The organism is Methylocystis sp. SB2 (genome assembly GCF_049817085.1).
Classification (GTDB): Bacteria; Pseudomonadota; Alphaproteobacteria; order Rhizobiales; family Beijerinckiaceae; genus Methylocystis; species Methylocystis rosea.
The window spans coordinates 221,765-275,965 of record NZ_CP187401.1 but is presented as its reverse complement, the minus strand read 5'-3'; the positions used below and the strand labels follow the sequence as shown (position 1 = coordinate 275,965).

Sequence of the window (54,201 nt, the reverse complement as noted above, 5' to 3'; positions counted from 1 at the left end):
ACGTCAGCGCCATCGCCGGCACATCCGCGCGAATCTGCGACACGCGCAAAACCACGCCCTTGTTGCGCGCCTTTGAGAAATACGCCGTGCGATGCGGCGGCGGCGTCAATCACCGCTTCGGCCTCGATGACGCCGTGCTCATCAAGGATAATCACGTCGCCATCGCTGGCGGCGTTATTCCGGCGCTCAGAGCCGCCAAGCGGAATATCGGCCATCTCGTCAAAATCGAGATCGAAGTCGATACGCTCGACCAGCTGCGCGAGGTCCTCGACGAGGGGGCGGACGCCGTGCTGCTCGACAATATGACGCTCGACGATCTGCGCAGCGCCGTGGCGCTCGTCGGCGGCCGCATGATCTGTGAAGCCTCGGGCGGCGTCACGCTCGCGAGCGTGACGGAAATTGCGAAAACCAGCGTCGACTTTATTTCTGTTGGCGCGCTGACGCACTCCGCCCCAGTCTTCGATTTCGGTTTAGATGTTGAATTCGTATGAATTTATTCGTCAGCGGGACTTAAGCAGCTGGCTGCGGCCGATCGCTTCCTTGGCGAGGCTCGCGCTGCTATAAGCCGTCAACCTTTCGCGGACCCTTGAGAAACATCAGGAGCCATGCCCTCGTTCTTCGCCCGAAAGTTGATCAATCGAGTGCGGCGAAGGCTTTGGAGCTCTCCGCTCTCATCAATGCCGTCGCCTCTGCGGGCCCAGGCGACGCGCGACAAAAGCCTCGCCGCCGAAATCGGGGACTATGAGCGCGCCTTCGGCTACGCCCACAGCGCGGGGTCGATGCCCCTACGCACCTTGCTGCGCATCGAGCGCCTGCTGACCGGAACGGAAATCTTCTCAGCCGAAACGGGCTGCGGAAAATCCACGATCTTTTTTTCGCGCATCGCCGAACGGCATAAGGTTTTCTGCTTTGACGACCGCGGACAGAAGGCGTCAAGCGTCGACTATTTCATGAACTGTCCCGCGACCCGTTCGGACCGCCTCGACCTTGTCTTTGGCCCGACTCAACTGACGCTGCCGCGACACGAAGACCATTCTCGCTACGACCTTGTCCTGATCGACGGTCCGCACGGCTTTCCGTTCCCCGAACTCGAATATTACTACTTCTATCCGCACCTGAAGACGGATGGACTGCTCGTCGTCGACGATATTCATATCCCAACCATCAGCCGGCTCGCGGACTTCCTGAGCGAAGATCAGATGTTCGAAAAGGTGGAGTTTGTCGGCTCGACCGCGATCTTCCGCCGAACCGACGCGCCGGTCTTCGATCCGCTGGGCGACGGATGGTGGCTGCAGGCCTTCAACCGCCGACGCGCGTCGTTCTCGAAAGACATCTATTTGGAGGACGGCAAGAAACGGGCGCCGATCTCATTTGAAGGGATCTACTGAGCCGCCGTTTGCTCGGCGCTTAGGTTCCGGTCCGCCTGCGACAGACGACCCAAACGCAGGCCGCGCTTCTCCAGCATCTCCGGCAGTCGAGTCGACAGCAGGAAAGCAAGCTCCTGCTCGCGCGTGATCGTCACCGGATCGAGCCTTCGCAGTTCTTCGTCCACATGGCCAGGATGGCACATGATGAGATGTCTGCTGCCGGGCGCTCGAAGATAGCTCTGAAAAATCTTCGCGTAATCGAAGCTTGGGTGGAAATTCGAGAATCCGGCGAAGCCGTCGTTGACGCCGAAGCCGCGCTGGCGCACCTCCCGGCGAAAGCCGCCGGCCAGCGAGAGCGCAGAGAGCGCCTTGCGGGCGTTGATTCCACGCAAAAGAATGCGATGTAAGCCATCCCCGGCGTCGCGAACCCAGGCCCGGCCGCCGAGCTTTCGCGCCTCCATAGCGTCAAGCAGCGCCGTCCTAATGCCGGGAAGGACGTGTATGTGCTGGTGGCCGTCGACATGGTCCGGCGGGCGGTCGATCACCGCTTCGAAGCGGTCGAACTGACGATCGATCTCTGTGCGAATCTCGTCCATTGGCAACCGCCGGCCGAAAGCCATCTGCACAACTTTGGAGAGCGGGGGAAACTCTCCATTAGGCGCGAACTGCGGCATGGACGACAGAGGCCGCCCAAGGGTGAGATTGAAATGCAGGCCGATGTCCGCGTTTCGGCCGCGGCGAGAGAGCTCTAGCCCCATGGCCGGCCAGCGGGGACCATTCACCAAAGCCGAAACCGCAGTGAGCCTCCCCGCGTCGAGCGCTTCCAAAATGCCGGCGCTCACCCCATAAGACAGGCTGTAATCGTCCGCGCAAACCGCAACAATTTGGTTATCAACCATCGCCCGCTCCTTTGCGCCGCCCAGGCGACTGCGCCTATGCTGCGCCCGTTAATCCTATGCTCTGCCTATAAATATTGGTTTAAACGCCGCCATGAACAGGCCTGATGTATCGATCGTGATCCCCGTCTTCAACGAAGCGCAAAATCTTCGCGCTCTCGCGGCCAGACTCGCCCTAGCCGTTGACGCATGCGACGTCTCCTATGAAGCGATCTTCGTCGACGACGGCTCCAGCGACGAGAGTCTGGAGATATTGCGCGACCTCTGCGCCGAGGAGCGGCGCTTTCGCGCCCTGTCGCTTTCCCGCAACTTCGGCAAGGAGGTGGCGATCGTCGCCGGGCTGGACGCCACGCTCGGAGGCGCGGTCGTCATCATGGACGCCGACCTGCAGCACCCCCCGGAAGTCATCCCGCAATTCATCGAGAAGTGGCGGGAAGGCTACAAGAACGTCTACGGCGAGCGCATCGACCGAGCGACCGATCCCAAGCTGCGCGCAGCGTTCACGCATGTTTTTTACCGTTTGCTGGAGGACTTTGGCGACGTGCGCCTGCCGCCAGGCGCCGGCGACTTCCGCCTTCTCGACCGGCAGGCGGTCGACGCGCTGCTGACGATGCGCGAGCGCGCGCGCTTCAATAAGGGCCTCTTCGCCTGGATCGGATTCAAATCGATCGGCGTGCCCTTCGACGTGGAGGACCGCGCCGGCGGAACGTCAAAATTTAATTTCGTTCGGCTTGCGCGATTTGCGCTCGACGGGCTGATGTCCTTTTCGTCGATTCCGCTCAAGGTGTGGACTTATGTAGGCCTAGCGATTTCCGCCTTCGCGATCGCGATGGCCGGCTACTATTGGGCCCGCACCATGGTTTTTGGCGTGGATACGCCGGGCTTTCCCACTCTGGTGGTCTCAATCGCCTTCTTCTCCGGCGTTCAGCTGATTTCGCTGGGCGTGCTCGGCGAGTATGTCGCCCGCATCTTCAATGAGGTAAAGGGAAGGCCGCTCTATCTCGTCGCCGAGAAGCTGGGCGAGAACGACGTAACCAACGCCAAAGCGGGCGACTAGGGCGTCGACAAGCTGAAAGCGGGCCGGCTTTCGCAGATGCGTCACGCGCTGCACCGGCGCAAAGGGGACGAGGCGTGAATCCATGAACACCGAGCGCCGTTCGCCATTGCGCGGCAGAAACCTCTTGATCGCCGCGGCCTTGATTGCGCTATTCGCCGCCTTCGGCGTCCGCATGTGGCGCTTCGTGGCGGCCCCCGCCTTGCCGACCCTGCTCGACGGCCTCCCCGAATCGAAAACCGAGGACGATCAGCGGGTCTTCCAGGCCCGGCTCGCCCAACGCTTTCACGTGGGTTCGACGGAAGTCGACGATCTCATTGATGAACTGCGCGACGACGGATTCACGGTCGATGCGGATCAGGATGTCGCCACATACGAGCGCCGAGCCGACATTTCCGACAAATGCCGACGCAGCGCCAACATTCGCTGGTCTCGGGGCGAAGGCGACGAGCTTGCCACGATCACCGGCGGATACTCCCTGCACTGCCCGCAGCACTGACGGGAGCGCAGGCTTGACCGAATCCTGCTAGGACGATTGCGATGATTCGCAATCTGCTCTCGGTTGGCGGCTTCACCCTGCTCTCGCGCGTGACGGGCTTTCTGTCGCTCGCCATGCAGTCGGCGATCATGGGCGCAGGCGCCGTCTCGGACGCCTTCTTCATCGCCCAGCGGCTGCCCAACAGCTTTCGCGCGATCTTTGGCGAAGGCGCGTTCAACGCGGCGTTCGTTCCATCCTATTCGATGGCGATCGAGCAGAAGGGCGACGCGGCGGCCGAGGAATTCGCCGGAGAAGTTTACACGCTGCTCCTGGCCTCGCAGATCATCTTGCTCGCCATTGTCTGGACGCTGACGCCGCAATTCGTCTCGCTGCTCGCGCCGGGCCTCGACGACCGTCCAGAAAAATTCGAGCTGGCCGTCAATCTGACGCGCATCACCTTTCCCTATCTGCTTTTCATCACGCTCTTCGTCTTGCACATGGGCGCCCTGAACGCGCGCGGCCGCTTCGCGCTTCCCGCCTTCGCGCCCAATCTGATGAATTTCTCCGTGATGGCGGCGCTCGCCGTCGCCTTCCTTTTTCCAAACGCCGGCTATGCGGCGAGTTGGGGCATCACCATCTCCGGCGTTCTGGAGCTCGGGCTGTTGATGTGGCAGGCGCGACGTATCGGCGTCCTGCAGCGGTTGCGCAGGCCGCATTGGGCGCGCGTGCGCGATTTTTTCATTCGTCTGGGGCCCGCGATCATCGGCTCGGCCAGTCCGCAGATCGCCGTGCTCGCCGACACAATTCTCTCATCGATGCTTCCCGATGGCGGCGTGTCGTCGATTTCTTACGCGGAGCGGCTATACCAGCTTCCCGTCGGCGTGATCGGCATCGCCGCCGGCACGGTGCTGCTGCCGGAAATGAGCCGACGCCTCGCCGCGGGCGACGAAGCGGGCGCGCTTCACGCGCAGAGCCGAACCATGGCGCTCACCGTCGCGCTGACGGCGCCCTTTTTTATCGCCTTCGACACAATTCCCGAGTTGATCGTCGCGGGGCTTTTCCAGCGCGGCAAATTCTCGGCGGCCGACGCCTACGCCGCCGGGGACGTGCTCGCCGCCTATGGCGCCGGTCTGATGGCGCTCGTGCTGATCGCCTCGGCGCGCGCGAGTTTTCAGGCGCGCGGCGACACAAGAACGCCGATGCTCATCGCGCTGGCGGCGCTCGCCGCGAATGTCGCGTTGAAGATCGTGCTGTTTCGACCGCTCGGGGCGGTCGGGCTCGCGACGGCGACATCCGTCGGATTGTGGATCAACCTCGCCGCGCTCGTCGGACTCGCGCTCGCCCAGGAAGGAATGCGATTCGACGCCGTTTTCGTGAAGACGCTCGGCGCGACATTTGTCGCCTGCGCCTTTCTCGCCGCTGTCGCCATTTTCGGCCGTTCGTCCGCCTTGGCGCTTGGCGGGCATTTCGGCGCTCTCGCCAATCTCGTCGCGCTCACCGCGCTCGCGCTCGTCGGCGCGCTCGTCTACGCCGGCGTCCTTCTCGGGGCGCTGCGCGCGAGCGGGGTGACGATCGCAAGCCTTCGACGATAGGGATCAAACGAACTGCGCGATGCCTGGGATCGAATCGACGATCGCCCGCAGCTTTTCCGGCCCGACTTTCTCTTCGGCATAGCCGAAAATCTCATGACCCAGTTTTGGAATCTGACTCATGTCGACGCCGGCGCCATTCAGCTTCGCGGCAAGGCCCATCAGCCCGCCCATGCCACCCATCAAGCCTGCAAGCCCGCCGCCGCCGCCCGCGGATTCGGCGGACTGGATCGCCTCAGGGGCGCCGGGAACCTGAGCGAGCAACTCCGAGACGGCGCCGTCGCGCGATTCCTTTTGAAGGAAGCCCAGAACGAGCCCCACCGCCGTCCTGGCGACCTCTGCGTCAACGCCAAGGGCCGCCGAGACGCGCGCCACCAGTTCATCCATTGCAGGCTCCCCTTCGCAAACCGAAAGACGCCGGACTGTCGCCGCGACAGAAAGGAAAATCAAGCGCTCTGATTGCGCTCATACGCCGCCGGATGGCTGACGCGCGCGTCTCGCGCGTCAGCCAAATTGTTACGCCGAGTGACGTAGATCCGTCGGCAAGTCGGTGCGCTGACGCAACGCGGGCAGAATGCCCTTGATCTTCTCGGCGCCCTCGGCCCCAATAATATTTTCAGCGCGATTGACCACTTGGCGAACCAACGCGTCGGTCTGCGCTTCACTGATCCCGAGCTTTTCGAGCTGACCAGCGAGAATATTCAGATCGGCGCGACCGTGGCCAATAAAGCTCGTCATGCCTTCGATGACCTGCGTGACCCCGCCGTCGCCGGTGTACTGAGCTGTGTCAATCGCCTCTTGCGCGCGCGGCATCTTGGCGATCATGACCTGCATATTGCCGGTCGTATCCTTGTCGCGAAGAAAAGCGAGGACTAGGCCGAGCGCCGCTTTGGCGACTGTCGGATCGAGCTTCGTCTCGGAGACGACGCTACTGGTAAGCTTTTCCATGGGACATCCTCCACGCGAACCATTGTGGTTGCGCTAGATGTCGCGGCGACGCTCTCCTTCAAGCGTCGCTATACCGCGGACTAAGCGGCGTCGAGGCCGTAGAGCGAGTGCAGCGTCCGAACGGCGAGTTCGGTATAGGCTTCGTCGATCAACACCGAAAATTTGATCTCCGACGTGGTGATCGCGCGGATATTGACGCCCTTCTGCGACAGGGCGCGAAACGCCTCAGCGGCCACGCCGGCGTGGCTGCGCATGCCGATCCCGATCGCGGAAATCTTAGCGACGTCTTTTTCGCCCGTTATGCTCGCAAAGCCGATGGCGTCCTTGACCTTCTCGATGATCGCAAAGGCGCGCTCGTAATCAGCGGTTCCTACGGTGAAGGTCATGTCGGTCATCCCCTCCTCGGAAACGACCTGCACAATCATGTCGACGTTGATTCCGGCCTCGGCCAAGGGCATGAACACCGCGGCCGCGACGCCCGGCTTGTCGGCGACGCCCCGAAGCGTGATCTGCGCTTCGTCGCGCGAGAACGCGATGCCTGTGACGACTTGCGCTTCCACAATGTCCTCCTCGTTGCAGATTAACGTCCCCTGCCCCGGATTTTCCGGATCGTCGAAGGACGAGCGCACATAGGTCGGCACGCCGTGCACCATGGCGACCTCGACCGAACGCACCTGCAGGACCTTCGCGCCTAGCGACGCCATTTCCAGCATCTCTTCAAAAGCGATCTTGTCCATGCGCCGCGCCTTCGGCACGACGCGCGGATCGGTGGTGTAAACGCCGTCAACGTCCGTATAGATGTCGCAGCGGCTGGCCTTGATCGCCGCCGCGATGGCGACGGCGCTTGTATCCGAGCCGCCACGTCCGAGCGTCGTGATCCGCCCGGTTTCTCGGTGCACGCCCTGAAAGCCGGCGATCACGGCGACTTCGCCGCGGTTGAGGCCTTCGATGATGCCCGCGCCATCGATCGATTCGATCCGCGCCGCGCCATGCGTGCAGTTGGTGTAGATCGGCGCCTGCCAGCCGAGCCAGGAGCGCGCGGGCACCCCCGCCTTCTGCAGCGCCATCGCGAGAAGCCCGGCCGTCACCTGTTCTCCCGAGGCGACGACGGCGTCATATTCGCGCTGATCGCAAAGCGGCGCCGCCTCCTTGCACCAGGCGACAAGCTCATTGGTCTTGCCGGCCATCGCCGAGACCACCACAGCGACCTCACGCCCAGCATCCACCTCGCGCTTCACATGGCGCGCGACATTGTGGATGCGTTCGACAGTGGCGACCGAGGTGCCGCCAAATTTCATAACCAGGCGTGACATGGAGACCGAAAATGGGCGAGGCGCTCGCGTCTCGCGGGAAGCGGCGCTATATGTGTCCGCGTCGGCGGACCTGTCAACGGCAGCGGTCCGCCAAGGGAATCATGCGCAAGCTTCTTGTCCTTCGAGGCGCGCGCTTTGCGCACTCCTCAGGGTGAGGAGCTTGCGCATAATTCTCCACATCTTCTCGAGGTTCCTCTTGCCCCATCAGTCCGCTCCCCACTCCGCCAGCGTCGACCCCGAAGACGTCGCGCGTTTCAACCGCCTGGCCGAGCTCTGGTGGGACAAGAATGGCAAGATGGGGATCCTCCACGAGATCAATCCCATCCGAGTCGCCTATATCCGCGATCACGTGCGCCGGCTCCTCCGACATGACGCCGGCGCATTGAACGCGCCCGGCGACCGACCGCTGGAGGGCGTGCGCATCGCCGATATCGGCTGCGGCGGCGGCATATTGAGCGAGTCGCTGGCTCAGCTCGGCGCTCAGGTGACCGGGGTCGACCCCGCGACCAACAACATCGCCATCGCGAAACGGCACGCCGAAACGTCCGGGCTGGACATCGATTATCGCAATATCACCGCCGAAGACCTCGCCGCGGCCGGCGAGCAGTTCGACGCGGTGGCGGCGCTCGAAGTCATCGAGCATGTAGAAGGGCCGCGGGAATTCGTCGCCATGCTGGGGCGGCTGCTGAAGCCCGGCGGGCTCCTCTTTCTGGCGACGATTGACCGGACGACGAAAAGCTATCTGCTGGCCATCGTCGCCGCCGAATATGTGCTCGGCTGGGTGCCGAAAGGCACCCATAACCATGACAAATTCATCCGGCCGGACGAACTCTCGTCATGGGTGCGTCAGGGCGGCATGCGGGAAATCGATCGCGTCGGGATGAGCTTCCAGCCGCTGACCAGAAGCTGGCGAAAAAGCCACGATACGGACGTCAATTATCTGATGGCGGCTCGAAAAGAAGGTTAGGCTCCGGTCGGCGTGGCAGTGAGAATGCGCTGAAGCTCTTGTTCGCGCCCCCTGTCCTCGGTAAAATCTGAGCCTATGCTTAGAGATTCTCGCACGCGCTCCCGTCTTCTCGTCGCTGTCGCCGCCATCGGACTGGCGATCGCCTTCGCTTTTGACGCTGCCGAAGCGAAGCCCAAGCCGGGCGCGGAAGACGCTCCGGCCGAGGATGCAAGCGGCAAAGCCAACAAGCGAAAGCCGACTAAAAACGAGAAAGCCGAGAAGGCCGAGAAGCCGGCGGATAAAGGCTCCGACAAGCCGGAACAGCTCGGAAACTTCGGAGAATGGGGCGCCTACGCCGCCCAAAGCGGCCGCAACAGAACCTGCTATGCGCTCGGGCAGCCCAAGGAGCGGACGCCGAAAGCGAAGCTCAAGGACGCGACCGCCTACATCTTTATCTCGACGCGGCCGGCGGAAAATATCCATAATGAGGTCGCGATCAATCTGGGCTATGCGACGAAGGACGGCTCCGCCGCTGTCGCCGATATCGACGGCGACAGCTACGAACTGATCACCAAGGGAACGAACGCCTGGGTGAAGGATCAGTCGCGAGAGAAAGAATTTGTCGGCGCGCTGCGCGGCGGCGCCAAGCTCATCGTGAAGGCCGCTTCGTCTAAAGGGACAAGCACCACCGACAGCTATTCCCTCAAGGGAATGTCGGACGCGCTCGCGCGCGCCGTGCAGGAATGCAAGTAGCTCCTATCGCGGCTGGCCTGCCGGTATCGGAACGCTTGCGACCGAAGCCGCGATTGAGCGGATCTCGGCCGCTACGCCAGGATATTTCGACGCCAGTTGATCGAGATCGCCGATCTCAACGTCCTGCGGCGTGACGCCCGGCCATTCGGTGCTGGCGCCAAAAAACCAGCGTCCGCCGCCCAGAAGCCGCGCCGTGTGAAATGTGTCGCCGGGAATAAGCAGCTGAACCCTGTGGCCGGCGCGCAGATCCGGTCCGACCACCACGCGCTCGGTTGAGCCGTCGCCATGGAGCATGAACAGCTCCAGCGGATCGCCCAGATAGTAATGATAGAGCTGATCGTTGCGGATTCGGTGCAGCCGAACCGGCGCGTGCGGCGTCACGAGAAAATAGAGCGCTGAACCCACTGGCCCGCTGCGCGCGAAGGGCGCCGGCAAGGCGTCCGCGCCGAAGGACAGCTTGCTCGTATAGGTGATGCGGACGAAGCCGCACGTCGCATTGGGCTCGAGCGCGAGCAGATCGACGATCTCTTCATGGCTCAGCGCTTCGGACATGGCGGCCCCTTCGGCTTGAACGAGTGGCGATGGCTGAAAAGTCGATAACACGCGGGTAAGCCGAACGGCAGGGCTTCCAGCCTCTCGCGTGACGCCTGGATCCAGCAAGTATAAGTTCCATGATACCAAGTATTTGACCAACGGAAATACTGTCTGTGGTCCTTGTTTCCGTGCACCGTTTTCGCAGACTACGCCCAGCCATGGCAGTCCCCCTGTAGCTGTCCTGGTGGACGGCGGCGGTTTTCATCGCTGCATCATCCGCCGCCGTCCCTGTCCTTCCGGCGAACGCCGGACAACACAAAATGGGAGAGGCAAATGGCCGTAAATGTTCACGACGGCGAAGTCGGCAAGATCCTCGTGTATCTGATCGGCTTCACCGCTTTCGTCATCGTCGCTCTTACCTGGGTGCCGCATTGGATCTCGCCTGACAGCGCGAATATCACGGTGGAAACCGGCAACACGGCGCGCATGATCCAGTGACGTCGCGACGCTCCGGAAGCCGTCCCTTCCGGAGCGTCGACGCAGGCGCGTCGCGCCAGTTGCAAAGCAAATTCGTTTCCGGCATAACGACGCCCGCGACGGCTGCGCGACTTGCTTTGCCGGCGCGACGGATGCGGGTGTAGCTCAGGGGTAGAGCACAACCTTGCCAAGGTTGGGGTCGAGGGTTCGAATCCCTTCGCCCGCTCCAATTCAACGCTCCGCAAATCCCCCACTTGCGGAGACCGGGGTCAGATGCTGACGACGCGCGCCCCCGCGAAAATCAATCTTACGCTTCACGTGCTCGGCCGTCGGGAAGACGGCTACCACGCGCTGGAAAGCCTCGTGGCCTTTTCCGGCGCGGGGGACACATTGTCCTTCACGCCGGACGACGACGCGCTGTCGCTCGATATTTCGGGCCCCACTTCCTCGGCCGCCGGCGCCGGCGCCGACAATCTCGTGCTGCGCGCCGCGCGGCGGCTCGCCGAAGAGATAAAGGGGCTGCGACTCGGCCGGTTTCGACTCGACAAGCGCCTGCCTGTCGCCGCGGGCATTGGCGGCGGCTCGTCGGACGCCGCCGCGGCGCTGCGCCTTTTAGCCAAGGCGAATCATCTCGCGCCGGACGACCCGCGAATCCGCGAGGTCGCACGCGCCATTGGCTCGGACGTCCCGGTCTGCCTCGACCCGCGAGCGCGGATGATGCGCGGCGCGGGCGAAACGCTCGGCGAACCGATTCGCCTGCCGCTCCTGCCGGCCGTGCTGATCAACCCCGGGGCGCCGGTCGCAACGGGGCCGGTCTTCGCCGCGCTGGGATTGCGACCCGGCGCGTTGCGCGAAGGCGCCGCGCATGCCGGCATCGCCGCCCGGCCAGGCGCGGACGAACTCCTTGCGGCGCTGGCGAAGGGGCGCAACGACCTCGAAGACGCCGCCTGTCTGCAGGCGCCCGTGATCGTCGACGCGCTCGCCATGTTGCGCGGCGCCCGGGGCTGCAGGCTGGCGCGGATGTCCGGCTCGGGCGCGACATGCTTCGCGCTGTTTTCGACGCGGCGCGAGGCTGTGCGCGCCGCCAGCGTCATTCGCGCCCAGCATCCTGAATGGTGGGTCAAGACGGCCGTGCTGAGATGACCCGCCGGCCGCCGCCAAAGGACCGCAGCGCGCATGAGAGGGGCCGCCGCACGACGGTCGCGCAGTCCGAGACGCGCAGCCCGTTCCGCTCCGCCTCGCCCGACCTCGTCACGCTTTACGGCGCTCATGCCGTGCGCGCCGCGCTGACCGCGCGCAAACGCAAGCTGCTGACGCTTTATGCGACCGACACCGCGCTGCCGCGCATCCACGAGCTTGCGCAGGCGGCGGGACTCGAGCCGCGCCTCGTCGATTCGCGCGAGCTCGAGCGGCGACTCGGCCCGGAGGCCGTGCATCAGGGCTTGCTGCTCGAAGCGCGTCCGCTGCCGGAGGCGGACATTTCCGACATCGTCAGCGTCAGCGGCGTGGTGCTCGCGCTCGACCAGATCACCGATCCGCATAATGTCGGCGCGATCCTGCGCACGGCCTGCGCCTTTAACGTCGATGCGGTGATCGTCACGGAACGGCATAGTCCGGAATTTTCCGGCGTGCTGGCCAAAGCGGCCTCGGGCGCGCTGGAGTTCGTGACGATCGTCTCCGTCGTCAATCTGGCGCGCGCGCTCGACGACCTCGCCGAGCGCGGCTATGCCCGCGTCGGACTCGATTCGGACGGCGCCGAGTCGCTCTCGACCATTACGCTGTCGAAGCCGCTGGTGCTTGCGCTCGGCGCCGAGGGCAAGGGATTGCGGCGCCTCACGCGCGAACGCTGCGACGCCGTCGCGCGACTCGATCTTCCGGGGCCAATCAAGAGCCTCAATGTGTCGAACGCCTGCGCCGCGGCGTTGAGCGTCGTGACGACGCGGCTTGGATAAAGCTCGGGATTGACCTCTCCGCCGGCTTGGACGCATAGAGAAGTCGCGCGATGCGCCTCGATGACGCCATGGGCCGGTTTAGCTCAGCTGGTAGAGCAACTGATTTGTAATCAGTAGGTCAGGGGTTCGAATCCTCTAACCGGCACCAATTAAATCAGTAACTTACAGAAATTTTGCCGCGCGTTTAGCCGGGCTCAAAGCTTCGTGGACAACGCTGGGGACAACAATCGGTGTAAGCCTGCTCTGAAGGCGCCGGCGCGCCTATGCGCGCCGAGTATTGGGATGTGCGGGTCCGGATGATGGCGTAGTGGCGAACAGACGCCGCAGCCTTGCAGCTTGCAACCGACTGCTGGAAGCGGAGTTGCGGAACAATACGCACGTCGGACGGGGAGAGCTGCGCGGAAGAGTAGGCACTCCACCACAGCCGACGATCGCGTATTTCCCACTACACGAGAATGCGTTCGAGCGCTGGAAGAGATGACGCCGCCGCCCTATGCCCTGCCGCTACGGATCCGCAACGCCGCCGAGTCCTTCGTTGTTGAGGACGCCGGCGCACGTCTATGTCCATTTCGAGGAACATCCGAGCCGGCAAAGGCTCGTCAATTGGCTCTCCGGCGACGACGCCAAGGGATGACGTTTACCAGCAGGGACCGCACCAGCAACGCCACCCGTTGCATCGACGGACAAATCCCGGTCCACATCCGTAGCGCCCCCAAGTGCCATTGCATGCGGCTTCCTGCTTAGGGGTATAATTGGTTTCCGGAAGGGATCTTGATGGTCCCGGACCGGTCATGGCGCTCGCTCCGGTGCTCGTGACAGCGAAGCAAAGAATAGAGGCGGCTAAGGCAATCGAAGTTCTGCGCATGTCTCCCACCCAGCTTTTATCTGAAGCAGCGAAAGAGGAACGCCAAAGCTTAGGATTGGTTCCCCCTCCGAAATAGATATGGGACCTTCGTGAGAGATGCTGCCTACCCCTCTTGTTCAATCGAAAAAATGCCTCGCCAGTTCATCCGTGCTCGGGGCATTATCGGGCGCCCCCTCCCTCACGAAAAAGCCCGGTCGTCGTCTATGCTCCCCGGATGCAGCGTCCCGCCCCGCCGACGATCGCCGACCTTCGCACCGAGAGCGTCCAAGGCGCGCGGGTATGGTGCTTAATCGCGACTGCCAGCACTATGGTGTCGTGAGCTTCGAGACGATCGGCCCGCCCTCGGTCACCTTCATCGACCTTCCGAAAGATGCGACGCTTCGTCGCCGGGAATGCGGCGCCCGTGAGGTGCAGGTCTTGCCGGACTGGCCGGCGTATCTAGCTTCCAGCTAGATTGCGCCAAGCATGCGGACGATGGACATCAGCGACATTCCCATGCGGCGCGGCTTCGTGTATCTGGCGGCGACAATCGATATGTCCAGTCGGCGGATGCAGGCGCATCGTGTCTCGAGAGAGGAAAATTAATGTTCAATAGTTGTGCACTGCCTTCCGGCGCTGTCCGCTTCCTAATGTTCGCCTCGGCCTTCGCGCCATTTGGCGCCCCTGCGTCTGCCCAAGATGCTCCCGCTGGAAAGCCGTCCGCCACAGTGACGATCGAGCAAATCCAGGTCGCGTTCATTGGCTCCGGCTCGCTTGGCGGTGGGACACTAGAATACGCTGGAAAATCCTATCCCATCACTGTTGGGGGATTGGGAATTGGCGGTATAGGAGCTTCCAAATTGACGGCCTCTGGCGCCGTTTATGGCCTTACGAGGCTTTCGGATTTCCCTGGGGCTTACGTTCAGGTGCGACGAGGTTGGGCTATTGCTGAGCGCGGGCGAGGGACGATGTGGCTAACGAATGGGAATGGCGTCACCATGAAATTAAGCGCAACACGCCAAGGATTGCAGACTGCGCTGGGGGCAGACGGCGTGTTGATTGAATTCAAGTAGCCCAAGCAAAACAAGAACGCCCGCAGTTTCATCCACGGTCAGGGCGTTCTATGGGCGACGACGGCGGTCGTCGCTCGTAATTTAAGGCTTAAAGCCTATCCGCAAATAGTCCGGCTTAACGGCTCGGCGCTTTCGACGATGCACTGGGACATCTGCATGGCGCCGTCGGTCGGTCACGCGCGCGAGCCAAAGGAAGAACCGTGCGAGTTTCCGATCTGCGCAGGCGCAGCGACTCGCGCTGCGCCCATCATCGCATTGATCGAGGCTCACCAGTCGCCGTCCGGCGCCCCTCCCCCTGCCGCGCCCTCAAGCACTATTCGGCCGGAGGGATCCTGCGGCTCGGCATGAGGCAGCGCATACCCCCAATACGTCATGCCTTCGACGTAATACGGCGGGGGTGGGCCGCAGGGAGCGCTGACGTAACCTTCAAAACATCTGGGGCTCTTCGCGAGAGCCGAAGCTGAACCAAACAGAACAACAAAAAGTGCGGCCAAGATTGCTTTCGACATCTTACTCTCCCAGCAGCGCCGCGACGAAGTGAGCGCATGCGGGGAGTTATATTTCTGTCACTGAGTTGTGGTAGGGGCCGCGCCGCAATTTTAATGACGCCCTGAGCTCTACAATTTTCTCTGAAGCGACGTTAACCCCAGCGTCCCGACGACTGACAGTCATCGGCTTCACACGCGCAGTGTTGAGCGTTGAGCTAAGTGCGCCAGGACTTCTCGGGGCGATCGCCCGCAATGTCCGGCGGCGCCACTTCTTCGCGACTGTCTTTATCCTCGCCGACGATTGGCACGAACCGCGGCTCACAGGGCTCATCTCTGCCGACCCTCAACGGCGGCGATCGAGAGAGAAAGTCGAGCAACGTCACATAGGCGAGATCGAGCATGAAATATCTCCACACAGACGTAAATGGTCCGCGCGGCGAGAAGGAGAAGCGCCAGAGTGGCTGCAACATCCGATGATCGTTGAACGTTCGCGCGCTTGGGCGACAGCGATCATGCGAAGACACGTGTCCAGGTGAAGCGCGCGCATTAAATGCGCGCATCCTGATCGATCATTCGGGCGCATCCGGACCAGACAAAAAAGAGATTGCCGCCGTAAAGCTGGAAACTCGACAGCCCCCGAATGAACCAACCTGCGCGTTGGCGGCGGCGGTCACTCATAAAACCGCCGCCGCGGGTGAACCGCCGCTATTACCATCCGTAGCCGTCGGGATACCCGTAAGCTGGGTAGCCATAGGCTGGATAACCATAATAATACGGTTGCTGTGCGTAAGCGCCTGCCGCTGCGGCGGCCCCGAGGACGCCCACGGCGGCTGCAGCCGCTGCAGCTGCGCCCGGATTATACCCAGGCCGATAATAGCCGCCCCGATAGCGCCGATAGTAGATTTGATCCGTTAAAGATGGTGACGCTATGCCCTCGGAACGCGCGACGTTGATCGGGCCTGCCCAAGCATTGGCTGACAAGGTCGTCGCGATCAAGCCGCTGCACAGGGCGCCGGTGACGATCGATTTCAATGTAATTGGCATGTCTGCCTCCGCTCGCCTTTAAACCAATTGCGACGCCCACGCGAGAAGCTGGATCGTCGCCTTATATTTGGGGTTCAAAACGTTTTTGTCGAGGCCACGGTGATGCGCGCCAGGTTAGAAGCATTGATCGGCTCATTTGAGCGACGAAGGCTCCTCTAAAGCGCTAAAAAAAAGGGCGAGACGACCAGCGTCTCGCCCTAGACATACGCCGCGAAATTCGGTCCAATCAATGAGACCAAGCCGCAGCCCACTGCAACTGTTGTCATTGCCGCAATGTTCAGATCAATGGTTCTTCCTAGCCTTCGGCGCAGCAGTGCTCCACCTGTGGAAAATACCTAGTGATAAAGGGTTATAAGACACGGGAAACGCGCGCCGTTCTTTCCAAGCCCTCAAACCGCTCGACGCGTCTCTTGAGGCGAACTCGCGCCATGCCGACCGCTCGGCCGTCCTCGCCGTAATCAGCCTCGCCGCGCTGCCCTCCGCCTTCGCGGCCAGGAGGCTATCGGTTATAAGGCTGGATCGGACCGACACCGAATTTCGAGAGGCGCATCGTGAGGATCTCGTTGAAAAGCACTTGTCTCGCGGTCTCAGCTGTACGCCGCCAGCAAAAACAACATCGAAGCCTGTGCGCCAGGTTCGACAGAGGAGCCCTTGCCGTTGCTGTTTTGGCCGTTGCGCTGTCCAGCGCCGCCGATGCGAAGCAGAAGCATGCGGCGCCTCCGCCAGTCCCGGCGGGCGCAGAGACGGCGCCGCCCGTGGATCAATGCGGCCATCCAATCGTCACGGACAACGTCGGGAAACCTTACATCGACCCTGTCTGCATCGCCCTCTCCGATCATTTGCAACCCCCGCTCTTTATTCCCCGGCCCGAATGCAACAGGGGCGTGGAGCCTTATGATTCGAGTTGCTTCTTTGAGCGACTCTATACGGTGATGACGGCCTCGCCGGGTCCCCGGCCTCTCAATACGCCGCCTGTTCCCCATCCCTTCAAGTAATCCTTGAGCGATTCACGCCGGGCGACGCTCTCAGCTCATGCCTGAACTGCCGATTTGGGGCGGGTTCGGCTCCTGGTGCAGCGGCGTAAAAGAATCGACGCCATTTCGCCGCGATTCAAGCGCATGCAGGAATCCTCCGCCCTATTCCGAAGGTGGGATTCCACACATGAACGACCTCATCATTCCGCCGGAGCCGCCACAGCCGAAACGACACGGCCCGCCAGCAAAACTGCCGGTGGAGATCGTCATTGACCGCCGCGGCGCTCGGCCGGTCCGCTACGGTCTGATCGCCGCATTGATCGGTCTTGCCGGACTTGCGGCCACGCATTTTTATACGCCAGACCGTTCCAAGGACGCGGCAGTTCAAAAGGCCGAGGCGCCGGCGCCCCAACAGGTCGCGATCCCAGTGTTGGACGAAGCGTCGAAGCGTCGGATCGCCGCCCTTCAAGGTGAAGTGCAGGAGCTTCGCGCAAAACTCGACGCCGTGGCGAAACAACAACAGGCCGAACGCGATCGCGCGCAGGCCGCCAGCGTCCCTCCGCCCGCTGTCGAAACCCAGGCCGCCGCAGTCGCGGCGAAAGCTGCGCCCGCGACGCGCTTGCCCGAAAAGAGTCAGGCCAAAGTCGCCCGCGCCGCCGGGAACGAAAACGCCAAAGTCGACATGACGCCCGTTCAGACGATTGCGCCGGCTTCGAAAGTCGTTAGCGGCTACAGGGTGCGCGACGTTTATCACGGCGCCGCGCTTATTGAATCGGACAGGGGCATGATCGGCGTCGAGCCCGGCGAAGTCGTGCCGGGCGTTGGTCGGGTGATCGCCATTCAGGAACGCGGCGGTCGTTGGGTGGTCGTCACGGAGAGCGGAGAAATTCTCGGAAATGCGCGCGGACAGTCGCGCGCCGCGGCTCCGCGTCAGCGCCAATTCGCGCGAGAATTCGACGGCTTCGAGCCCGGCCCCTTCGAACCGCCGATGTATCCTCGCTACTGATCATCGGCGCGCTCGCAATCAGTCGTTGCGGCGCGCCGGCATGAGGCGAAGCGTTTCGAACGGTCCCCAGGCGAATTTGCCATTGTCGACGGCGAAATCGCCGTCAATGACATATTCGACGACGAGTTCGGAAATCCTCCGCCACTCTTCTGGCGTAGGCGCCTCCCAAATCGCTTCCGGCGTTCGCTCGTTGTTGGATAGAGCGAAGATCGCTTGAGTGATCGCAGGATGGGTTTGCCGGTTGACGCTCCATCCGACCGGCGGCGGAATGCAAGAGCATATTCGATTGTTCATCGTCGCCTCCTCGGGCTCGTTTCGCCCGGCGCGAGGCGCGCCGTGTTGAATGTTAGCACAGAACGCGGCAGGCCGGAGAGATCTTCGCCAATAAATTCGCTGGCGCGATCACAGCTGCGCCTTGTCTGATTGGCGCGCAGGCGCGATGTTTTGAGGCCGGGTGATCGGGCCTATTCCTATCTGCCGGCGCTGCTTTCGCTTCGCTTGCAACGGGAGTGGAGCCGGCGCGAGCATGCTAGCGAGAGAATGCGCTGCGGGCACCAACTGGCTCAGGCGTCACGTCCCGCTGCTTGCCGGCGCCATCGTCGCGGCGATCCGCTATTATCGCGGCGATAACCCGCGCGCGCGCCAGCGATGCGCTCGGACGATGGAGGCGACGATGCGGATATTTCGGCTAGCGGTGCTTCTGCCCTTTACGCCCGTGTTTGTTTCCCCAGCGTCGGCGCAAGCCACGGCCGCGGACATTGTCGCGGCGCATATTCGGAGCCAGGGATACCCCTGCGATTCGGCGCAAGCCGCAAAGCGCGACCCGCGTGCTTCCCGACCGGACGAGCAGGTCTGGTTGCTGACCTGCACGAACGCCCGCTATCGCGTGCGGTTGGTCCCCGACATGGCCGCGGCAGTCGAGCAAATTCATTGAGGCGACGCAGATTGCCTGTCGACGCCGGCCGCGCTTTGGCGAAGAAAAGCCCTTTGGATTTGTGGTCGCTGGAGGGCGGCGCGCGCGTGATTTTGGCCTCAAGGCCGGCGCGACGCCCTAAAAGGCGTTCTCTTGCCATTGCGCCGGGGCTTTGGCATATGTCCTTTGCGCTTCGCGGCATTATTGCGGGCGCCTGGAGACGTGGCCGAGAGGCTGAAGGCGACGGTTTGCTAAATCGTTATAGGGGAAACCCTATCGTGGGTTCGAATCCCACCGTCTCCGCCAGTCAAAATACGGTTCTGGGCCTGTTGGACGACTTGGTTGACGGGTCGCCGCGGCGGCCCTGCTCCCGTCCGCCCCAAATATGTCAGCCGCGCCCGACGCTCAGGTTCAGGACCTGAAGCGCGTTCTGCGGGTTTTTCCCCCGACATGTCCAAGGACGAAGCGGCCAGATTCGCCCGGTCGAGGTGCAACAACTTCCAGGGGTGCTAGGATTGCGCCGCTCCTCCTCTCAACGCCCGGAATCCGATGTCGCAACGTTTTGCCGTCCGCGCCTTTTCGCTCTCCATCAGAAGAAAGATTATGGGCATCGCTCTGGCGCTGATCGTTTTGATGGTCCTGACGTCCCTTCTCTCCATGATTATGGTCCGACGCACCGGCGAGCACTTCGCGCAGCTGTCGTCGAACTACATGCCCGCCTACGGCAATTTGGCGCGCGCCAATATTCGTTCTCTGGAGCGAGCGCTGACCCTCCGTCGAATGGTGATTGCGCGAACGGTCTCGTCGAATGATGGCGGCAAATATGATGCTCTGAAGAAGGTGCTTGAAGAGAAGGGCGCGGCTGTTGAGAGCGAAATCCGCTCCGCGCGCGCCCTGATTGGCGGACTTATCCAGGACCGCAGCACCTTCGGCGACGAGTCGGCGCTGGTGCGCATCGACAGCCGTCTCGATAGCCTCTTAAGAGAGTCGCGCCGCCATCTGAACGAAGAGATCGACCGGCTGCTAAAGGCGCTCGAAGCCAACGACGCGCGCGCCGTATCGGAAAACCTCGTGCGCGTCGACGAGTTCCGTGACGACGTCAATCGAAGCCTGGACGCCGTCCGCAGCGATATGCTCGCCCTGCTGCAAGCCGACAGCGCGGTCACGGTCGATATGCAGCGTCAGGTCATGGTCGTCGCGGCCGCGCTAACTCTGTTCGCCGCGGCGCTGGGCGTTGTGTTCGCCATGTTGGTCAGCAATGGCGTCACGATCCCGGTTCGACGGCTCCTCGAAGGGACGCGCGCTGTCGAGGCGGGCCAACTCGACGAAGTGATCGCCGTAACCACCTTCGACGAGATTGGTCATTTGACCGCCGCGTTCAACCGCATGGTCGAGCAACTGCGATTGAAAAAGCGCATCCTCGACACTTTCGGCAGATATATCGATCCCCGCGTGGTGAAGGGACTAATCGACGCCCCGACGCTGGCGGCCGAAGGTCAGCGCCGAGTCATGACGGTTCTCTTTTGCGACGTCGCCGGCTTCACCACGACGAGCGAACGCATGACGCCGCAGGGCCTCGTAAAAATCCTCAACCAATATTTCTCGACGATGTCGGCCCCGGTCAGAGAGCACGAGGGGATCATCGACAAATACATCGGCGACGCGATTATGGCCTATTGGGGTCCGCCTTTTAACGAGGATAGCGAGCAGACGCGTCTCGCCGCTCTTGCAGCAATCGACATGCTCAATCGCCTCGAGAGATTGCGTGATTCATTTCCTGAGATCATCGGCATGCGCAATGCGCCGATATCTTTTGATCTGCGCATTGGCGTTGCGACGGGAGAGGCGCTCGTCGGCAGCATCGGCTCCGAGCACATGATGAATTATACGGTGATCGGGGACACCGCCAATCTCGCTGCGCGTCTGGAAGGCGCGAATAAGATTTACGGATCGCGCATACTCGCATCTGAAGCGACGGCGATGGGCGCCGCCGATGTCGTCGAAACGCGCGAGATCGATCTCGTCGCGATGGCCGGTCAGGCCAGGCCAGAGCGGATTTACGAGATCATGGCGCGCAAGGGTTGCTTGACCAGCGAGCAGGAGGAGCTGCGCGCGCGCTTCCTAGAGGGCCTTGAGGCCTATCGCCAACGATCCTGGGACGCGGCGCGGCGCGCCTTTTTGCAAGCTCTCGCGATCGCGCCGGAGGACGGGCCCTCGCTCACTTTCATTCGGCGAATCGACGCTCTGATCGCCGCGCCGCCGGAAAACGACTGGGATGGGTCCTGGAGGTTGGAGCAAAAGTGAAGCTCACGCGATCGCGAGATAGGCGCTGAACGCGGCGATCGTGAGCAGCAGCACGGCGAGGAAATACAGGCTGACGCTCGTCGCGCGCGCCGTATAGGGCTCGTCGCGCGCGAGCAATCGTGCGGTATGGATAAAACGAATCGTCGAAATGACGATCAGCATCACGCCCGCGCCAATGAGCGCCTCGCCGCCGTAACGGCCCGCCGGATGATCCAAACGATGGAGGTGCAGTCGTATGGCGTCGACGTTCACCGCGCCCGCGATGGTCAACAGGAAGAGATTGAATCGCTCAATGACGAAGCCGAGAGCGATGACCGCAATGCCTGTCCGCACCCAAGCGAGGAAGGTTCGCTCATTGGCCGCGATATTGGTGTAATCGCGAATCATGCCCTCACCTCCGCACGAGCGCTAACCGGTCGCGTCATTGCCGCAGCGCCGGCGAATGCCTATAACATTGCCAAACGCGGCGCGAGCGCCGCCCCATTCCTCTTTATGCGAGACGACATGCCCTGGAGCGATCAAGGCGGGCCGCGCAATCAGAATAACAATCCGTGGGGTCAGCCCGGAGGTCCCTGGGGACAGGGTTCCGGCGGGCAGCCCCCGGACCTCGAAGAGATGCTGCGCCGTAGCCAGGAAGGCTTGAAAAAGGTTCTGCCGAGCGGATTCGGCGGACGCGGGCTCGCGATACTTGTGCTGGTCGCCGTGCTCGCATGGCTGCTCTCCGGGCTTTACACCGTCGGACCCAACGAGATCGGCCTCAACCTGATCTTCGGCAAATATATGGGAAAGACTCAGGCGGGCCTGAACTACAATCTTCCAGGTCCGATCGGATCCGTTGTCAAGCTAGCGGTTACCGACCGTAACATCACCGACGTCGGTTTTCGCGAAGAGCCGAGCGTCGTCTCAGAAGGGCGTCGCCGTGGGTCGGTCTCCGCGCCTCGAGGGCCGGAAGCGCCCGAAGAAAGCCTGATGCTGACCGGCGACGAGAACATCGCCGACGTCAAGTTTCGCGTCATCTGGCAAATTGATCCCGCGAAGCCGGAAGATTACGCCTTCAACGTCGCCAATCAGCCAGGAACAGTGAAGGCTGTGGCCGAAAGCGCCATGCGCGAGATCGTCGGCCAGACGCAAATTCAAAAAATTCTGACCGCCGATCGCAAGTTGATCGAGCCCGCCAGTCAGGCGTTGATGCAGAAGGTGCTCGAGGACTATCACGCCGGGGTGCTGGTGCTGCAGGTGCTCTTGCTTTCGGTCGATCCGCCGCAGCAGGTGATCGCGGCTTTTCGCGACGTGACCGCCGCCCAGCAGGATCTGCAGCGTCTCGGCAACGAGGCCGAAGCTTACGCCAATCGAGTTGTTCCGGAAGCGCGCGGCGGAGCCGCCCGCATTCTGCAGGAGGCCGAGGCCTACCGCGAACAGATCGTCGCAGAGGCGCGGGGCCAGGCGTCGCGTTTCGAGCAGATTTACGCTCAATATAAAAACGCGCCCACGATCACCCGCCAGCGTCTCTATCTTGAAACGATGGAGCGCGTGCTGGGCGGCTCAGAGAAAATCATTCTCGACGATCCGTCGAAAGCCGGCGGCGGCGTGACGCCCTTCGTGCCCCTGCCCGCCTTTACGCCCTTCCAAGGAGGCCGCAAATGAGGTCTGGCCTTCTCTTCGCGCTCGCCGTCGCGCTGCTTATCGGCGTCATCGCCGTCGGCGGAGCCCTCTTCACCGTATCGCAAACCGAACAAGCGGTGGTGCTGCGGTTTGGCGAACCCGTGCCCGGCCGAGGACTGATCACCGAGCCCGGCCTCCACTTCAAATTTCCGCTTGTCGAAAATGTCGTCACCTTCGACAATCGCATTCTCGATGTTGAGAGCCCGAATCTGGAAGTTCTCGCCGCCGACAATCAACGACTCGAGGTCGACAGCTTCATCCGCTATCGCATCGTCGACGCGTTGCGGTTCTATCAGACCGTTAACAGCGTCATGGGCGCGAACAATCAGCTTGGTTCGGTGTTGAACTCCGCCGTCCGACGCGTGCTGAGCGAAGCAAACCAGCAGCAGATCGTGCGCGACGAGCGCGCCGGGTTGATGGTGAAGATCAAGGAGCAGGCGGACCGCGAGGCGCGAAAGTTCGGCGTGCAGGTCGTCGACGCGCGCATCCGCCGCGTCGATCTCCCGCAGCAGATCTCTGAAAAGGTTTTCGGGCGCATGCAGACCGAGCGCCAGCGCGAAGCTGCCGAATATCGCGCCCAAGGTTCGGAGCAGGCGCAAAAAATCACCGCCCGGGCCGACCGCGACGTCGTGGTGCTGAAAGCCGAAGCGCAACAGAAAGCCGACCAGATGAAGGGCGAAGGCGACGCCGAGCGTAACCGCATCTTCGCCGAAGCTTTCGGCCGGGATCCCGACTTCTTTGCTTTCTATCGGTCGATGCAAGCCTATGAGAGCGCTTTCAAGCCGGGGGAGACGCGATTCTTGATCAGTCCGCGATCGGAATTCTTCCGTTTTTTCTCGGCTCCGGAGGCGAGCGCCGCGCTGAGCGCGGACCAATCGGAACCGGAGCGAAACCAAAAAAAGTGACCCGCAAGCGCGTGCGTTGAGCCGCGCCCGGGCATATCTTGTCCCTGACAGGAGACATAACGCATGACGTCCGCACTTCGTCGCGCCGCGAGAGCGATCCTCGCGACCGCGCCCGCACTCTACCTCGTCGTCGCTCCGGCGCAGGCGAAAGGTCCCGATTCGCTGTCCGAACTCTCCACCCAGGTCTCGGACGCCGTGGTCAATATTTCCGCCACCACGGTGGATGCGAAACGCAGCTCCCGGAACGAAGGCGGCCCCAACCTGCCGCCCGGAGTCGGACCGGGCGCGCCCTTCGACGATCTTTTCGAGGAATTCTTCCGGCGCCGTGGCCAGGGAATGCCGGAACTGCCGCGTCAGCGCAGATCAAGTTCGCTGGGCTCCGGTTTCGTGATTGATCCCTCCGGCATCGTGATCACCAACAACCATGTCATCGCCGACGCCAATGAGGTGACGGTGATCCTCAACGACGGTCAGAAGCTCAAGGCGGAAGTCCTGGGCAAGGACCAGAAAGTGGACGTGGCGGTTCTGAAGGTGAAGCCGGAAAAGCCGCTGAAAGCGGTCAAATTCGGCGACAGCGACAAGGCGAAAGTCGGCGACTGGGTGCTCGCCGTCGGCAACCCGTTCGGACTCGGCGGATCGGTGACGGCGGGCATCGTTTCGGCGCGCAACCGCAACATCGATAGCGGTCCATACGACAACTACATTCAGACCGACGCCTCCATCAACAAGGGGAATTCCGGCGGACCGCTATTCAACATGGACGGCGAAGTCATCGGCATCAACACCGCGATCCTGTCGCCGTCGGGCGGCTCGGTCGGCATCGGTTTCGCCACGCCGGCGAATACCGTGGAGCCCGTCATTGAACAGTTGCAAGCATTCGGCGAGACGCGCCGCGGCTGGCTCGGGGTCCGTATCCAGAATATCGACGACGCCATCGCTGAAACGCTCAACCTCGGCGCGACTCGCGGCGCGCTCGTCGCCGGCGTCGACGATAAGGGCCCGTCCAAGCCGGCGGGGCTGAAGGTCGGCGACGTGATCGTCAAATTCGACGGCAAGCCGATCAAGGAGTCGCGCGACCTGCCGAAACTCGTCGCCGCGACCCCGGTCGGCAAGGATGTCGAACTCGTCGTCGTGCGCAGCGGCAAGGAGCAGACCAAGACCGTCAAGCTCGGTCGCCTTGAGGACGGGGAGAAGGTCGCGTCCAAGGACGGCGACGAAAAGGAGAAGTCCGAAAGCGGCGGCGACGGGTCCTCGCAGAGCGTGCTGGGGCTCGAACTGTCGCGCCTCTCGGATGCGTTGCGGTCGCGCTATCAGATCAAGGACACCGTTAAGGTCGGCGTCGTCATCACCGCCGTCGATCCGCGCTCGGAGGCGGCCGAGAAACGCCTCCAGGCGGGCGAGGTGCTGCTTGAGGTCAATCAGGAAGCGGTGAGCGACCCGGCGGACGTGCTCAAGAAAATCAAGACCCTGAAAGGCGCGGGCAAGAAGACGGCGCTGCTGATCGTCGCGAACGGCCAGGGCGACGCGCATTTCGTCGCCTTGCCGGTGGAGTGACCTATAGCCCTCTTCCGCCCCTCCGGCGGGAGAGGGATTCACCCGGGGGAGGTAGAAGGAAGAGGCTGTTAGTCGACAAACTCCTCGCGCCTATACCCCTGCGCGAAGAGCGCCGCGGTCAGATCGGCATGGTCGATACGCGCATCCGCGGCCTGCGCCACTTTCGGCTTGGCGTGAAAGGCGACGCCGAGACCCGCCTCGCGCAGCATGGCAAGATCATTGGCGCCGTCCCCGATCGCCAGCGTCGCTTCGCGCGACAGTCCTTGCGCCTCGCGCAATCCGATAAGGGACGCGCGCTTGGCTTCGCTTCCCAGGATCGGCGCAACGACTGCGCCTGTCAGCGCGCCATCAGCAATTTCGAGGCGATTGGCGCGCGTCTCATGAAAGCCGATACGCTCGGCGACGGGCTCTGTGAATTGCGTGAAGCCGCCCGACACGAGCGCGGTATGGGCGCCATGCGCGCGCATGGTGCGCACAAGCTGTCGCGCGCCGGGCGTCAGAGTAATGCGCATCAGCAGCGTCTCGATCTGCGAGAGGGTCACGCCCGCAAGCAGCGCGACTCGCTCCCTCAAGGCGCCCTCGAACGCGACCTCGCCGCGCATTGCGCGCTCGGTGATCGCCGCGACATGTTCGCGCAAGCCGACGAGGTCAGCGAGCTCGTCGATGCACTCCTGCCCGATCATGGTCGAATCCATGTCGGCGACCAGCAGTTTCTTGCGCCGGCCCGTCGTCGGCTGAACGATGACGTCGATCGGATCGTCCGCGACCGCCACCTGCAGCCGCGCGCGCAAGTCGGCAAGGTCGTGCCCCGCCCCCGCCAGGAACGCGTCAACGGCGTGATCGGGCGCGAGCCAATCACGCCCTGCGTCGATCAATCCAGAGTCGTAGAGCGCGCCCGACACCGCGCGTTCGTTCAGCGCCGCGTCCCGTCCGGCGACGAAGGTCGCGACGTACTCGATGGGCTTTGACATCTCCACCGTTTCAGCGGCAATAGCGCCATGCGCGCACGCGCCATTCTCATTGCAGGTCCAACCGCTTCGGGCAAGTCCGCGCTGGCGCTCGAAGTCGCGCGCCGCCAGCGCGGCGTTATCGTCAACGCCGATTCGATGCAGGTTTATCGCGACTTGCGGATCGTCACCGCGCGCCCGACGATTGAGGAGGAAGCCGCCGCGCCGCATCTTCTCTTTGGCCAGGTCGATGCGGCGACGAACTATTCCGTCGGACGCTGGCTCGAAGATCTCGCACGCGTTCTACGCGACCTCGATGCGCGCGAACTGACGCCGATTCTCGTCGGCGGCACGGGAATGTATTTCCGGGCGGCGCTTTACGGACTTTCGGACATTCCGGCCGTGCCCGGCGATGTGCGCGAAGCGATGCGCGCCTGGGCGCAGGACAAGACCCCGCAGCAGCTTCATGCCGAACTCGCCGCGCGCGACCCGGCGACGGCCGCCGTGCTGCGCAAGACCGATCCGCAGCGGCTGTTGCGGGCTTTGGAAGTCCTGGAGGCGACAGGCAAGCCGCTCGTTTCCTTTCAGGGTCCGCGCAGCCCGCCGATTCTGAAGGCGTCGGAATGCGCCGCCTTTTTCCTCGCGCCCGAGCGGGAGACGCTTTACGCGCGCATCGACGCGCGCTTCGAAAGAATGACGCAAGCGGGCGCGCTCGACGAGGTCGCGGCGCTCAAGGCGCGGGGACTCGATCCGTCGCTGCCGGCGATGCGCGCGCATGGCGTGCCCCACCTCATCGCGTATCTCGACGGACGACTAACGCTTGCGGAAGCGATTTTGCGCAGTCAGCTCGATACGCGCCGTTACGCCAAGCGTCAGTTCACCTTCGCGCGCCACCAGCTTCCGAATTTCGAATGGATGGCTGGCGAAACGCCGCTGCGCGACGTCGATGACGCGCTCAGCTCATGCGCGCGACCCACATCTGGAACAGGGTGAGGACGATCTCCATCGCGATCAATATGATGATCGTCCACTCCAGCCGAACCGAGCGCGCCGCGTCGATGAGATCGGTCAGCGCGCGGGCGGTCTCGCCAATCACATCGATTTTGGCGTTGAGCGTGCGGGCCCGCGGCGTAAGTTCGTACTCATCCTCGAGACGCGCATAGAGCCTTTCGAGGTCAGGCCGATCCCAAAGCACATCCGGCTTGTCGTCGACGGCGACGCGGCCTGAAACGCGGTGCCGCACGAGCAGTGTCTGGCCCATGAGCTCCAGCATGGATTTACGCTTCCATGGCGGGCTGCCCCTCGCCGCAAGTTCGGCGGCGAACGGCTCGATCGTGTCGAAAACGGCGTTGACGCGCCGCTCGTCACGCCCCAGGGCGACGCTTTTCGCCAAGACGTCGGCGATCACCAGCAACCGCGCTTCGGAAAGGTCCTTTACCGCGAGGCGTCCGTCCGGCAGCGCCTTTTCCTCGCCGTCGGGAGTCGCTTCGATGATCAACGTCTCGTCGTCGCCCCGCGACGCGCCCGCAACGCGAAGGCCGATCTTTTGGACGATCTCATCCTCCTCCAGCGGCGAAAGGCCGAAGAGAACGGCGACCCCGAAGCGGTAGAGCACGGCGAATCCGCTCTGCCCGGCGTGAAACGCGAGAGGCGCCGTAGAAACGAGATCCGCCCGTTCGAGCCCGTCGGTGTCAATCCGCTCGCCAAGCAGCAGGGCGCGCGCCGTCAGCGCCTGCCGGCTGATCGCGGTCGTCGCGGGCGAATTTATCGTTTCGACCATTTGCTGACCTTGTGGGTTGCACGCGCAATTATATCTCTGACGCGCGCCCTCGTTCTGCTCGCCTTGCGTGACGCTGGCAAAAAAGCTAGCAAGCGGCAAGGTCGCGGGAGAGATCACCCTTATGACTTATGTCGTCACGGAAAACTGCATCAAGTGCAAGTATATGGACTGCGTTGAAGTGTGTCCGGTGGACTGTTTCTACGAAGGCGAGAATATGCTGGTGATCCACCCGGACGAGTGCATCGATTGCGGCGTGTGCGAACCCGAGTGCCCAGCTAACGCCATCAAGCCTGATACAGAAGAGAATTTGGAGCAGTGGCTGCAGCTTAACGCCGAGATGGCGCAGAACTGGCCCAACATCACCATCAAGCGGGAGCCGCCCTCCGACGCCAAGGAATGGGACGGCAAGCCGGCCAAATTCGAGCAGTTCTTTTCGCCGGAGGCCGGCGAGGGAGACTGAACTGCGTTCAGAGCGAGTCTGGCGCCCAACTTGCGAATCCTGACGCGCAAGTTGCCCGTGATGAGTTTCCACATCCTTAATTAATCAAAAATGTAAGGCATGATAATAAGTTAGCGTAGTTTGCGGTCTCAGCGCAGGCGCCGCTCGCGCGCATATGCCTTTGATTTTCACGTGTGGGCGTGTTATAAATCACACACTAAATGCACGCCTTGTCGAAGGGGCGATGCGGCGCCAGTCACCGTCTCGCGACAAATTCGAAAGCCTCTCTTTCTCGAGGGCCGGCCCGTTGGCCGGCTGTTGGGTATGCGGCGCTAGCAAGGTTTCCACTAGCCGCCTTTCGCGGCGCCGCCGTGCTTTTCCGCCGGCGGCATGCGCGAGTCGTCAGGCAGCGATGGTCCCGTCTCCACAGCGGGACAGCATAGGAGTAGCCCGCGTATGCCCTCCAACAAAACCGAGAAAAAGTCGCCTGCGACTGCCTCCACCGCAGCAGCGCGCGGCAAGGGCTCGGCCGCTCGCTCCAAGACGCTCGCTAAGCGAGCCGCCAAGAGCGGCGCGACGAAAACCGCCGCAGCGAAGAATTCGACATCGAAGAAGCCGGCCAGCCGCTCCGCCTCGGCAGCAAAGCCCGCGCGCGCCGCCGCCGCCTCGAGCCGGAAAGCAAGCGCAAAAACCTCCGCAAAAGCCGCGAGAACGATGACAGCCAAAACAACGACGACGAAATCGAAATCAACGGCAAAAGACAAAACCGCCAAGACCCCGGCGCGCGCCACGGCGACGCGGCGGACAGCGACGAGCGCTCGCAGCGTTGTCCGCGCCTCCGCCGCTAAGCCGGCGGCAAAGTCGAGCGCCAAGACGGCGGTCGCTGGCAAGACTGCGATCGCAGGCAAGAGCGCGACGAAGCGCGCCGTGGCCGCGAAGGCGGCCAAAACGGCGGTGGAAAAGGTGAGTGCCAGCGCCAAGACGCCGGCAGCGAACCCTGTCACGCCCAAGACCGCGGCGAAGCCCACCGAAGCGGCGACGCCGACGGCAGCGGCCAAGCAGCCGGTGGCCAAGCAGCCGGCGCCCAAGCCCGTCGAGCAGAAGCCGGCGGCGCCAGTCGCGCCGGCGGCGGCAAAGCCGCGTCCCCTCGTGGAGGCGGAGCCGAAATCCGTTGTAGAGACGGTCGCGCCCCCGCCCCTAGCGAATTCTCAGGAGCCCTCGACGGCGCCCGGCGTTGGCGCACGGCCCGGCATGCCCGCCAAGCCGAAGCCGGCGACGCCCTCCGCCAAGCCTGGCTTCAAGCTCAACGAATACATCGTCTATCCCGCGCACGGCGTTGGACAGATCGTCGGCGTGGAGACGCAAGAGGTCGCGGGCTTCAGCCTGGAGCTCTTTGTCGTGAGCTTCATCAAGGACAAGATGACCCTCAAAGTGCCCACCAGCAAAGTCGTCAGCGTCGGTATGCGCAAGCTCGCCGAGACGGGCATCGTTGACAGGGCGCTGCAAACGCTGAGCGGTCGCGCGCGCGTCAAGCGCACCATGTGGTCGCGCCGCGCTCAAGAATATGAGGCGAAGATCAACTCGGGCGATCTCATCACCATCGCCGAGGTGGTTCGCGACCTGTACCGGTCCGATACTCAGCCGGAGCAGTCCTACTCGGAACGCCAGCTTTACGAGGCCGCCTTGGACCGCATGGCGCGTGAAGTCGCCGCCGTGCGCAAGCTCATCGATTCGGAATCGCTGAAGTTGATCGAATCTTTTCTGCTGAAGGGCCCTCGCCGCGGGCCGAAGGCGGAGGGGGACGCGGGCGATGACGGCGGGGATGAGGCTGACGTGGACCGAGCCGCCTAATCAGGCAATAAAAAACCCCGGAAGCGACTTCCGGGGTTTTTTCTTACACTCGCGCCGGCTCATCTGGCGTCGCCGATTCTTGCATCCGCGACAGCGCGCGCCTCAACTTGATCAGCGCGCGACTTTCGATTTGCCGCACCCTCTCCTTGGAAATGCCAAGGCGGTCGCCCAGCGTCTCAAGCGTCACCAGATTTTCCGCCAGGCGACGCTCGCGCACGATTCGCAACTCTCGTTCGGAGAGAATCGCCAGCGCATCCTTGAGCCAGCGCGCGCGCCGATCCGAATCGAGAGTCTCCTCGACGACCTCGTCGGGGAGCGGCTTCTGGTCGACAAGAAAATCCATCCTCTGCGCGGAGCCGGATGTGTCGTCGTCGACGAGCTGCGCGTTCAGGGACACGTCGGAACCCGATAGACGCGAATCCATCATCTCCACGTCAGCCCGCGAAACGCCGATGGCGTTCGCGATCGTCTGATAGGTGTCGACTGAACTCGCGCCGTGATTTTCGCGCGCCAACCGCGCACGCAAGCGACGCAAATTGAAGAATAGCGCCTTTTGCGACGAGCTGGTTCCGCCCCGCACGATCGACCAGTTGCGCAACACGTAATCCTGGATCGACGCTCTGATCCACCATGTCGCGTAAGTGGAGAAGCGTACGTCTCGCTCCGGCGCGAACCGCGCCGCGGCCTCCAAGAGTCCGACATGGCCTTCCTGGACAAGATCCGAGAGCGGCAATCCGTAATGTCTGAACTTGGCCGAAAGCGCGATGACGAGGCGCATATGTGCGGCGGCGAGCTTATGAAGCGCTTTAGCGTCACCCCTCTCGCGCCACGCGATGGCAAGCTGCTTTTCTTCGTCGCGTTCCAAAAAGGGCGCCTCGGCCGCAGCCTTAATTAATTCGCGCCCCAATCCAGGCATATAAGCCATGACGCCCTCCATACGCGGCTATCCGCCACTAATGGTGGGAGTCCGCGCGCCAAGATCTTGTTGAGATAACCGTCAGGCGCGGCAGTTGTTCCCAGAGCGAGCAAAAACCGGGCGTCACTCGGTTACGATTTTGTAATGTTCGCCGGCGATGAGGGCGTCGCCGGCGGACAGCCCGTTGAGCAGCAAAAAATGTTCGGCCGGTCGGTTCGGAACCACCATCCGTGCGGCCATCGTTTCGATCGTGTCGCCAGGCGCGGCGACGGCCACCGCAATCTTCAAGGGCCGTGCGTCGGTGGTTTCATCGGGGCCGAGCCGGCGGAAGGATCTGATCGACTCCATGAAGAGCGCGTCGGCCTGGTCGGTCAATGTGCGCGCTGCAAAAATCAGGCGGTAGAGAAACTCACCCGACCGGATCACCGCCAGCCGGAAATTCCACTCCCCCGCCCGAGCGACAGCGATGACGGCGGGAAGCCCGTTGATGTCCATCTTGCGCACGGAGGAAGGGAGCAGGCCGTCGACCCAGCCGGAGCCGACATAGGCTTCGAGATTCTCGTCCGACGGCGGGCGCACGCTGTCGAGCCGTAAGGCTTCATTGTCGGCTTCGCGCACCCCGAATACCGCTTCGTTGGAATTTTCCAGAAGAAAGCCCTCTGGCGCGGTGAAGGCGAAGCGCAGTCGCGGATGGGTGAATTTGCGGTCGCGAACGTAGCCTTCCATGGGATCGTCGCCGAACGCGACGCCCTTGATGGCCTCGAGATAGCCGCTGCGGTCGGCGACGCCGATCCCTGGCGCTCCGATTTGTCGCGCCGCAGCAACAGCCTTTGTGATGCGGTCGGGAGTGGAGGGATGCGTTGAGGTAATGTCGAAGTCGAGCGACTTCTTCTTTCCGTAAAGCGCCGCGCGCAAATCCGAGGACCGACCCAGCGCCGTCAGGAAGCGCGAAGCGCCATATGGGTCGAAGCCGGCTCTGGCGATGACGCGGACGCCGGCGGCGTCGGCGTCAAGTTCCTGCTGACGGGAGAAACTCGCGACGGAGAGCCGCTGACTGGAACGCACCTCGTCGCCTTTCTGGCGGTTCTGAATCACCGCCGCAGCTTGCGAGATGATCGCCGCCTCACGCTCGCGTTCGGCGCGCAGCGCGCTGTGACGCAGTGAGACATGCGCGATTTCATGCGCCATCACCGCCGCCGCCTCCGAAGCGTCGCCGGCAAGCGCCAGCAGTCCGCGCGTGACGTAAAGATTGCCGGAGGGGAGCGCGAAGGCGTTAACGACCGGCGTGTTGAGAATTGTCACCTTGTAGGTTGGCTGGCCGGGCGTTTCGCTGACGCTGGCGAGCTTGGCGAGAATGCCATCAAGGTAATGCTCGGCGCCCGGAGCCTCATATTCGCCGCCGAATTGGGCGACGAGCTCCTTATGCTGAACCGTGCTGCGATTATCGGTTCGCGAGCCAGCCGGCCGCGTCGGAGGCAACGGGGCGGTAAAGATCTGACCTTGCCGCTCGAGCTCCGCGCAGCCTCCGATCGCCAAGCCGGCGAGGGCCAGCAGGGAGAGCGCCGTCCGCCTAACGAGAGGGGACGCCGTCAACAAACTCGATCTCGGCTGGCGTAGCGATTTCGATGCGAGCCCCGGTCTCAATAAGCCCTCGTACGCGCGCTCGCCGCCCGACGAGCGAGCGGGGCTCGATTTGCCCGAATACAGCCAAATTGCGTCGCAGAATCACGACGGTGAAGCTATCGCGCCATTTGTCGCCAAAATTAAGGTAAAAGGCGCGCCGCGACTCGCCGACCGAGCGGATGGGGCCGACCACGACCATCATTCCCTTACGTTGCTTCAAATCCTCCACTGCGCCGGGCGCGGAGACGTCGATCGGGCGGAACTCCGGCCGTGACCAAAGTCCGACGCCCGCATCGCGGGCCGGGGCTTCGGCGGCCAGATACGCCTTGGCGCAGGCGGCGGCGGTCGGATCCGGTCGAAAGCGCGCCTCGCCAGCCGAGAGCAGCGCGGCCGCCACAGATGTGAGGGGCGCCGCATCGCCGCCGTCGGCCTGGCTTGCGTAAATCCTCGCCGGCGCCCTGCCCCAGCGGTCCGGTGTAGAAGCAAAAGCGCCCAGGAATATGTCTCGGCCGACGAGCCACGACGACAGGCGGCTGCGGATGGCGGCGCGCAGCTCCGCCATTTCCCGCGGCGGAAAGTCGAGGCCCGCGAGAGCGGCGCGGCGGCCGTCATCGAGCAGCAGTTCGAAGTCCTCATCGACGGCGGCGACGGTCGCCGGAACCGCGCCTTCGAGCGAGCACTCTCCGGTTTCGGCGGCAGGGGGAAGCGGCTCGGCGCGCGACGGCGACGCCGCGGCGACAAACGAGGCCATCGCCACTCTTTGAACCCAAATGAGACCAAACGACCGCATCGCCTAATTTTAGCCGAATGGGCGCCTATGGTAAGGCGCTGTCACGCCGCGTCGAATCGAGCGGTGCCTTAGAGCGCTTCCCGATCACATGGAATCATGGGATCGATAAGGAATCGCTGAACATCAGAATGTTGGAGCAGGTTCCCACCGAAAAAGCCTGTCACCTTTTTCGGAGCCTGCTCTAGCGCAAGTCTCGGCCTTCGCGACCATGTTCACACGCTACGCCCTCATCTTCGCCCTTCCCTTATTTGCGGCGGGCGCCGCTCAGGCGTTCGACGTCTATGGGGATCCTCGACCCGAGGGCGACCTCCGTCATGCTCAAACCTACAATGTTCCGCCGTCGGATATTTATGAAAGTCCCGAGGCCGGACCGTCGGGTGCGGCGGCGATGCGAATCGATCGGTTGGAGCGCGAGCTACGCCGATTAACCGGACAGAACGAGGAGCTGCAGCATAGGGTGCAGCTTTTGGAAGAGCAGCTGCGCGCCGCAAAGCCCGAGCCGCACTCGGAGGCTGCGCCGCACGGGCCGACGGTTCCATCAACCGTGGCGCAGACGACGCCCGAGACGAGCGCCAACGCGGGCAAGCGCGGCGACGCCTTTGATCCCTCGATACAGCCGTCTGCGCCGGGCGCGCCGCGGCCGCTCGGCACAACCACTCCGTCAGCGCCGCTGGAAAGCGCCCCGCGAACAACGGGCTCGGTGACGACGGCCCCTGTGCGCGAAGCAGGCCAGCCGCTGGATATCGCCCATGGCCGCCTTGTTGGCGACCAGCCGGCGCCCGCGGAGATCGCCGCCGCGCCGCCAGTCGCCGGGCCCAAGGAACAGTATGATGAGGCGGTGGGCGCGTTGCGCGCCGGCAAATATGAGGAAGCCGAGAGGTCGCTCTCGACGTTTCTATCGAAGAACGGCAAGAGCAAGCTCGCCGCGGCCGCGACATTCAACCTGGGCGAGAGCTTCTTTTTGCGCGGACGGCACCGGGAGGCCGCCGAAAGATATCTAGAAATCTCGACGAAATACGGCGACTCGGCGCAGGCGCCGGAAGCGCTGTTGCGGCTCGGCCAATCGCTGAGCGCAATGGGCGCGAAGGAGCAGGCGTGCGCCTCCTATTCCGAGATCAACGTTAAATTTCCCAAGGCGGCGACGCGAGTCCGCGAAGCGGCTCAACGCGAAAGCAAAAAAATTCAATGCTAGCCGTCCGCACTGCGGTCGGCGCCCCTACGGCCTAGGGCATGCCGCGCACGGAGACGGATGACCTCGCCGCCATCGACGACTCGCGCGAGGGAAATCGTGAAAACGCGCTCGATCTCCTCGCGCCCTACCCCTCGTTGCTGCTCGCGGTTTCAGGAGGCCCCGACTCCGTCGCCTTGATGCTGCTTTGCGCTGAGTGGTCTTTGAGGTCGTCTCACGACATCGCCGTGGCGACGGTCGATCATGGCTTGCGCAAAGAAGCGCGCGCGGAGGCTGAAGAGGTTGGCCGCTGGGCGCGCGCTTTGGGCTACGATCACCATTTGTTGACGTGGGAGGGAGAGAAGCCCTCGACGCGCCTCCAGGAGCAAGCGCGGCGTGCGCGATACGCGCTGCTGAGCGCCTGCGCGCAGCGCATCGGCGCGTCAGCCATCGTGCTTGCGCATCACTCGGAAGACCAGGCCGAAACAATCCTGTTTCGTCTGACGCGCGGCTCCGGCGTCGCCGGGCTTGCCGGCATGGCGCGCGTCGCACGTTGCGCAGACGTCGCGCTCCTGCGGCCGCTGCTCGACTTTCGCAAAGAGGAGCTGGAGACGGTCTGCGCCCGCGCAGATCAACCTTTCTTTCGCGACCCGTCCAATCAAGACGAAAGCTTCGCGCGCGTGCGGCTGCGCAGGCTGGCGCCCATGCTCGCCGCACAGGGGCTCGATCGAGACGCGCTTCTGCGGCTTGGATCGCGTGCGGCGCGCGCCGACGCCGCGTTGGCGCATTGCGCCGCCGAAATGCTGGCGCGCGCGCTGCATCGGAACGAAGCGTCATGTATTGAGCTCGACGCTGCGACGCTGTGCGAAGCGCCGCTGGAAATTCTTCAACGCGTGCTCGCAAGCGCGATCCTGCGTATCGCGCCCGCGGCTGTGCTTCGCCTCGAACGCTTGGAGCGCGCCAGCGCGCGCGTGGCCGCCGCGCTGACTGCGCGCGGATCGGTCCGAATGACGCTTGCCGATGTCTCGATTGACGCGAATTTCGGACGGATTCGGTTGCGTCCGGCGCCGCCTCGCCGCTCAAGCTTGACTTAGCGAATTCGCGTTGTAGGGGACGAACTTGTCCGAAACGGCCAAGTCCCCCCGCAACAACGCCTGGAATCACGGGCTTTTCCGAGACTTGGCAACGCGTCCAGGTGCGCCTAAATTAAGCACATGACCGGAGCGCTTCGGGGGATAAGCCCGACCGAGCGGCTCCCGACAGGCTTCCCACATGAACCCACACTTCAGAAACCTCGCGCTCTGGGCAATCATCGGGTTGCTCGTGGTTGCGCTTGTCATGCTGTTTCAGCAGCCGGGCCAGCGCACGCCGATCCGCGACATTTCATATAGCGAACTGCTGACGCAGATCGATCAGGGCCGCGTTCACGACGTGACGATCGCGGGCAACGAAGTCGTCGGCCACTTCAACGACAATCGGCCGTTTACGACCTATGCGCCGGACGACGCCAATCTCGTGCCGCGGCTGCAAGCCAAGAACGTCTCAATCAGCGCCAAGCCGAACAATGAAGGCGGCAGCTTCTTGATGACGCTCCTTCTCAACGCGCTGCCGCTCGTCGCATTCCTCGCGGTTTGGATTTTCCTTTCGCGGCAGATGCAGGGCGGCGCGGGCCGCGCGATGGGCTTTGGCAAATCGAAAGCGAAGCTGCTGACGGAGACTCAAGGCCGCGTCACCTTCGAGGACGTCGCCGGCGTCGACGAAGCCAAGGAGGATCTGCAGGAGATCGTCGAATTCCTGCGCGATCCGCAGAAGTTCCAGCGGCTCGGCGGGCGCATTCCGCGCGGCGTGCTGCTGGTGGGACCGCCCGGCACCGGCAAGACGCTTCTGGCGCGCGCCATCGCCGGCGAGGCGGGCGTGCCGTTCTTCTCGATCTCGGGTTCTGACTTCGTCGAAATGTTCGTCGGCGTCGGCGCCTCGCGCGTGCGCGACATGTTCGAACAGGCGAAGAAGAATGCGCCCTGCATCATCTTCGTCGACGAGATCGACGCGGTTGGCCGCCATCGCGGCGCCGGCCTTGGCGGCGGCAACGACGAGCGCGAGCAGACGTTGAATCAGCTGCTCGTCGAGATGGACGGCTTCGAGGCGAATGAGGGCATCATCCTGATCGCCGCGACCAACCGCCCTGACGTGCTCGATCCGGCGCTGATGCGTCCGGGCCGTTTCGACCGGCAGATCCAGGTGCCGAACCCGGATTTCATCGGCCGCGAGAAGATCCTCAAGGTTCACGCCCGCAAGGTGCCTTTGGCGCCGGACGTGGATTTGAAGATCGTCGCGCGCGGCACGCCGGGATTCTCGGGCGCCGATCTGATGAATCTTGTCAACGAGGCGGCGCTGCTCGCGGCACGGCGCTCGAAGCGGATCGTCACGAAACAGGAGTTCGAGGACGCCCGCGACAAGATCATGATGGGCGCCGAGCGGCGCACGCTGGTGATGACGGATGAGGAGAAGAAACTCACCGCCTATCACGAAGGCGGCCATGCGCTCGTCTCCTTGAACGTGCCGGGCTCGATTCCGATCCACAAGGCGACGATCATTCCGCGCGGCAGAGCGCTCGGCATGGTGCAGGGTCTCCCCGAGCGCGACCAGATCTCGCAGAGCTATGAGCAGCTCGTGGCGATGCTGGCGATGGCGATGGGCGGCCGCGTCGCCGAAGAGTTGATCTTTGGGGCGGCGAAAACGACCTCCGGCGCCGCCTCGGACATTCAGCAGGCGACGCGCATCGCCCGCGCGATGGTCACCCAGCTCGGCTTCTCGGACAAGCTGGGCACCGTCGCCTATGCCGACCCGCAGCAGGAGCAGTTCCTCGGCTACTCGCTCGGACGCACGCAGACCTTCTCCGAGCAGACGCAGGAGACGATCGACGCGGAGGTGCGCCGGCTCGTTCAGGAAGCTTACGAGAAGGCCAGGCAGATCCTCGTCGACAAGCGTACGGATCTGGATACGCTCGCCAATGCGCTTCTCGAATTTGAGACACTGTCCGGCGACGAGATCAAGGGCCTGCTCGCCGGCAAACGGCCGGTGCGTGAAGAGTCGACGCCAACGCCGCCGCCGCGCGGGTCGGCCGTGCCGACCACAGGGCAAAAGCCGGAGCCCGACGTCGGCGGCCTGGAGCCGCATCCGATCTGACGAAAAAACCCAGCGGTCCCGGCCGCTGGGTTTTTTGCATCCGATACCGGGAGCCCGCTATGTCTTCGATCGCGCGATCAAATCCTTGACCGTCTCGGCGGGTCGGCAGAGCGCGGCATTGTCACCCATCGAAACGATCGGACGCTCAATCAGAATCGGATGCCTTTCGATGGCGGCGAAAATCTCGTCGTCTGAAAGGGTGGGATCGTCGAGTTTCAGGTCTTCGTAGGGCGTTCCGCGCTTGCGCAGGACGTCGCGCACGTTCTTGCCCATGCGACGCAGAAGCCCCTTCAAAGTCGCCCGATCGGGCGGGTTTTTGAGATATTCGATCACTTGCGGCTCGTAGCCGGCTTCTCTTAGTGCGGCGAGCACGTTGCGCGAGGTGCCGCAGGTCGGATTATGGTAGATTTTGACTTCCATGTGGACTTCCGTTCAGACGATGTGCGACTGTTCATTACCCGTTCGTAAGGCTGGCGAAAACGCGCATTTGGCCTTATGGCCATAGATGCGCCGACTTGGTGTGACAGATAGCGTGAAGGATGCGCCGAATTGGCGCCGAGGCGCTCGCTGAGGATCTTGAATGACCCGCACCTATTTCGGCACCGACGGCATTCGCGGCCTCGCCAATGAGAAGATCACGCCGGAGCTCGCGCTCAAGGTTGGGCAGGCGGCGGGGCTGATCTTTCATCGCGGCGAAGGTCGGCATCGCGTCGTCATCGGCAAGGACACGCGGCTCTCAGGCTATATGATCGAATATGCGCTTGTCGCCGGCTTCACGTCGGTCGGCATGGATCCGCTGCTGCTGGGGCCAATGCCGACGCCCGCGGTCGCCATGCTGACACGGTCGATGCGCGCCGACGTTGGCGTGATGATTTCCGCCTCTCATAATTCCTTCGAGGACAACGGCATCAAGCTGTTTGGACCGGACGGCCACAAGCTTTCCGACGAGATCGAACACGACATCGAGCGCCTCATCGACGGCGATATGTTGCGCAAGCGCGCAGGACCGAGAGATCTCGGACGCGCCCGCCGCATCGACGACGTGCGCGCGCGCTATATCGAGTTCGCCAAGCGCACGCTGCCGCGCAATATGAGCTTGGAAGGCTTGCGCCTTGTCGTCGATTGCGCGAATGGCGCGGCTTACAAAGTCGCTCCCGAGGCGCTGTGGGAGCTTGGCGCCGAAGTGATCGCGATCGGCGTCGAACCCGACGGGTTCAACATCAATCATCGCGTGGGCTCCACAGCGCCGCAGGCGCTGCGCGACAAAGTGCGCGAGCTGCGCGCCGACGTGGGCATCGCGCTCGACGGCGACGCCGACCGCGTCATCATGGTCGACGAAAATGGGCGCCTGATCGACGGCGACCAGCTGATGGCGGTTGTCGCCGAAAGCTGGCGCGATCAGGGGCTGCTGGCCAAGCCCGGTCTGGTCGCGACCATCATGTCCAACCTTGGATTGGAGCGCCATCTGAATGCGATCGGGCTCACGCTCGAACGAACGCCCGTCGGCGACCGTTATGTGATCGAGCGTATGCGCGAAGCCGGCTACAACATCGGCGGCGAACAGTCGGGCCATGTCATTCTCTCTGACTATTGCACAACAGGCGACGGGCTCGTGACGGCGATGCAGGTGCTCGCAGAGGTGAAGCGTCGGGATCGTCCGGTGAGCGAAGTTTGCCACCGGTTCGAACCGCTGCCGCAAGTATTGGAGAATGTGCGCGCCCATCGTGCCGAATTGGAGCGCACGGCGGTCGTGTCGGCAATCGACGATGCGCGGGCGCGGCTCGGCGGCTCCGGCAGACTTATTGTTCGCCCCTCCGGCACTGAGCCCGTGATCCGAGTCATGGGCGAAGGCGACGACCGCGAACTGGTCGAATCTCTCGTCGCCGGGATCTGCAGCGTTTTGAAGGAATCCGCCGAGGCGGCCTGAGCCACGAGAGGGTCGCGGCGTGCGACGCGGATGCGCCTTGCAGGCGCGCGCTGGGTTAAGGAATTTGGTTAAGCAATAGGGTTAACCTTCCCTTAACCGTTATCGCCCATGCTTCCTTTTCGGCGCTGCGCCATTCGACCGCAATGTCGCGCGCGAAAATGGGAGCACATCATGCGCCGCTCCATCGCCCTCCTGTCGTTCATCTTGATTGCTGGCGCTGTGAACGCGCGCGCCGAAAATCTGCCTTCGCCGCCGCCTCTTGATGTCAGCGGCTGGTATCTTCGCGGCAATGTCGACGCGCCCGAGCAGTTGACGGAAGGGCAGTCGCAGCTTCCGCCGAACCTTCTCGTCGACCTGGCGAATGGCCCGGCCCGACCAACGCATTATTCGATGAGCGAGCTGCGTTAGTGATCGGGAAGCGCTCTAGGACGCGCTTCCCTCGGCAATGTCTTCGGAAGGGATGCGGAGCACACAGCGAACGCCGCTTTCCAGGAATTCCAGATCTGCTCCTCCGCCCGGCGAATATTTCAGGCTATTGGCGATCACAGACCGACCGAAGCCCTTTCGCAGCGGCGAAGCGACCGATGGCCCGTCAGTCTCTCGCCACTCGACCTGAGCGCTCTTCCCGTCCAAAGAGTGTTTCACCGCAAAAACAATCCGCCCATTCGGCGTGGACAGGGCGCCATACTTCACCGCATTCGAAACGAGTTCATGCAGGATCAAGCCGACTGCGACCGCTGATCTCGGCTTCAACTCCAGCCTATGGCCGATAATTTCGACGCGATCGCTCGAGGGAGCAATGTAGGGAGCGAGTTCCGCTTTGAATAATTCGTCCAGCGGCAAAGTCGCCCAGGAGTTGGTGGCGAGCAAATTATGTGTGGCGGCAAGGGCCTGAATGCGGCCGGCAAACGTCGTCTTGAAGCCTTTGATGTCTGCGTCGTCGGTTTGATGAAGGATCGCCATAACGAGCGTCAAAATGTTCTTCACGCGGTGGTCGAGTTCGGCCATCAAGAACTGCTGGCGCTCCTCGGCGGACTTGCGCTGAGAAAGATCGACCAATGTTATGACGCAGCCCTTGTTCGCTCCGCTCGTTGGAGACAGAGGAGCGGCGCTGATAAGCAAGGTCTTCGCATGCGGCGCGTGCGGCGCGTGCGCCTCCACGCTTTTTACTTCCGTGCCGGCGATCGCCATTCGCACCAGTTCCTCGGCGCTGACGAGACCGATTGCATCCTTGATTTCCAGCCGGATCGCTTCATGAAAAGGCTGACCAATAAGTGCGCCGTCTTCGATCGCAAGAACCGCAGCGTTGACATGGGTGATCCTGCCCGCTGCATCGCAAACGACCACGGCTTCGTTGGCGGAGGCGATGATCGCGCGCGCCGCGCCCTCGGCCGCCATGCTCTCTTGCGCCCTGACGCGATCCGTGAGGTCCGTCAGAGTCAGCGCCCAGCCGTCGACGACTCCGATCTGCAATGGTTCCGCGGACGCGAGGTAATGCCGAAGTTCGCCGCCGCGGACGAGCGAGATCTCGCAGGAACTGGCGCCGCTTCCAGAGCGCTCCGCCTCGCTGAGCAGCGTCTTGAGCTGCAAGGATACCGGCGCTTCAAAATGATCTAGAAGCAATTGTCCTTGCAATCGGGACAGCGGCTTTTCGATGAGCGTGGTGAGCACGGTGTTGGCGTAGAGCACTTCGCCCTTGGCGCCCAGCGCCGCGGCCCCATGTCCCATCGTCTCCATAAAAGCGCGATAGGAGTGTTCGCCGCCCTGCAACGTGAATATTTCTTCGTCCATGGTCTTTCGGACGACGAGCGCGTCAATTTCGCCTTCGCGGATTGCGCGAATTGTCTCCTCCGCCTCTTCAAGGCGCCGCAGCAACTCCTGTTGCGAGTGCGGCGTCCTTGGCATTGAATCGGAGGTCGTCATTGAGCGCCTTTGACATTCAGGCTGACCAGAACCTTCTCGGCGTCGGACAGATCGCCAATAATCTTTCGAATGGGAGCCGGGAGTTGACGGACGAGCGTCGGGATGGCGACGATGCTGTGTTCTCGCGCAAGACGCGGTTCTTTCTTGAGATCGATCACCTGTACTTCGTATCTGTTGTCGAGTTCCTTGCAAATGCGTTCGAGATTGGCGATCGCCGCCAGCGATTTGGGGGTCTCGCCCGCGACATAGAGTATCAATTTCGTCGTTTCATTCTGCGCCATTGCCGCCACCATCGACTCGCTTTCGCACAGCAACGCCCTCTCGCATCGCTCGCGCTTCCTCCTCGTCGAGCTTCGCCCGTTTGAGGTACGCGCTTTCGGCATCGATCAGTCGCCTTGCCTCCAGTTCTTCCGCAGCCATCTCTGCACGCAGCGCCTCGATCTGCGCCTCGAGTTTGCGACGGCGATGCTCCCCCTGTTGCTTAAGACGCTCTACCTCCGCGGCGCGAACGGCCTCGGTCCGTCCTGCTTCGGCTTCCTTTGCGCGTCGCCTCGATCCGGTCAACGCGCCTTCCTGGCCGAGATACGGGGCGCGCAGCTGCAGGCCATTTTCGCTCATGATGAACTCGCGAACCTGATTTGAATGCTGCAGTCCTCTTGCTTTGAGGAGATAAAGTTCGCGATTGAATTCGCCGCCCGCCTCACGATTGAGCATGAGAATCCATGCGTCCATCAGCGATGACAAACCGACGTCGGTCAGCGTCTCATCGCCCTTGGCATGTGTAAGATTGGTAAACACGCCAGTGACGCCATGAGATTTCAGGTAATCGACCATCCGCAGCAGCATGGTCTGGACTTCGTTCGAGTCGCCCGATCGATCGAAGGCCGAAATTGGGTCGACAATGACGATACGCGGCTTCAAGCGGGCAATTTCTCGCAGCATGACGGCCAGATGCATTTCGAGGCTGTAAAAGGTCGGCCGCGCCGCGAAATAATTCAGACGCCCGCCGTCAATATAATCTTTCAGGTCGATGCCGACTGAGCGCATGTTGCGCACGGTCTGATCGGCGGATTCCTCGAAAGAAAAATAAGCGGCCTTCTCCCCATTTCTGCAAGCGGCATCGACGAACGAGGCGGCCAGCGTGCTCTTTCCAGAACCGGCGACGCCCGAGATCAATATGCTTGATCCGCGATGAAACCCCCTGCCCGACAACATATCGTCGAGGTCGTCGACGCCCGATGAAATGCGCTCGTCATAAACCTTGTGATTGAGGCCAAGCGCGCTGACAGGCAAAACGCTGAAGCCGTCCGAGTCGATCAGGAATGGATATTCATTCGTTCCGTGAGCGGTTCCGCGGTATTTGACGATGCGCAGTCGACGCGTCGAAATTTGATTCTGTACTCGGTGGTCGAGCAGCAAGACGCAGTCCGAAACATATTCTTCGAGTCCTTGGCGCGTGAATGCGCCGTCGCCGCGCTCGCCCGTGATGACCGTCGTCAGCTTGCGTTCTTTCAGCCAGTCGAACAGTCTTCGAATTTCGGCGCGAAGTATGGCGGGGTTGGAAAATGCGGCGAACAGCGACTCGATTGTATCGAGGACCACCCGCTTTGCGCCGATCCTCTCGACTGCCGCCTCGAGCCGGATGAAAATCGCCTCGAGGTCGTAATCGCCGATCTCCACGAACTCTGACGGGTCGATCGCAATATGTTCGATATGGATCTTGTCTTCATCGACCAGTTGGTCGAGGGCGAAGCCAAGCGACGCGACATTGCTGACGATGTCCGTCGGTCGTTCCTCGAAGGTGACGAATACGCCTGGCTCGCCGAGCGCACGGGCGCCGTGTATTAGAAACGTCGAAGCAAAGAGCGTCTTGCCGCAGCCCGCGCCGCCGCAAACGAGGGTTGGGCGTCCTGTCGGCAGGCCGCCCAACGTCAGCTCGTCAAAGCCGTCAATGCCTGTTTCTGATTTGGCGATGCCGACCGTAGTCTTTTCCGGATCGCCGCTCACCGACTGATCCACGTTTCTTCCTCGCGCGCTTACATCAGCGCCGTTTCGCAAAAACGACGGCGCACCCAGCCTTGCAGATCGGTCTGGCGCCAAAAATAGGGCGGCAACGAACATGCGTCAACGTGGCCTTCGCAGCGATTAACGCGCCCCCGGCCCTATCTCATCCATGTCCAACCTCACCGAAATCGGTCTCAATGATCAGAATGCGCGTCTCGACGCGAAAAACCGGTTCCCACTTTTTCGCGAGCCGCGCTCTAGCGTTCAATACGCGAACAGAACAATTTCATATTCAGCAATGCGCCAGGCCGACCGTTCTGCGCGCGTATTAAAGCGCCTTAAGCGACCATGGCGATGAGCGTTGCCCCAAATGCGCCGAGGATGACGACCAGCCACGGCGGCGTCCGCCAAAGCACGAGCAGGATGAAAGCAAGAAGGCCTAACCCGAAGTCCGCTGGGCCAAGGATCGCGCTCGTCCAAACGGGGGTATAGAGCGCCCCGAGCAGAATGCCGACGACCGTCGCGTTGATCCCCTTGAGCGCCGATTGCGCCGCCGTTCGATGACGCAAAGCGTCCCAAAAAGGCAGCGCGCCGACGACGAGAAGGAAAGACGGCAGGAAAATCGCGATAAGACAGATCAGTCCGCCCGCCCAGCCATTTGGCTCGGACTTCATCGCTGCGCCAATATAGGCCGCGAAAGTGAATAGTGGGCCGGGTACCGCTTGCGCTGCGCCATAACCGGCAAGGAATGCGTCACGGTCGATCCAGCCGGGAGATACGAAGGCTTGCTGCAGCAGCGGCAACACGACGTGCCCGCCGCCGAATACGAGCGACCCGGAACGATAGAAGCCGCTGATAAGCTCGATCGTAGGATTGGGGATTGCGTTCGCCAGAATGGGCAACCCCACGAGCAAAACCGCAAACAGCGCGAGCGAGGCGATGGCTATGCGCCGGGTGATGGGGATCGATAGCGGGGTCGTGGCGCCTTTGTTTTCCCCCGACAGGAACAGCCAACCAATGACGCCTCCCGCCGCAATCGCCAAAATCTGACCGCTGGCGGTGGGGACCGCCAACGTCAGCAGCGTCGCCGCCACGGCGATGGTCGCCCGCTCCCGATCCGGACAAAGGTTTCGCGCCATCCCCCACACCGCTTGCGAGACGACAGCGACAGCGACCACTTTGAGGCCGTGCAGCCAAGCGACCTGCGAGAGGTCGCCGAGGCGGCCGACTCCATAAGCGAAGCCGATCATCGCAAGCGCCGAAGGCATGGTGAACCCGATCCATGCCGCCAATCCGCCGGCGAGGCCGGCCCGCAACATGCCGATGATGATGCCAACCTGACTGCTCGCGGGACCGGGAAGGAACTGGCAGAGCGCGACGATATCCGAGTAGGCGGCCTCATCGAGCCATTTGCGGCGCGTGACGAACTCAGCGTGGAAATAGCCAAGATGGGCGATCGGCCCGCCAAAGCTCGTCATCCCGAGGCGCAGAAAAACCCCAAGCACTTCCAGGATGGAGAACAGCCGCTCGCTCAGCGACCACCGTCGCGAAGCTCTGAGCGGCACAAATGGCGGCGCTGTTTTCTTGCTGGCTTTGGGCATTTACATGATGGGCGTAAGGATGAAGCAAGAAGCAAAGCGTGAGCATATCTCATCCATGTCTGACCTGACCGAAATCGGCGGAGACACGCCTCAGACCAATACGCCTGAGATCAGCGTCTCCGAACTCGCGAACGCGCTGAAGCAGACGATCGAGGATCGCTTCGGGCGCGTGCGCGTGCGCGGCGAGATCTCCAACTATCGCGGTCCGCACGCCTCCGGTCACGCCTATTTCTGTCTCAAGGATCAGAATGCGCGTCTCGACGCGGTGATCTGGCGGTCGACTTTTCTGCGCCTGCGCACGCGGCCGCAGGAGGGACTGGAAGTCGTCGCGACCGGCCGCGTCACAACCTTCCCCGGCAAGTCCTCCTACCAGATCATCATCGAGTCGCTGGAGCCGGCCGGTGTCGGCGCGCTGATGGCGCTGCTCGACGCGCGTCGCAAGGCGCTCGCGGCGGAGGGCCTCTTCGACGAAGCGCGCAAGCGCCCCCTGCCCTTTTTGCCGCGAGTCGTCGGCGTGGTGACGTCGCCGACCGGCGCCGTGATCCGCGACATCCTGCACCGTCTCAACGACCGCTTCCCGCGTCACGTGCTGGTCTGGCCCGTGCGGGTGCAGGGCGAGAGTTGCGCCGAGGAGGTCGCCGCGGGCATTCGCGGCTTCAATGCGCTGCCTGCCGGGGGCGCCATTCCCCGCCCCGACGTGCTGATCGTCGCGCGCGGCGGCGGCTCGCTCGAGGATCTGTGGGGCTTCAATGAGGAGGTCGTCGTTCGTGCGGCGGCGGAGAGCGCCATTCCGCTTATTTCGGCGATCGGTCATGAGACCGATACGACGCTCATCGATTTCGTCGCCGACCTTCGAGCGCCGACGCCGACGGGCGCGGCCGAGAAAGCCGTTCCGGTGCGCGTCGAGCTGTTCGAACATCTCGCCATACGCACAAGCCGACTGGAGGGCGCGCGCCGCCGCGCCATGGAACAGCGTCGCGTCCAGCTTTCAACCTACGCGCGCCTGCTGCCCACTGGCGACGCCCTGCTCGCCAATCCGCGCCAGCGTTTTGACCGGGCGGTGGAGCGGCTGCGCACGGGCGCCCGCGCCGCCCGAGACGGACGGCGTCTACGGCTGTCGCGCGCGGCAACGCTACTCGCCCGCCACTCGCCGCAGGCGGAGCTGGCGCGCGTGCGCGAGCAGCTGCGCGGGTTCGGCGCGCGGCTGCAACAGGGCTATCGCGCCCGGCGTGTTCTCGCCGGCCAGGAAAACGCCGCCGCCAGACAGCGCCTCGCCGGCGCGGCGCAACGTCTTGACCGCGCCGTCGCCGGCTTGATCGGCGGCCATCAGGACAGGATCGACAGACTGGCCCGGCTGCAGGAGTCGCTCAGCCATCGCTCGGCGTTGGCGCGCGGCTTTGCGCTGGTGCACGACGAGAGCGGCGCGCTGGTGCGCAGCGTCGCGCAGGCTCCTCCTGGAACGGGTCTCGATATCGAGATCGCCGACGGCAGAATCCCGGCGCGCGCTGGCATAGCGATTCCAGATCCGCCGGCGCGCCCGCGCCTGCGGCGCCGCCTGAGACGAGCCGACAGCGACGATCAGGGATCGCTGTTCTGACTTATTCGAATCGCATCTGCCACGCGACGATGCTGCGCTGCATGGCCGCCCGCGGGAGATAGCAGAAGACATTCGTGGAGATCGGCGCCTCCACGCAATGATAGTGCTCTTTGCTCCAGTCGTAGCCGAGCGTATCCATGCAGGCGACGATCTTGTCGTGAATGAGCTTCGGGTTGGATCGCCGCTCCGCCGGAAAATCCCGCTCCGCCTGGTATTCGCAGTCGGTGACGTCCATCTTCTGGCCTTCCAAATAGCGGCCGCTGGCGCCGCTCGTGACGAACATCGCCTCAGTGGCGAGAATGAAGACGAGGCCGACCGCCAGTGCGAGCTTGCCCTGCCACTTGGTCTTGAAGAAGTGAAGATCGAGTAGCGACAGCAATCCTATCGCCAGAAGGCCGCCGCCCAGAAGCAGCGTCAACGGCGACAAAAAAGGCGCAATGCCTTCGTTCATGTCACACTCCTGATCGCGCGCGCCGCCGCATCGCGCGTCATTGATCAATATTAAGAGCGGGAGTCTCTGCAAAGCAACCACCGCACGCCGCCGCATGACGGCCTGCGCACGTTCTTTTCTCCGATGCGAAATCGATGGACCCGGCGCGGGCCATCAATCCACGTAAGACGCACGTGCTATATGCTGCACGGCCCGCAGACGCGCGGCGCTCAGAAGCCGTCAATCTGCGGCGATACAGCGTGTTAAGCTTCTGTTAACCAATTAACCCCTTATTAACGAAGGGACGAATTTGCTCAAATGCAACAGGCCGAAGATACCTGCGATCAAGGTTGACGGAACCTTCGCTTAACCCTGGAGGCCTAGGACTATCGCCCAGTCGGTCGTCGTAACAGGAGTTCTTCATGCTGCTTTCGAAACGCGCCTTCGGCGCCAAACTCGTCGTCGCGCTGACGGCGTTCATGGCGGTCCTGGCGCTCTCGGCCTGCGCCAAGAACACTGCGGATGAAGCCGCGAATGATCTGGCGGGCGGAGGCTATGGACGCGGCGGCGGCGTAGCGAGTCCCGGCAGTCATCAGGATTTCGTGGTCAATGTCGGAGATCGCATCTTCTTCGAGACCGACTCCACGGATCTGACGTCCACCGCGCAGGCCACGCTCGATAAGCAGGCCGAATGGCTCAACCGATACTCACGCTATAGCTTCACGATGGAAGGCCACGCCGACGAACGCGGCACCCGCGAATATAATTTCGCGCTCGGCGCGCGACGCGCCGAAGTGGCTAAGAATTACCTCGTCGCGCGCGGAGTCCAGGGCTCGCGCATCCGCACGGTGAGCTACGGCAAGGAGCGTCCTGTCGCCGTCTGCGACGACATCTCCTGCTGGTCGCAGAATCGTCGCGCCGTCACGGTGCTTTCCGGCGGCAATTCCTGATAGGAGGACGGCCGCGCCCTCTTGCGTCCGGGGCGTCGTTGCGGCAATGAAGACGCGCGCCTTTTGGGCGCCCGCAGGAGTGTAGCTCAACTGGTAGAGCACCGGTCTCCAAAACCGGGGGTTGTCGGTTCGATCCCGGCCACTCCTGCCATTAAAATAAAATAGTTATAGCGAAAGCGACGATGGAAGTTCGGGCGCTTTATTGGAACAAAGGTAAGCGCCGAGGTAAGCGGCCTCTCCCCCAGAACAAGAGCACTGTGACCCCACGCGAATATCTCGACACCATCTGCCGTCCAAGCTTCGAAGAATTTAGGGCCGAGCCTGCGTCGATTAGGAGGGCGTGGATTTCAGCGGCGGCGCTCTACCATTTTGCCGACTGCCTTGAGAAGAGTCGTAATGAGGGCATGCCCATCATCCGGGAGCGGCTTTCGGTGGCCTTTCCGAGATTTCAAGCGCTCGCGGACATAGCGAATGCCGGCAAGCACTTGGAATTGGATCGCGGGCCGCGGACTGGCTTAGCAGCTCAGCATTTCCAAATCGGTCAAGGCGCCGCATTTTCCGACGGCACATATTTTAGCGACGGAACAACCTTTTCCGATGCGCCGGAGGTGGTTCGTGTCCTCAAGGGTGCCACTATTGACGTGCTTGGGTTGTGTGAAGCCGCGCTCGCCGCTTGGGAGGGTTTAACGTAGAAGTCTCGCGCCCGCAGCCGGAAGAAGAGTGACGGGGGAAGGTCGTCTAACAATATTTGGACGGCTTCACCCTTCATCAAGCCCGATTTCCTGCGATCAAACCCGCTGCTCAATTCGTTGCAAAAGTTTGTCCATTGCAGCAGGCAGAGGCTCAGCGGTTACGCCTGATAACATGGCGCGCAGATAGTCAGCGATCGTCGTGACCATCGCATTATCGAGCATAGATTGCTTTTGGTTCTTATTGGTCGGCGACACGATTCAGGTCCTCCTCTTTCAGGACCTATAATTCCTGAGCGCGCTCACGGTTCCGCCTTAAAGACGGAAAGGCCCGCGCCTTTTCGACTTGGCCCCCCCCCTCGCGGTAATCGAACCCCGCCGCGCGGTTCAGTTAGCGCCGAGCCTCTGATATCGAGCTAAACTCGCGCGGCAGGCTGCGCCGCTTAGCAGGCCGCGCCGCCGCATCCGATCCACTGCTTTGGCCGTGCTAAGACTTTAATTTTAAAATACTTTGCAGGGGAACAATGCAAATGTGGCGAGGTTTCTCTCCCTTTAGGAGGAGACGTCATGCCGAACAGAGCGCCGGGCGATTGGCGGAACGCGGCCGGCGGCAAGATGGGAGCGCGGCCCGACGCCGCAATGAAATCGATTAGCGAACAGCTGAGATCCAAGTTCGCCACCGTCCTCACAGAGCCGCTGCCCAAGAGGATCATGGATGTGATGGCCGAGTTGGATTGGGGGCGCGGCGGCGGGAGCCCGACGCGCACGAACCGTCGAAATCCCGCTAGCGCCAAATCTCGGCGGCCCTAGCGGTTCGCTCATTGCGGCCCTCTCGTCCATCGCCCGGTTAGCAAACCGCTGAGCCCGCCTCTGGCGCTCGCGCTGTGCCGCACCCGCAGCTAGGATCATCCCCACGGAACGCGCCCTGCGCGCGGCTTCTATCAGGATCAGGCACGCGCCGTTCCTCGCGGAGCAACATCATGGCCAGCGAAGCGATGCGGCTGAACCCTGGTGACGCGCTCATCGTCCTCGACGTGCAGCGCGATTTCTGCGCCGGCGGCGCCTTAGAAGTTTCCGGGGCCGACAAGATCGTCTCCGTGGTCAATGAACTCATCAGGGAAGCTGTGGCCGCCGGCGTTCCCATCGTCGCGTCGCGAGACTGGCATCCAGCCGGCCATGCCAGCTTTCGCGACTGCGGCGGACCATGGCCGGCGCATTGCGTTCAGGACAGCGCCGGCGCGAAATTCCATCCCGATCTGCGCCTCCCCGAGCGCGCCATCATCGTCAGCAAAGGAGAAGCGCTCGAGCGCGATCAGCTTTCCGCGCTCAACGGCACGGGACTCGCCGAGCGGCTGCGCCAGCTCAGCGTGCGTCGCGTCTTGATCGTCGGATTGGCGCTCGACGTCTGCGTGCTCGAGACGGCGCTGGACGCCGTCTCGGAAGAATTTGAAACGCATGTGCGGCTATCCGGAACGCGCGCCATTGCGCCGGAAGGCGGAAGAGCCGCTGTCGAAAAGATGCGGAAGGCGGGCGTCTTCGTCGAAGATGGCCAAGACAAAATTTAAACGGCATGCGCACATTACAGCGATGAAGATTTGCCCGGGCCTAGCGGCATAGCTATGGTCCGACCGGCGCGCGAGCGCTTCCAGCTCTCTCCAGTCGACGCGTAAAAAGGAGCGGTCGTGTCCAGCAGCGCGCTCTTCGCGGATCTCTATGAATTCGCGATGCTGCGCGCCTATTTCGAATTGGGCATGAACGCGCAAGCGACGTTCAGCCTTTTCGTGCGCGAGCTGCCGCCGCAACGCAATTTTCTGATCGCCGCCGGCTTGGACGATCTTCTTCACGAGATCGAGCATTGGCGTTTTGAGCCGCAGCACATCGACTATCTGGGTTCACTTAAAATTTCTTCGCGGCCGTTCCTCGACTGGCTCGCAGACTTTCGCTTTTCCGGCGACATCTATGCGATGCGTGAGGGCACGCCTTTCTTTGAAATCGAACCGATCCTGGAAGTGGTCGCGCCCATCGCCGAAGCGCAGCTCATCGAAACGCTCGTTCTCAATCAGATCGGACTGCAAACGATATTGGCGTCGAAAGCGGCGCGCGTCGTCGCCGCGGCGCGCGGCGCCAGCGTCGTCGACTTCGGCGCAAGACGCGCGCAAGGCATGGATGCGGCGACAAAGGGCGCGCGCGCATTCTACATCGCTGGAGTCGAGTTGACCTCCAATGTCGCGGCCGGGCAAGCCTATGGTTTGCCTGTCGCCGGAACGATGGCGCATAGTTTTGTCGAAGCCTGCGCCTCCGAGATGGACGCCTTTCAGTCTTTCAGCGAGGTCTTTCCCGACACGACATTGCTCGTCGACACCTATGACACGCTCGAAGGCGTCAAGAAGGTCGTCGCGCTCGCGAAGGCGCGCGGGCCGAACTTCAACATTCACGCTGTGCGTCTCGACTCCGGCGATCTCGACATGCTGTCGCGCCAAACGCGCCGCATCCTCGATGAGGCTGGCTTGACCGACGTGCAGATCGTCGCGAGCGGCGGCCTTGAGGAGACCAAAATCGACGCTCTGACGTCGGGCGGCGCGCCCATCGATGTCTTTGGCGTCGGGACGGATATGGCGGTATCGAGCGACGCGCCAAACCTCGACATCGCCTATAAGCTGACCGAATACGCCGGCAAGGGACGAATGAAACTCTCGGCGGGCAAGCGATCGCTGCCAGGCCGCAAGCAGGTTTTTCGCGAGTTTAGAGACGGCGTCGCGGTGAGGGACGTCATCGCCCGAGAGGGCGAAACTCCGCCGGGCGTCCCATTGCTGCAGCCGTTCATGCTGTCAGGTCGCCGAGTCGCGGAGCAGTCATGCGACCTTCCGCAGATTCGCGATTACGCGAAAGAGCAGCTCGCTGCGCTGCCGCCGCGTCTGCGAATGCTGCAATCGCGTGAGGCGCGCTATGACGTAGCGATCAGCGACGCGCTCGCCAGCTATGAGCGCGAGACTCGCGCGCATTTAATTGACTGAAGGTTTGGCGAACTTGGCGCGGCCAAACGCTCGGCCGCGAAGTGGGCAAATTCCTCTGCGGAGACAGAAAATGAGCGCAAGCGGAGCCTAGCGTCTATCCTTCAGGTCGATGAACTCGGACGTAAACCGCTTGAGCGCAGTGCGCAAATCGTCGGCATATCCTGTCGCGCCCAGCGACTGGAACCTTTCGATGTCGGCGAGCATCAGTTCCCTCACCGGCGCCGCGCCGCGATGCAGATTGACCAAATAACCGGATAGAAGCCGGCCGTCCCGGCCCCTAGCCGCCGCCTTGATCTCGCTCTCAGACGAGCCGATTTTCTTGGCAATTCCTAACATTCGTCGCTCCGAAGGGCGGACCGCGCGCCCGATGTCCGCGAACTGCCTAAGCAAGAATTGCGCTCACCTGAGCTCGGCGAACGCGCCGCCTGGCCAAATCTAAAAAAACCGTCAACCATCTCGGAAAGACCGTCCTCGCGCGGCGCCGCTTCCCGCGTGGCGGCAGCGTGTTCCGGCGCGCCGCACACGAGCTTCATGCCCCAGTCCGGGTAACTGCGCATCGAAATGCGTTCGTGAACGAGCTTGACGACGCCCGAGTGCCGGGAGTCCGTCCGGATTTGCAAATAGAGCGGCGTCAGCGCTTGTCTGGGACCTTCCAGAATTTGCAAAAAATTCAGGCCGTTGTAGAGCAGCGCCCCGCTGATGCGCAGCGGTCGATTCCGCTCGGCGGACTTCTCGACCATTCCCTCGATCGCGGAGAGGTTCAGATCAAGATCCGCGTTACTGAAATAGACAAGTCGATGCATCAGTGACCTCCCAGCGCCGCCGCCGTCCGACCCGAGAATTCCGCCTCACGAGTCGCTCGTCAACAGCCACACGCTGAAAGAGGGATAGAACCAAAATGAAAATTATGCAATAGTTTCATATGGTTGACCTAGCTCAAGACCTCGCGCCAAAACTCGTGTTCCAGTCATAGGTTCGTATCAAGCGGACGCTATTTAGAGGGTATATTGCAGCCCTTTTCAGTCGTTGGGGAGACGCTGGCGCTGCCGCGTCTCCCCCTTTTGCAATTGGCGCTCACACAGCGACAGCTCCAGGGGAAATAACATGATCTCGCCAGGGCCTTCCCTCCTCCTCACTTCGCTCAAGACCTGTCAGGACTGCGCATCGCGATTCATGGACTTCGGCCTGATCAACACGCGGTCGGCGCTGCAATTCGGGCAAGATGTATGGGCGGCGCGATCGCCGCAGGACGTCGCCGAAGCCATGGTCGGCTACGGCCGCAGACAATTTGAATGCTGGACCGAGGAGCTGGAAGAGTTCTCGATTGCGGCCAGCAAGAAGACCCCGGAGGCCGAGGTCGTCGGACTGGGGGACTAGTTTTCCATCGTCCGATCTTCCCGTTGAGCAGATATGAGTATGAGCGCATCGACGGCGTATGACGTCATGGCGGCGGCGATCGCCGCGCTGATTGTTCAGGCTGGCGCGCTTTGGGCGCTCGGCCGGCCGTTGCTTTGCGCTTGCGGCGAATTCAAGCTCTGGGAGGGCGATGCCTCCTCTCCGGGCCTCTCTCAGCAGCTCACCGACTGGTACAGCTTCACGCATATCATTCACGGCGTGCTGTTCTATTTCCTGCTCTGGCTTGCTGCGCCGGGACTGTCGGTCGGGCAGCGCTTCATGATCGCGTTGGCCCTCGAAGTCGGATGGGAAATCATAGAAAACACGCCCTTCGCCATCCGCCACTACCGGAAGCAGCCGCCGGCGCAGGACTACGCAGGAGACAGCATCGTCAATTCGCTTGCCGATACGCTGGCGATGGCGCTGGGCTTCGTCCTTGCGTGGCGGCTCCCGGCTTTGGCCGTGATCGCAATATCTGTCCTTCTTGAAGTTGGGGTCGCGCTGACTATTAGAGACAATTTCACGCTCAATGTGCTGAGTTTCGTCTATCCTTTCGAGTTCATCCGCCGCTGGCAGAACGGCGCGCCCTAAGCGCCGATTTGCGGTCGTTGGCGGGCTGGGCTAACTCAAGCGTTCCCTAAGCCGCGCTCGCAAACGCCCTTTCCCTCGGACATTTCGCCCCGCTCGCATGACCAAGCGCGCTCCCGTCCTCGCCGACTTCAAACGCATCGTCGTCAAGGTCGGCTCCTCGCTCATCGTCGACCCCAACAAGGCGTCGGCGAAACGCGCCTGGCTGAAGCGCCTCGCCGACGACGTCGCCGATCTGCATCGCGCCGGCGCCGACGTGCTGGTCGTGTCGTCCGGCGCCGTGGCGCTGGGACGCAGCGTGCTCGGCTT

58 protein-coding genes and 4 tRNA genes (2 of these 62 only partly in view) are annotated in these 54,201 nt (G+C 62.7%); 37 read left to right on the top strand and 25 right to left on the bottom strand.

Annotated elements, in window-relative coordinates:
- Together nadC and ACPS74_RS01420 are read left to right on the top strand one after the other, a co-directional pair.
- Positions 1-491, top strand: the 3' portion of a protein-coding gene (gene nadC / locus ACPS74_RS01425; RefSeq protein WP_029648192.1) for a carboxylating nicotinate-nucleotide diphosphorylase. 361 nt of this gene lie to the left of the window's left edge; 491 of the gene's 852 nt are visible here — the last part of the coding sequence; its start codon lies off the left edge, out of view; the stop codon is at positions 489-491.
- A gap of 186 nt (positions 492-677) precedes the next feature.
- Positions 678-1,388 carry a class I SAM-dependent methyltransferase gene (locus tag ACPS74_RS01420; RefSeq protein ID WP_029648193.1) on the top strand — a complete coding sequence of 237 codons (711 nt, stop codon included), beginning with the start codon at positions 678-680 and terminating at the stop codon, positions 1,386-1,388.
- Here ACPS74_RS01420 and ACPS74_RS01415 read toward each other — a convergent pair.
- On the bottom strand, positions 1,382-2,266 hold the full coding sequence (locus ACPS74_RS01415; protein ID WP_029648194.1) for a ChbG/HpnK family deacetylase: 885 nt from the start codon (positions 2,264-2,266) through the stop codon (positions 1,382-1,384). The genes ACPS74_RS01420 and ACPS74_RS01415 overlap by 7 nt on opposite strands.
- A 91-nt stretch (positions 2,267-2,357) precedes the next feature.
- Here ACPS74_RS01415 and ACPS74_RS01410 point away from each other — a divergent pair, with 91 nt between their 5' ends.
- The 3 genes from ACPS74_RS01410 (at position 2,358) to murJ (ending at position 5,387) form a co-directional block, all read left to right on the top strand.
- Complete coding sequence (locus ACPS74_RS01410) at positions 2,358-3,320, top strand: glycosyltransferase family 2 protein (protein ID WP_036241187.1); 963 nt, start codon at positions 2,358-2,360, stop codon at positions 3,318-3,320.
- Positions 3,321-3,402: 82 nt separating this feature from the next.
- Positions 3,403-3,816 (top strand): hypothetical protein, encoded by a 414-nt coding sequence (locus tag ACPS74_RS01405; protein ID WP_029648196.1) that lies wholly within the window; start codon positions 3,403-3,405, stop codon positions 3,814-3,816.
- Between the two features lie 41 nt (positions 3,817-3,857).
- Complete coding sequence (gene murJ / locus ACPS74_RS01400; protein ID WP_029648197.1) at positions 3,858-5,387, top strand: murein biosynthesis integral membrane protein MurJ; 1,530 nt, start codon at positions 3,858-3,860, stop codon at positions 5,385-5,387.
- Positions 5,388-5,390: 3 nt separating this feature from the next.
- Here murJ and ACPS74_RS01395 read toward each other — a convergent pair whose 3' ends face one another.
- The 3 genes from ACPS74_RS01395 to ACPS74_RS01385 all read right to left on the bottom strand — a co-directional run bounded on the left by ACPS74_RS01395 (position 5,391) and on the right by ACPS74_RS01385 (position 7,645).
- A complete protein-coding gene (locus tag ACPS74_RS01395) occupies positions 5,391-5,771 on the bottom strand; it encodes a DUF2267 domain-containing protein (protein ID WP_029648198.1) in 381 nt (126 codons plus the stop codon).
- A gap of 129 nt (positions 5,772-5,900) precedes the next feature.
- Entirely contained in the window at positions 5,901-6,332 is a 432-nt protein-coding gene (locus tag ACPS74_RS01390; RefSeq protein WP_029648199.1) for a hypothetical protein, read from the bottom strand.
- 80 nt (positions 6,333-6,412) lie between these two features.
- Positions 6,413-7,645, bottom strand: a complete 1,233-nt coding sequence (locus tag ACPS74_RS01385; protein ID WP_026222982.1) for an aspartate kinase — start codon at positions 7,643-7,645, stop codon at positions 6,413-6,415.
- 196 nt (positions 7,646-7,841) lie between these two features.
- On the opposite strand from ACPS74_RS01385, the gene ubiG reads away from it, so the two are divergent.
- The gene (gene ubiG, locus ACPS74_RS01380) at positions 7,842-8,612 is read left to right on the top strand and encodes a bifunctional 2-polyprenyl-6-hydroxyphenol methylase/3-demethylubiquinol 3-O-methyltransferase UbiG (protein WP_029648200.1); all 771 of its coding nucleotides are present in this window, start codon (positions 7,842-7,844) and stop codon (positions 8,610-8,612) included.
- 75 nt (positions 8,613-8,687) lie between these two features.
- On the top strand, positions 8,688-9,344 hold the full coding sequence (locus tag ACPS74_RS01375) for an invasion associated locus B family protein (RefSeq protein ID WP_029648201.1): 657 nt from the start codon (positions 8,688-8,690) through the stop codon (positions 9,342-9,344).
- A gap of 3 nt (positions 9,345-9,347) precedes the next feature.
- Here ACPS74_RS01375 and ACPS74_RS01370 read toward each other — a convergent pair whose 3' ends face one another.
- Positions 9,348-9,896, bottom strand: a complete 549-nt coding sequence (locus ACPS74_RS01370; protein WP_036241188.1) for a cupin domain-containing protein — start codon at positions 9,894-9,896, stop codon at positions 9,348-9,350.
- A 315-nt stretch (positions 9,897-10,211) separates the two neighbouring features.
- On the opposite strand from ACPS74_RS01370, the gene ACPS74_RS01365 reads away from it, so the two are divergent.
- From ACPS74_RS01365 to ACPS74_RS01340, 6 genes are all read left to right on the top strand, one after another.
- On the top strand, positions 10,212-10,376 hold the full coding sequence (locus ACPS74_RS01365) for a hypothetical protein (RefSeq protein ID WP_018408438.1): 165 nt from the start codon (positions 10,212-10,214) through the stop codon (positions 10,374-10,376).
- A 133-nt stretch (positions 10,377-10,509) separates the two neighbouring features.
- A tRNA-Gly gene (locus tag ACPS74_RS01360) sits at positions 10,510-10,584 on the top strand.
- Between the two features lie 44 nt (positions 10,585-10,628).
- Positions 10,629-11,498 (top strand): 4-(cytidine 5'-diphospho)-2-C-methyl-D-erythritol kinase, encoded by an 870-nt coding sequence (locus ACPS74_RS01355; protein ID WP_029648203.1) that lies wholly within the window; start codon positions 10,629-10,631, stop codon positions 11,496-11,498.
- Positions 11,495-12,307 (top strand): TrmH family RNA methyltransferase, encoded by an 813-nt coding sequence (locus tag ACPS74_RS01350; protein WP_029648204.1) that lies wholly within the window; start codon positions 11,495-11,497, stop codon positions 12,305-12,307. Before ACPS74_RS01355 ends, ACPS74_RS01350 begins: the two co-directional genes overlap by 4 nt.
- Before the next feature lie 72 nt (positions 12,308-12,379).
- Positions 12,380-12,455, top strand: a tRNA-Thr gene (locus tag ACPS74_RS01345).
- A 996-nt stretch (positions 12,456-13,451) separates the two neighbouring features.
- A complete protein-coding gene (locus tag ACPS74_RS01340) occupies positions 13,452-13,625 on the top strand; it encodes a hypothetical protein (protein ID WP_157055182.1) in 174 nt (57 codons plus the stop codon).
- Positions 13,626-14,927: 1,302 nt separating this feature from the next.
- Here ACPS74_RS01340 and ACPS74_RS01335 read toward each other — a convergent pair.
- The 3 genes from ACPS74_RS01335 to ACPS74_RS01325 all read right to left on the bottom strand — a co-directional run bounded on the left by ACPS74_RS01335 (position 14,928) and on the right by ACPS74_RS01325 (position 16,466).
- Positions 14,928-15,182 (bottom strand): hypothetical protein, encoded by a 255-nt coding sequence (locus ACPS74_RS01335; protein WP_036241189.1) that lies wholly within the window; start codon positions 15,180-15,182, stop codon positions 14,928-14,930.
- A 238-nt stretch (positions 15,183-15,420) separates the two neighbouring features.
- Positions 15,421-15,756: a hypothetical protein gene (locus tag ACPS74_RS01330; protein WP_083481283.1), complete on the bottom strand. Its 336-nt coding sequence runs from the start codon at positions 15,754-15,756 to the stop codon at positions 15,421-15,423.
- A gap of 587 nt (positions 15,757-16,343) precedes the next feature.
- Positions 16,344-16,466 (bottom strand): hypothetical protein, encoded by a 123-nt coding sequence (locus tag ACPS74_RS01325; RefSeq protein WP_255722929.1) that lies wholly within the window; start codon positions 16,464-16,466, stop codon positions 16,344-16,346.
- 451 nt (positions 16,467-16,917) lie between these two features.
- Here ACPS74_RS01325 and ACPS74_RS01320 point away from each other — a divergent pair, with 451 nt between their 5' ends.
- A complete protein-coding gene (locus ACPS74_RS01320; RefSeq protein WP_029648208.1) occupies positions 16,918-17,736 on the top strand; it encodes a hypothetical protein in 819 nt (272 codons plus the stop codon).
- Positions 17,737-17,754: 18 nt separating this feature from the next.
- On the opposite strand, the gene ACPS74_RS01315 is transcribed toward ACPS74_RS01320, so the two are convergent.
- Positions 17,755-18,030: a hypothetical protein gene (locus ACPS74_RS01315; protein WP_029648209.1), complete on the bottom strand. Its 276-nt coding sequence runs from the start codon at positions 18,028-18,030 to the stop codon at positions 17,755-17,757.
- Between the two features lie 232 nt (positions 18,031-18,262).
- Between ACPS74_RS01315 and ACPS74_RS01310 the strand changes: the two genes are divergently transcribed.
- The 3 genes from ACPS74_RS01310 (at position 18,263) to ACPS74_RS01300 (ending at position 20,953) form a co-directional block, all read left to right on the top strand.
- On the top strand, positions 18,263-18,670 hold the full coding sequence (locus ACPS74_RS01310; protein ID WP_239754510.1) for a hypothetical protein: 408 nt from the start codon (positions 18,263-18,265) through the stop codon (positions 18,668-18,670).
- Positions 18,671-18,865: 195 nt separating this feature from the next.
- Positions 18,866-18,955: transfer RNA gene (locus ACPS74_RS01305), tRNA-Ser, on the top strand.
- Positions 18,956-19,252: 297 nt separating this feature from the next.
- Positions 19,253-20,953 (top strand): adenylate/guanylate cyclase domain-containing protein, encoded by a 1,701-nt coding sequence (locus ACPS74_RS01300; protein ID WP_239754511.1) that lies wholly within the window; start codon positions 19,253-19,255, stop codon positions 20,951-20,953.
- A 3-nt stretch (positions 20,954-20,956) separates the two neighbouring features.
- Here ACPS74_RS01300 and ACPS74_RS01295 read toward each other — a convergent pair whose 3' ends face one another.
- Complete coding sequence (locus ACPS74_RS01295) at positions 20,957-21,340, bottom strand: YidH family protein (protein WP_029648212.1); 384 nt, start codon at positions 21,338-21,340, stop codon at positions 20,957-20,959.
- A gap of 117 nt (positions 21,341-21,457) precedes the next feature.
- Here ACPS74_RS01295 and hflK point away from each other — a divergent pair, with 117 nt between their 5' ends.
- From hflK to ACPS74_RS01280, 3 genes are all read left to right on the top strand, one after another.
- Positions 21,458-22,597, top strand: a complete 1,140-nt coding sequence (gene hflK, locus ACPS74_RS01290; protein WP_239754512.1) for an FtsH protease activity modulator HflK — start codon at positions 21,458-21,460, stop codon at positions 22,595-22,597.
- Positions 22,594-23,520, top strand: a complete 927-nt coding sequence (hflC, locus tag ACPS74_RS01285; protein WP_029648214.1) for a protease modulator HflC — start codon at positions 22,594-22,596, stop codon at positions 23,518-23,520. The genes hflK and hflC overlap by 4 nt, the downstream gene beginning before the upstream one ends.
- Positions 23,521-23,583: 63 nt before the next feature.
- Complete coding sequence (locus tag ACPS74_RS01280; RefSeq protein WP_029648215.1) at positions 23,584-25,074, top strand: Do family serine endopeptidase; 1,491 nt, start codon at positions 23,584-23,586, stop codon at positions 25,072-25,074.
- A 68-nt stretch (positions 25,075-25,142) separates the two neighbouring features.
- On the opposite strand, the gene serB is transcribed toward ACPS74_RS01280, so the two are convergent.
- Positions 25,143-26,045 (bottom strand): phosphoserine phosphatase SerB, encoded by a 903-nt coding sequence (gene serB / locus ACPS74_RS01275; RefSeq protein ID WP_029648216.1) that lies wholly within the window; start codon positions 26,043-26,045, stop codon positions 25,143-25,145.
- A 27-nt stretch (positions 26,046-26,072) separates the two neighbouring features.
- Between serB and miaA the strand changes: the two genes are divergently transcribed.
- Entirely contained in the window at positions 26,073-27,014 is a 942-nt protein-coding gene (gene miaA, locus ACPS74_RS01270) for a tRNA (adenosine(37)-N6)-dimethylallyltransferase MiaA (protein ID WP_029648217.1), read from the top strand.
- On the opposite strand, the gene ACPS74_RS01265 is transcribed toward miaA, so the two are convergent.
- The gene (locus tag ACPS74_RS01265; RefSeq protein WP_018408482.1) at positions 26,977-27,801 is read right to left on the bottom strand and encodes an RMD1 family protein; all 825 of its coding nucleotides are present in this window, start codon (positions 27,799-27,801) and stop codon (positions 26,977-26,979) included. The two genes, miaA and ACPS74_RS01265, sit on opposite strands and share 38 nt — an antisense overlap.
- A gap of 121 nt (positions 27,802-27,922) precedes the next feature.
- Between ACPS74_RS01265 and fdxA the strand changes: the two genes are divergently transcribed.
- Complete coding sequence (fdxA, locus tag ACPS74_RS01260; protein WP_029648218.1) at positions 27,923-28,261, top strand: ferredoxin FdxA; 339 nt, start codon at positions 27,923-27,925, stop codon at positions 28,259-28,261.
- A gap of 326 nt (positions 28,262-28,587) precedes the next feature.
- Here the strand turns inward: fdxA and ACPS74_RS01255 are convergent, their stop codons facing one another.
- Entirely contained in the window at positions 28,588-29,220 is a 633-nt protein-coding gene (locus tag ACPS74_RS01255; protein ID WP_347371851.1) for a hypothetical protein, read from the bottom strand.
- Between ACPS74_RS01255 and ACPS74_RS01250 the strand changes: the two genes are divergently transcribed.
- The gene (locus ACPS74_RS01250) at positions 29,204-30,091 is read left to right on the top strand and encodes a CarD family transcriptional regulator (RefSeq protein ID WP_347371853.1); all 888 of its coding nucleotides are present in this window, start codon (positions 29,204-29,206) and stop codon (positions 30,089-30,091) included. The two genes, ACPS74_RS01255 and ACPS74_RS01250, sit on opposite strands and share 17 nt — an antisense overlap.
- A 43-nt stretch (positions 30,092-30,134) precedes the next feature.
- Here the strand turns inward: ACPS74_RS01250 and ACPS74_RS01245 are convergent, their stop codons facing one another.
- From ACPS74_RS01245 to ACPS74_RS01235, 3 genes are all read right to left on the bottom strand, one after another.
- Positions 30,135-31,016 (bottom strand): RNA polymerase factor sigma-32, encoded by an 882-nt coding sequence (locus ACPS74_RS01245; RefSeq protein WP_026222993.1) that lies wholly within the window; start codon positions 31,014-31,016, stop codon positions 30,135-30,137.
- A 114-nt stretch (positions 31,017-31,130) separates the two neighbouring features.
- Positions 31,131-32,600 carry a M48 family metalloprotease gene (locus tag ACPS74_RS01240; protein ID WP_029648221.1) on the bottom strand — a complete coding sequence of 490 codons (1,470 nt, stop codon included), beginning with the start codon at positions 32,598-32,600 and terminating at the stop codon, positions 31,131-31,133.
- The gene (locus ACPS74_RS01235; RefSeq protein WP_239754515.1) at positions 32,578-33,381 is read right to left on the bottom strand and encodes a thermonuclease family protein; all 804 of its coding nucleotides are present in this window, start codon (positions 33,379-33,381) and stop codon (positions 32,578-32,580) included. Before ACPS74_RS01235 ends, ACPS74_RS01240 begins: the two co-directional genes overlap by 23 nt.
- Positions 33,382-33,628: 247 nt before the next feature.
- Between ACPS74_RS01235 and ybgF the strand changes: the two genes are divergently transcribed.
- The 3 genes from ybgF to ftsH all read left to right on the top strand — a co-directional run bounded on the left by ybgF (position 33,629) and on the right by ftsH (position 37,774).
- Positions 33,629-34,612 (top strand): tol-pal system protein YbgF, encoded by a 984-nt coding sequence (gene ybgF / locus ACPS74_RS01230; protein ID WP_029648223.1) that lies wholly within the window; start codon positions 33,629-33,631, stop codon positions 34,610-34,612.
- A gap of 38 nt (positions 34,613-34,650) precedes the next feature.
- A complete protein-coding gene (tilS, locus tag ACPS74_RS01225) occupies positions 34,651-35,682 on the top strand; it encodes a tRNA lysidine(34) synthetase TilS (protein WP_029648224.1) in 1,032 nt (343 codons plus the stop codon).
- Between the two features lie 178 nt (positions 35,683-35,860).
- A complete protein-coding gene (ftsH, locus tag ACPS74_RS01220) occupies positions 35,861-37,774 on the top strand; it encodes an ATP-dependent zinc metalloprotease FtsH (protein WP_018408492.1) in 1,914 nt (637 codons plus the stop codon).
- A 57-nt stretch (positions 37,775-37,831) separates the two neighbouring features.
- Here the strand turns inward: ftsH and arsC are convergent, their stop codons facing one another.
- On the bottom strand, positions 37,832-38,194 hold the full coding sequence (gene arsC, locus ACPS74_RS01215; protein ID WP_051381810.1) for an arsenate reductase (glutaredoxin): 363 nt from the start codon (positions 38,192-38,194) through the stop codon (positions 37,832-37,834).
- Between the two features lie 160 nt (positions 38,195-38,354).
- Between arsC and glmM the strand changes: the two genes are divergently transcribed.
- Together glmM and ACPS74_RS01205 are read left to right on the top strand one after the other, a co-directional pair.
- On the top strand, positions 38,355-39,701 hold the full coding sequence (gene glmM / locus ACPS74_RS01210) for a phosphoglucosamine mutase (RefSeq protein WP_029651312.1): 1,347 nt from the start codon (positions 38,355-38,357) through the stop codon (positions 39,699-39,701).
- 171 nt (positions 39,702-39,872) lie between these two features.
- Positions 39,873-40,109, top strand: a complete 237-nt coding sequence (locus tag ACPS74_RS01205) for a hypothetical protein (RefSeq protein ID WP_029651313.1) — start codon at positions 39,873-39,875, stop codon at positions 40,107-40,109.
- Between the two features lie 15 nt (positions 40,110-40,124).
- Here ACPS74_RS01205 and ACPS74_RS01200 read toward each other — a convergent pair whose 3' ends face one another.
- The 4 genes from ACPS74_RS01200 to chrA all read right to left on the bottom strand — a co-directional run bounded on the left by ACPS74_RS01200 (position 40,125) and on the right by chrA (position 45,106).
- Complete coding sequence (locus tag ACPS74_RS01200) at positions 40,125-41,624, bottom strand: sensor histidine kinase (protein WP_051381811.1); 1,500 nt, start codon at positions 41,622-41,624, stop codon at positions 40,125-40,127.
- On the bottom strand, positions 41,621-41,917 hold the full coding sequence (locus ACPS74_RS01195) for a circadian clock KaiB family protein (protein ID WP_036242003.1): 297 nt from the start codon (positions 41,915-41,917) through the stop codon (positions 41,621-41,623). The genes ACPS74_RS01200 and ACPS74_RS01195 overlap by 4 nt, the downstream gene beginning before the upstream one ends.
- On the bottom strand, positions 41,892-43,631 hold the full coding sequence (gene kaiC / locus ACPS74_RS01190) for a circadian clock protein KaiC (RefSeq protein ID WP_051381812.1): 1,740 nt from the start codon (positions 43,629-43,631) through the stop codon (positions 41,892-41,894). Before kaiC ends, ACPS74_RS01195 begins: the two co-directional genes overlap by 26 nt.
- A gap of 335 nt (positions 43,632-43,966) precedes the next feature.
- Positions 43,967-45,106: a chromate efflux transporter gene (gene chrA / locus ACPS74_RS01185; RefSeq protein ID WP_425622399.1), complete on the bottom strand. Its 1,140-nt coding sequence runs from the start codon at positions 45,104-45,106 to the stop codon at positions 43,967-43,969.
- Positions 45,107-45,284: 178 nt separating this feature from the next.
- Between chrA and xseA the strand changes: the two genes are divergently transcribed.
- Positions 45,285-46,826 carry an exodeoxyribonuclease VII large subunit gene (xseA, locus tag ACPS74_RS01180; protein ID WP_036242009.1) on the top strand — a complete coding sequence of 514 codons (1,542 nt, stop codon included), beginning with the start codon at positions 45,285-45,287 and terminating at the stop codon, positions 46,824-46,826.
- Position 46,827: 1 nt separating this feature from the next.
- On the opposite strand, the gene ACPS74_RS01175 is transcribed toward xseA, so the two are convergent.
- Positions 46,828-47,277: a hypothetical protein gene (locus ACPS74_RS01175; RefSeq protein WP_029651319.1), complete on the bottom strand. Its 450-nt coding sequence runs from the start codon at positions 47,275-47,277 to the stop codon at positions 46,828-46,830.
- Positions 47,278-47,678: 401 nt separating this feature from the next.
- On the opposite strand from ACPS74_RS01175, the gene pal reads away from it, so the two are divergent.
- The 3 genes from pal (at position 47,679) to ACPS74_RS01160 (ending at position 48,898) form a co-directional block, all read left to right on the top strand.
- Positions 47,679-48,206: a peptidoglycan-associated lipoprotein Pal gene (gene pal / locus ACPS74_RS01170; RefSeq protein ID WP_018408500.1), complete on the top strand. Its 528-nt coding sequence runs from the start codon at positions 47,679-47,681 to the stop codon at positions 48,204-48,206.
- Between the two features lie 75 nt (positions 48,207-48,281).
- A tRNA-Trp gene (locus ACPS74_RS01165) sits at positions 48,282-48,357 on the top strand.
- 106 nt (positions 48,358-48,463) lie between these two features.
- Complete coding sequence (locus tag ACPS74_RS01160; RefSeq protein ID WP_157055270.1) at positions 48,464-48,898, top strand: hypothetical protein; 435 nt, start codon at positions 48,464-48,466, stop codon at positions 48,896-48,898.
- Positions 48,899-48,994: 96 nt separating this feature from the next.
- Here ACPS74_RS01160 and ACPS74_RS01155 read toward each other — a convergent pair whose 3' ends face one another.
- Entirely contained in the window at positions 48,995-49,153 is a 159-nt protein-coding gene (locus ACPS74_RS01155) for a hypothetical protein (RefSeq protein WP_157055271.1), read from the bottom strand.
- A 722-nt stretch (positions 49,154-49,875) separates the two neighbouring features.
- On the opposite strand from ACPS74_RS01155, the gene ACPS74_RS01150 reads away from it, so the two are divergent.
- On the top strand, positions 49,876-50,460 hold the full coding sequence (locus tag ACPS74_RS01150) for an isochorismatase family protein (RefSeq protein ID WP_029651322.1): 585 nt from the start codon (positions 49,876-49,878) through the stop codon (positions 50,458-50,460).
- 117 nt (positions 50,461-50,577) lie between these two features.
- Complete coding sequence (locus ACPS74_RS01145) at positions 50,578-51,909, top strand: nicotinate phosphoribosyltransferase (RefSeq protein WP_029651323.1); 1,332 nt, start codon at positions 50,578-50,580, stop codon at positions 51,907-51,909.
- A gap of 87 nt (positions 51,910-51,996) precedes the next feature.
- Here the strand turns inward: ACPS74_RS01145 and ACPS74_RS01140 are convergent, their stop codons facing one another.
- Both ACPS74_RS01140 and ACPS74_RS01135 read right to left on the bottom strand, forming a co-directional pair.
- On the bottom strand, positions 51,997-52,245 hold the full coding sequence (locus tag ACPS74_RS01140; RefSeq protein WP_018408522.1) for a hypothetical protein: 249 nt from the start codon (positions 52,243-52,245) through the stop codon (positions 51,997-51,999).
- A complete protein-coding gene (locus ACPS74_RS01135; protein ID WP_083481386.1) occupies positions 52,239-52,712 on the bottom strand; it encodes a BLUF domain-containing protein in 474 nt (157 codons plus the stop codon). Before ACPS74_RS01135 ends, ACPS74_RS01140 begins: the two co-directional genes overlap by 7 nt.
- 370 nt (positions 52,713-53,082) lie before the next feature.
- Between ACPS74_RS01135 and ACPS74_RS01130 the strand changes: the two genes are divergently transcribed.
- The 3 genes from ACPS74_RS01130 to proB all read left to right on the top strand — a co-directional run.
- Positions 53,083-53,286, top strand: a complete 204-nt coding sequence (locus ACPS74_RS01130; RefSeq protein WP_239754516.1) for a hypothetical protein — start codon at positions 53,083-53,085, stop codon at positions 53,284-53,286.
- Between the two features lie 39 nt (positions 53,287-53,325).
- Entirely contained in the window at positions 53,326-53,895 is a 570-nt protein-coding gene (locus ACPS74_RS01125; protein ID WP_239754518.1) for a DUF2585 domain-containing protein, read from the top strand.
- A 97-nt stretch (positions 53,896-53,992) separates the two neighbouring features.
- Positions 53,993-54,201 carry the 5' portion of a glutamate 5-kinase gene (gene proB / locus ACPS74_RS01120; RefSeq protein WP_029651327.1) on the top strand. Its footprint extends 922 nt past the window's final position, so only the first 209 of its 1,131 coding nucleotides appear in the window; it begins with the start codon at positions 53,993-53,995; its stop codon lies off the right edge, out of view.

Bases quoted from the DNA above. Each gene is read 5' to 3' on its own strand.
- ACPS74_RS01420 (WP_029648193.1), top strand. From the start codon at position 678: ATGCCGTCGCCTCTGCGGGCCCAGGCGACGCGCGACAAAAGCCTCGCC.
- ACPS74_RS01415 (WP_029648194.1), bottom strand. From the start codon at position 2,266: ATGGTTGATAACCAAATTGTTGCGGTTTGCGCGGACGATTACAGCCTG.
- ACPS74_RS01410 (WP_036241187.1), top strand. From the start codon at position 2,358: ATGAACAGGCCTGATGTATCGATCGTGATCCCCGTCTTCAACGAAGCG.
- ACPS74_RS01405 (WP_029648196.1), top strand. From the start codon at position 3,403: ATGAACACCGAGCGCCGTTCGCCATTGCGCGGCAGAAACCTCTTGATC.
- murJ (WP_029648197.1), top strand. From the start codon at position 3,858: ATGATTCGCAATCTGCTCTCGGTTGGCGGCTTCACCCTGCTCTCGCGC.
- ACPS74_RS01395 (WP_029648198.1), bottom strand. From the start codon at position 5,771: ATGGATGAACTGGTGGCGCGCGTCTCGGCGGCCCTTGGCGTTGACGCA.
- ACPS74_RS01390 (WP_029648199.1), bottom strand. From the start codon at position 6,332: ATGGAAAAGCTTACCAGTAGCGTCGTCTCCGAGACGAAGCTCGATCCG.
- ACPS74_RS01385 (WP_026222982.1), bottom strand. From the start codon at position 7,645: ATGTCACGCCTGGTTATGAAATTTGGCGGCACCTCGGTCGCCACTGTC.
- ACPS74_RS01375 (WP_029648201.1), top strand. From the start codon at position 8,688: ATGCTTAGAGATTCTCGCACGCGCTCCCGTCTTCTCGTCGCTGTCGCC.
- ACPS74_RS01370 (WP_036241188.1), bottom strand. From the start codon at position 9,896: ATGTCCGAAGCGCTGAGCCATGAAGAGATCGTCGATCTGCTCGCGCTC.
- ACPS74_RS01365 (WP_018408438.1), top strand. From the start codon at position 10,212: ATGGCCGTAAATGTTCACGACGGCGAAGTCGGCAAGATCCTCGTGTAT.
- ACPS74_RS01355 (WP_029648203.1), top strand. From the start codon at position 10,629: ATGCTGACGACGCGCGCCCCCGCGAAAATCAATCTTACGCTTCACGTG.
- ACPS74_RS01350 (WP_029648204.1), top strand. From the start codon at position 11,495: ATGACCCGCCGGCCGCCGCCAAAGGACCGCAGCGCGCATGAGAGGGGC.
- ACPS74_RS01340 (WP_157055182.1), top strand. From the start codon at position 13,452: ATGGTGCTTAATCGCGACTGCCAGCACTATGGTGTCGTGAGCTTCGAG.
- ACPS74_RS01335 (WP_036241189.1), bottom strand. From the start codon at position 15,182: ATGTTGCAGCCACTCTGGCGCTTCTCCTTCTCGCCGCGCGGACCATTT.
- ACPS74_RS01330 (WP_083481283.1), bottom strand. From the start codon at position 15,756: ATGCCAATTACATTGAAATCGATCGTCACCGGCGCCCTGTGCAGCGGC.
- ACPS74_RS01325 (WP_255722929.1), bottom strand. From the start codon at position 16,466: ATGCTTCTGCTTCGCATCGGCGGCGCTGGACAGCGCAACGGCCAAAAC.
- ACPS74_RS01320 (WP_029648208.1), top strand. From the start codon at position 16,918: ATGAACGACCTCATCATTCCGCCGGAGCCGCCACAGCCGAAACGACAC.
- ACPS74_RS01315 (WP_029648209.1), bottom strand. From the start codon at position 18,030: ATGAACAATCGAATATGCTCTTGCATTCCGCCGCCGGTCGGATGGAGC.
- ACPS74_RS01310 (WP_239754510.1), top strand. From the start codon at position 18,263: ATGCTAGCGAGAGAATGCGCTGCGGGCACCAACTGGCTCAGGCGTCAC.
- ACPS74_RS01300 (WP_239754511.1), top strand. From the start codon at position 19,253: ATGGGCATCGCTCTGGCGCTGATCGTTTTGATGGTCCTGACGTCCCTT.
- ACPS74_RS01295 (WP_029648212.1), bottom strand. From the start codon at position 21,340: ATGATTCGCGATTACACCAATATCGCGGCCAATGAGCGAACCTTCCTC.
- hflK (WP_239754512.1), top strand. From the start codon at position 21,458: ATGCCCTGGAGCGATCAAGGCGGGCCGCGCAATCAGAATAACAATCCG.
- hflC (WP_029648214.1), top strand. From the start codon at position 22,594: ATGAGGTCTGGCCTTCTCTTCGCGCTCGCCGTCGCGCTGCTTATCGGC.
- ACPS74_RS01280 (WP_029648215.1), top strand. From the start codon at position 23,584: ATGACGTCCGCACTTCGTCGCGCCGCGAGAGCGATCCTCGCGACCGCG.
- serB (WP_029648216.1), bottom strand. From the start codon at position 26,045: ATGTCAAAGCCCATCGAGTACGTCGCGACCTTCGTCGCCGGACGGGAC.
- miaA (WP_029648217.1), top strand. From the start codon at position 26,073: ATGCGCGCACGCGCCATTCTCATTGCAGGTCCAACCGCTTCGGGCAAG.
- ACPS74_RS01265 (WP_018408482.1), bottom strand. From the start codon at position 27,801: ATGGTCGAAACGATAAATTCGCCCGCGACGACCGCGATCAGCCGGCAG.
- fdxA (WP_029648218.1), top strand. From the start codon at position 27,923: ATGACTTATGTCGTCACGGAAAACTGCATCAAGTGCAAGTATATGGAC.
- ACPS74_RS01245 (WP_026222993.1), bottom strand. From the start codon at position 31,016: ATGGCTTATATGCCTGGATTGGGGCGCGAATTAATTAAGGCTGCGGCC.
- ACPS74_RS01235 (WP_239754515.1), bottom strand. From the start codon at position 33,381: ATGGCCTCGTTTGTCGCCGCGGCGTCGCCGTCGCGCGCCGAGCCGCTT.
- ybgF (WP_029648223.1), top strand. From the start codon at position 33,629: ATGTTCACACGCTACGCCCTCATCTTCGCCCTTCCCTTATTTGCGGCG.
- tilS (WP_029648224.1), top strand. From the start codon at position 34,651: ATGCCGCGCACGGAGACGGATGACCTCGCCGCCATCGACGACTCGCGC.
- ftsH (WP_018408492.1), top strand. From the start codon at position 35,861: ATGAACCCACACTTCAGAAACCTCGCGCTCTGGGCAATCATCGGGTTG.
- arsC (WP_051381810.1), bottom strand. From the start codon at position 38,194: ATGGAAGTCAAAATCTACCATAATCCGACCTGCGGCACCTCGCGCAAC.
- glmM (WP_029651312.1), top strand. From the start codon at position 38,355: ATGACCCGCACCTATTTCGGCACCGACGGCATTCGCGGCCTCGCCAAT.
- ACPS74_RS01205 (WP_029651313.1), top strand. From the start codon at position 39,873: ATGCGCCGCTCCATCGCCCTCCTGTCGTTCATCTTGATTGCTGGCGCT.
- ACPS74_RS01200 (WP_051381811.1), bottom strand. From the start codon at position 41,624: ATGACGACCTCCGATTCAATGCCAAGGACGCCGCACTCGCAACAGGAG.
- ACPS74_RS01195 (WP_036242003.1), bottom strand. From the start codon at position 41,917: ATGGTGGCGGCAATGGCGCAGAATGAAACGACGAAATTGATACTCTAT.
- chrA (WP_425622399.1), bottom strand. From the start codon at position 45,106: ATGACGAGCTTTGGCGGGCCGATCGCCCATCTTGGCTATTTCCACGCT.
- xseA (WP_036242009.1), top strand. From the start codon at position 45,285: ATGTCTGACCTGACCGAAATCGGCGGAGACACGCCTCAGACCAATACG.
- ACPS74_RS01175 (WP_029651319.1), bottom strand. From the start codon at position 47,277: ATGAACGAAGGCATTGCGCCTTTTTTGTCGCCGTTGACGCTGCTTCTG.
- pal (WP_018408500.1), top strand. From the start codon at position 47,679: ATGCTGCTTTCGAAACGCGCCTTCGGCGCCAAACTCGTCGTCGCGCTG.
- ACPS74_RS01150 (WP_029651322.1), top strand. From the start codon at position 49,876: ATGGCCAGCGAAGCGATGCGGCTGAACCCTGGTGACGCGCTCATCGTC.
- ACPS74_RS01140 (WP_018408522.1), bottom strand. From the start codon at position 52,245: ATGTTAGGAATTGCCAAGAAAATCGGCTCGTCTGAGAGCGAGATCAAG.
- ACPS74_RS01135 (WP_083481386.1), bottom strand. From the start codon at position 52,712: ATGCATCGACTTGTCTATTTCAGTAACGCGGATCTTGATCTGAACCTC.
- ACPS74_RS01130 (WP_239754516.1), top strand. From the start codon at position 53,083: ATGGACTTCGGCCTGATCAACACGCGGTCGGCGCTGCAATTCGGGCAA.
- ACPS74_RS01125 (WP_239754518.1), top strand. From the start codon at position 53,326: ATGAGCGCATCGACGGCGTATGACGTCATGGCGGCGGCGATCGCCGCG.